Here is a 56336-nt window from a genome sequence, read left to right on the forward strand (position 1 = left end):
GGTTTACTTTGGTTTGCCTGGTATTGGATTTAAGGTTCCTCCGTTAATGGCAATGGCCTTGAGTTTAGGTCTGGTTGCTTCGGCTTATTTAGCCGAGGTATTTCGTGGGGCGTTTAATTCTGTGGATCCTGCTGAGGTTCTGGCTGCGCAGGCAATGGGGATGACTCGTATACAGGTGCTTAGATATATTGAGTTACCTCAGATGTTGCGTTTCTCGGTTCCCGGAATGGTTAATGAATTCACATCCATACTAAAGTATTCCCCATTCGCTTATACCGTTGGCATTCCTGAGATTACAAAACAGGCCATGAATTTAACTGCAACGACCCTGCGCGGTGTTGAGGTCTATTTAGCGGTTGGCATTCTCTATTTTGCGATTTATCGCATCTGTCTGTTTACTGTTCAGTGCATTAGTAAGCGTTATCAAATTCCAGGAATGACTCCTATATGAAACTCTTAAACGCAATACTCAATGGGATAGTGGGTGAGGTAAAAATATGGCGTTAATTCAGGTCAGGGATTTAGTCAAAAATTTTGACGGGCAAACTGTTCTTTCCAATATCAATTTAGATTTGAAAGAGGGTGATGTTCGAGTCTTGATGGGCGCTTCTGGTTCTGGAAAATCCACTTTATTGCGTTGCCTAAATCGCCTGGTAGAGCCAACATCCGGATCAATTGTCTTTAGGGGTCAAGAAGTTCTTGGTCCTGGTGTTGATGTGAAGCAACTACGCAAGCAGATTGGTTTTGTGTTTCAGCAATTTGCTTTATATAGCCATTTAAATGTTTTGGATAATGTCTCTCTTGGCCTGCGTAAATTGCATGGTATGGGAAAAGTAGAGGCAAAGGAGAGGGCGCTTCACGAACTCTCCCATTTTGATATGACGGCCCATCAAGATAAATATCCATCCCAGCTTTCTGGCGGCCAAAAGCAAAGGGTAGCAATTGCTCGTGCGCTAGCCATGGATCCCGCAGTATTAGTTTTGGATGAGCCTACCTCGGCACTTGATCCTGTAATGTCCAGAGATGTGGGTGACTTGATTAATCGCCTGCATAGGGAAGGGACTTCGATGATTTGTGTAACGCATGATCTGAGTTTGGCCCGCAATATTGCTGATACAGTGATGTTTCTTGATCGCGGCGTGATTCGCGCGGATGATCGCATAGATGTTCTCAGTAAAGATTCTGATCCAGAAATCCAGGCATTTTTTGGCGGAGAAGAAAAATTCTCATGAGTGGCTGGACCTCCTTTACCCGAGATCTGCTAGAGCAGATGCCGCTAATCCTGGCGGGATTGCTAAAGACTGTCCAGCTGGCTGGTCTGATCAGTATTTCAGGTTTATTGCTAGGTATCGTTGTGTTCTATCTGACTCTGAGTAAAAGTCATATTGTGCGCAATACTACTAACGCCTACATTTCCTTTTTCATTGGAATGCCCTTAATTGTTTTGCTCTTCCTGATGTATTACGGCTTGCCATCATGGGGCGTACGTCTTTCACCTTTCACAGTAGCGTTCATTGGTTTTACATTTAATGTCGCAGCCTATAACGCAGCTTATCTCAAGACCGCCTTTAATGGATTGGATAAATCTCAACTAGAGGCTGCTAGAGCCCAAGGCTTTAACCCCTTACAAATCTTTCGGTACATTACCTTACCGCAGGTGATGCGCCTGTCTATTCCTGCTTTAACAAATCAGGTGATTGCAAACCTCAAAGATAGTTCTATTGCGTTTTTAATTCAGTACACAGAATTTTTTGCCAGAGTGCAGGAGTTAGCGGCAACCAATTTCCAATTCTTCAAAGCTTACCTCTTGGCGGCCTTGATTTATTTAGCCTTAGTCTCTGCGATTGTTTTATTCGCTAGGGCGATTGAGCGGCGTTATTTCATTCCAGTGTGACGGGTAATCTTATTTAGCGCTCAAAAAAATAGCGATCAGAAGATCGCTATTTGTTTTATCAGCTCTCACTGATGGTTGATATCACTTTGATGTTGGCATCACAAATTCAGCGCCTTTAGCTATGCTTTCAGGCCAGCGCTGCATCACGCTCTTTTGTTTGGTATAGAAGCGCACACCTTCTTTGCCGTATGCGTGCATATCGCCAAAGAGGGATTTCTTCCAGCCGCCAAAGCCATGCCACGCCATTGGCACTGGAATAGGTACGTTAATACCAACCATGCCAACTTGAACGCGACGCGCGAATTCACGAGCAATATTGCCGTCGCTGGTAAAGCAGGCAACGCCGTTACCAAATTCGCAGGAGTTCACTAGATTTAAAGCCTCTGTAAAGTTGGCAACACGCAAGCATGAGAGAACGGGGCCAAAGATCTCTTCGAGATAAATCTTCATCTCTGGGGTCACGTTATCAAAGAGGGTGCCTCCAATAAAGAAACCATTTTCATTGCCTGGTACTTTCAGACCGCGACCATCAACCAGTAGCTTGGCTCCTGAAGCAACACCGCTCTCAATATAGCCAGTGATGCGCTCTAAGGCAGCTTTAGTCACAATTGGGCCCATTTCGGCATCCAACTCCATACCGTTTTTCACTTTTAAGGTTTTAGTGCGCTCAATCAGTTTTGGCATGATCTTGTCGGCAACATCGCCCACTAGAACGGCAACTGAGATGGCCATGCAGCGCTCACCAGCCGATCCATAGGCTGCGCCAATGAGGGCATCGATAGTTTTATCAATATCCGCATCTGGCATGACAACCATGTGGTTTTTGGCGCCACCCAATGCCTGGGCACGCTTGCCAAAGTGGGCACAACGCTCGTAGATGTAGTTAGCAATTGGGGTTGATCCCACAAAACTGACTGCCTTTACATCAGGATTTTCAATTAGGGCGTCGACTGCTTCTTTATCGCCTTGCACTACGTTAAATACGCCATCTGGTAAGCCAGCTTCTTTTAATAGCTTGGCCATAAACAGCGATGCTGAAGGGTCTGTAGGGCTTGGTTTGAGTACGAAGGTGTTGCCGCAAGCAATGGCCATTGGGAACATCCACATGGGAACCATGACCGGGAAGTTAAACGGAGTAATGCCGGCAACAACGCCTAATGGTTGGCGCATGACCCAGTTATCGATGTCCGTTGAGACTTGCTCGGTATATTCCCCCTTAAGGAGTTCAGGAATGCCAGTGGCATATTCCACAATCTCAATCCCTCGCACGACTTCGCCCTGAGCATCTGTAAATACCTTGCCGTGCTCAGCTGTAATGATGGCGGCTAGTTCATCGCGGTTAGCGTTGAGGAGTTCGAGATACTTAAACAGGATTCGAGCGCGGCGCAGTGGGGAGGTTTGGCTCCAGCTCTCAAAGGCAGTCTGAGCAACTGCCACAACGTCATCAACCTCTTTACGGCTGGCCAGAGCAACGCGACGTGCGACTACCCCTTTAGCTGGGTTATAGACGTCAGCAAAGCGACCCTCCTTAGGGTTGAGGACTTTTCCGCCAACAAAGTGGCCGATATCTTCTTTTGATTCAAAAGCTTGCGGTGCGCTCATAGTATTTGCTTAATAAATTTGAGTGGTTTTTGGTTAAATTAGGACGTTTTGACGGTTGCCAACACTACTTTATGGTCTCGTTTATCCTACTTTGGTTATTCTATCGCTTTAGCCACTTTTACGCTGTTTTTGCCCTGGATTAGGGCATTCATAAGGTCTTAATATGAGTCTATTGTTCTCAAATTTCACCCTGGGATCCCCTAGTGGGCCATTAACTCTGGCAAATCGCTTGGTCGTAGCGCCAATGTGCCAATATTCCGCAGTGAATGGAGAGGCGCAAGATTGGCACCTCATGCATTGGGCAAATTTACTCAATAGTGGAGCAGGTCTTTTTATTATTGAAGCCACAGGCGTTACTCCAGAGGGGCGTATCACGCCTGCCTGTTTGGGCTTGTGGGATGACCGCACGGAAGCGGCCCTTCAGGATAAGTTAAGTAGAGCCCGCAAACTGGCCCCGGCTACTCCGGTATTTATTCAATTGGCTCATGCTGGACGTAAAGCTTCTAGCGCAACCCCATGGGAGGGTGGCCAATTACTATCAGTTGAGCAGGGTGGATGGGAGACGCTGGCGCCATCAGCCATTCCTCAATTGGCAGGTGAGCGTTTGCCGCACGAACTTTCTCAAGATGAGTTAAAGGACCTCATTGCCGCTTTTGTAGCCTCCGCACAGCGGGCGCAGCGTATTGGCATTGATGGAATTGAGTTGCATGGCGCTCACGGATATCTTTTGCACCAATTTCTCTCGCCAATTGCCAATCAACGTACTGATGAATATGGCGGCTCCCATGAGAACCGCATCCGTTTTCCATTGGAATTATTTAAGGCGGTACGTGCGGCATATCAGGGAGTCTTAGGAATCCGGATTTCTGCGAGTGACTGGATTGAAGGGGGGTGGACCCCCGAGGAAACCGCAGATTTCGCATGTCAATTAAAGCCTATTGGATGTGATTTTGTGCATATCTCTTCGGGCGGAATTTCTCCATTGCAAAAGATTGCGATTGGACCAAATTATCAAGTGCCATTTGCGAAGATTGTGAAAGATAAGTCAGGTATTCCAACTATGACTGTCGGGCTTATTACTGAGCCTCAGCAGGCGGAAGATATATTGCAGGCAGGGGATGCGGATCTGATTGCTCTTGCCCGCGCGTTTTTGTATAAGCCGCGATGGGGTTGGGAGGCTGCCGCTGCCTTGGGTGCTACGGTTCCATCCAATCAGCGCTACTGGCGATGCTTACCGCGTGAGGCTCAGTCTATTTTTGGTGACGCCAAAGTAGGGCAGCGGTAATTTAGAACACTTAATAATCGGATGAAATTGAAGGAGATGAATATGAAGCGTATCAAATTAAGTCGTCGTGTTTTGGCGTTTGCTACCCTGGTTTGTGGTCTCGGTATTGCGCAAGCTCAATCATTTCCCGATCGACCGATTACGCTTGTAGTCCCAAATCCTCCCGGTGGCTTGGTAGACACTTCAGCGCGTTTATTAAGCGAGCCACTGACGCGGGTCATTGGCCAGCCCGTGATTGTGGATAACAAACCTGGTGCTAGTGGGAATACCGCTTATCAATATGTAGCTAAGGCAAAACCAGACGGCTATACCTTGTTGATTTCTTATTCTGGCTATCACGTAGGCAATCCCGCTCTCATGGATAAACTGCCATGGGATCCGATTAAAGATTTTTCTCCTATTGCATTGCTTACGGTTTCTACCAATGTGATCGCCGTACACCCATCTGTACCAGTCAATAACTTGAAAGAATTCATAGCCTACGCTAAAGCAAATCCAGGCAAACTTAACTACGCCTCGCAGGGTAATGGATCGGTGTCGCATATTGGTACTGAAATCTTTAAACAGAACACTGGTGTAGATATTGTTCACGTCCCTTACAAGGGATCTGGACCCGCCGTTCAAGATGTCTTAGCTGGTCAGGTTCAAGTATTTATTACTACTCCACCTTCAGTTATGCAGCATGTGCAAAGTGGAAAACTCAAGGGTTTAGCGGTGACCGGTAAAAATCGTCATCCAGGGATGCCCAATGTCCCAACGACCGCAGAGGCGGGGTTACCCTCCTTTCAGTTAGAGTCTTGGGTAGCTTTGTATGCCCCTGCCGGAACACCAGCGCCGGTAATTGCGAAACTGACGGACTCAGTAAAAAAGAGTTTAGCTTTGCCTGAGATAAAAGAGCGGTCGGATGCTGCTGGTGTAGAGTTGCGCTACCTTACTCCGACTGCGATGGACGCGCTTCTAAAGAAGGAGTTGCCATACTGGCATAAGTCGATTAAGTCTGCCAATATCACTCTTGATTAAGCGCTTAGGCTCAGGTGTAAAGTGGCACCCTATTAATACAGAATTGAATGAATCATAGATGAAGCAACATACCGTTAGAGAAGCCTGGCTAGAGGATGCCGTAAGACATTTGGAGCCCGTATTTTCAAAAGCTGGCTATGCCATTCCGCCAGTAAGAGTTTCTTGTGGATTTCCGGCCTCTAGTAGCCCAAGGACGACCTTGGGTCAGTGCTGGCCCCGCGAGCGCTCTGGCGGGGGGGTTAATGAGATCTTCATTTCACCAAAACTAGATGATCCAGTCCAGCTTTTGGATACCTTAGTGCATGAGCTTTGCCATGCGGTAGATGATTGCTTTAGTGGTCATGGCGAGGACTTTAAGGGGATTGCCCAGACCGTTGGTTTAGAGGGTCCAGCTAGAATGGCTCACGCCACCGAAGAATTGATGGTTCGCTTAATGATGATTAGTCAAGAACTTGGGCCTTATCCACATCAAGCGATTGTATTTCCGCCTCCCAGGCCAAGTAATGCCAGTCGCAATAAAGCAAAGTGTGGTCAGTGCGGTTACGAAGTTACTCTATTGAAGAAGTGGGCAACCTATGGTGCTCCAATCTGCCCCAAAGACAATATTCGCATGCAGGAAGCGGTGATTGAGACGATCGAGAATACTTCTGAACACGATACTGAATCGGTCGCGGGTTCTAAGTCAAAGCCGGATGAAATTCGTCGGGCAATCAGTTAGTCATTATGGCTAAGTCGTATGCCCCTATGACGCAGCAAATGTTGCAGGCTTTTCATAGTCAGCATTTGGAAACTGCTGAGAGATTGGCAAAAATGATTCTGAGTATCAATTCAAAAGATTTGATTGCTTTGCAGGTTCAGGGTCTCTCATTAGCTATGCGCGGGCAGGTTGCCGAGTCCGTTGCGCCTTTGTACAAAGCTTTTCAGCAGGATCAAAAAAATCCTGAGCTTTTATCTAATCTCGCTAAAGCGCAACAAGGCGCTGAACTTTTTCAAGACGCTATTCGGAGTTACGAAAAGCTCAATGCATTAATTCCTAATAATCCACAAATTCTCACGGATATGGCAACGGCATACGCTAAGGCCAAGAGGTATGATAAAGCAGGCGAGTGTCTTGATAGAGCAATTCAGATTCAGCCCGATTACTTTCTGGCGTGGTCTAATCGCGGCAATTTATTGGCAGACATGCGCTTATTGGAAGATGCTGTAGAGAGTTACCAAAAGGCCTTAGATCTCAATCCAATATATGCTGAGGGGTGGACCAATTATGGCAACGCTCTTTTTGCGATGGGTAAATTTGAAGATGCAAAAGCAGCTCATGAGCAGGCTTTGAAGATTAATCCGGACTTTGGTGAGGCTTGGTCGAATTATGGCAATACCTTGCTTGAGCTTAAGTTTGCCGACGAGTCATTTGTTGCTTATGAAAAGGCCTTTAGGATCAAGTCTGAAACCCCATATCTAATGGGGCATCTATTTGCGGCCAAAAGGAATTTGTGTATCTGGGATGACTCACCTTCAGAAAATACACTACTTGAATTAGTTGCGAATGGGCAGCGGGCCACCATTCCTTTTCATCTCCTTCAAACCCAAGCAAATCTAGCCTTACAAAAAGTTTGCGCCACTACTTTTTCTCATGATCGCTTTCTGGGATTTGGTCGACTTAATTCTGGGGGGTCCATCAAAAATACCTCCAAAGAAAAAATTCGATTAGCTTATTTTTCATCTGATTTTTGTGAGCATCCTGTTGGTATTTTGATGAAAAATTTACTCCAAATGCATGATCGGTCCTTATTTGAGGTTTATGGATTTTTTCTGAAGGAAAAGACTGGTGATGCTATTGAGGCTGATTTGATTGATAGTTTTGATCAAGTTTTTAATCTGCATGGAATGAGTGATCCTGAGGCTGCGATGAAGATTAAGGATCTTCGAATTGATATTGGTGTTGATCTGAATGGGCATACAAGTGGCGCAAGAACTGCCCTGTTTGCAAGAGGGGTTGCACCCATTCAGGTTAATTATTTAGGTTATGCCGGCACCTCCGGGGCTGATTTTTATAATGTTTTAATTGCTGATCAGGTGGTTATTCCTCCTGAGCATCAAATTCATTACACCGAAAAAATTGCCTACCTGCCACATTCTTTTTTCCCGGTGGATACCAGCATTAGCCCTGATCAATTTGGTTCGCCCCCAACTCGTGTCAGCCAGGGTTTGCCGGACAATGGATTTGTTTTTGCTTGCTTTAACAATGCTTACAAGATTACGCCTTACATATTTGATATCTGGATGGATTTATTAGCGAAAGTGCCGGGTAGTGTTTTATGGTTATCAAAGCCTTCCGCTAAAGCTATAGAAAATCTCCAAAAAGAGGCCGGCATTCGAGGCATTGATCCTAACCGTTTAATTTTTGCGTCACGCGTCCCAGATCGCGCAGATCATTTGAGTCGACTGCGTATTGCAGATTTGTTTTTAGATACCCCAAATTACAATGCTCATGCAACTGCTGCAGATGCCTTATGGGCTGGCTTGCCAGTACTCACTCTACTTGGCAATACTTTCGCGGGCAGGGTGGCTGCTAGTCAGTTAAATGCTCTGGGCTTAGCGGATCTTATTTCTCGGTCGCCATTGGAGTATGTCAATAAGGCTTTGGAATTAGCCTCAAATCCCATACGACTGAAAGAATTACGGGATCGTCTGGAGTCCAATCGATTGACTGCCCCCTTATTTAATACAAAGCAGTATGTGAGAGATTTAGAGTCCCTCTATCTTGGTTTGGTGAGGCAGATTACTGAGGGTGAGTGTTTGAATTAAGGCTCCAAACGGGCTCTTTTTTGCTTGCTTTGGCGATTTCAGCCAAAATCTTTTCGTGGGACTGACAATCCTCATCACTTGCAGCCATGAATTTTAATTTTGTTGGCAAGGCTTTCATATGGCCAGAGGAGTCTGTGCCTACCGTGTAATCAATGAGATCAATCGATAGATCTTCTTGGCCACGCGTCATAGCTACATAGACTTCTGCTAGCAACTGCGCATCAAGTAACGCACCGTGCAAGGTTCTATGTTGATTGCTGATCGAAAAACGTTCGCATAGCGCATCTAATGAATTGCGTTTGCCAGGGAACATTTGACGTGCATCCAGCAGGGTATCGGTAATCTTTGACGCCAAACCCCTAAAGGGTGGGCGCTTGAGTAAGGCAAATTCGTTATCCAAAAAGCCTAGGTCGAACGCTGCATTATGAATAACCACTTCTGCACCATCTACAAATTCAATAAGCTCTTCAACGATGTTAGCAAAGACGGGTTTATCCGACAGAAATTCACGAGAGAGACCATGGACTGCAAAAGCGCCCGCATCGATATCGCGCTCTGGGTTAATGTAGTAATGAAAGGTTCTGTCAGTTAGACGGCGCCCAATCATTTCAACGCAACCAATTTCAATGATGCGATCTCCGGTAGCTGGATTTAGTCCGGTAGTTTCAGTATCAAGAATGACTTGACGCATTAGGTACCCTCTAACACTGATTGTGGAATATCCATGGGACCGTTGCCCGCATATTTATCTAGATAAAGATAAATGACAGGAGTAATAATCAGGGTTACAAATTGGGAGAAGATCAGGCCACCAGCTACGCTGATACCCAGGGGTTGGCGTAACTCAGCGCCCGCTCCTAAGCCAAAGGCAATTGGGAGTGCGCCCATTAACGCAGCAATGGTGGTCATCATGATGGGACGGAAGCGCAAAATACAAGCTTCTCGGATCGCTTTTTCTGGTGACATGCCCTGAGTTCTTTGAGCCTCAAGTGCAAAGTCAATCATCAAAATAGCATTCTTTTTCACAATACCAATCAAGAGCAGAATACCAATCGAGGCGACAATTGTTAACTCAAACCCAAAAATTCTCAGGGAGAGGATTGCTCCAATTGCGGCGGAGGGTAGTCCGGCCAAAATGGTTAGCGGGTGAATATAGCTCTCGTATAGACATCCCAATAGGATGTAAATCACGCCCAAAGCAGTCAAGATCAAAATAATCTGACCGGACTGATTATCTTTAAAGACGGCTGCATCACCACCATAGCTGGTAATGATGGAGGGTGGGAGGTCAATCTCTTTCACAAAGCCATCGATAGCCTTTGTAGCATCTCCCAGGAAGATATCTGGGGCTAAGTTGAATGAGATAGTTACCGCCGGAATCTGTCCTTGATGATTTACCGCAGTAGGGCCCACTGTTCGCACAAATGTAGCTAAGCTTGAGAGTGGGATAAGCTTATCGGTAGCCCTTCCTCGCACATACACTTTGCTCAGATCGGTTTCAAACTGACGGTCATTTTCAGCGGTTTCTAGAATGACGTAATAGGTATTGACTGGCGTATAGATCGTTGAGACCTGACGCTCCCCAAATGAGTTATAGAGGGCGCTGCGAATGTCTGCAATCGTGACGCCTGCGCTGGCAGCTTGTTCGCGATTAATCTCAATCCGGACATTAAGCCCCTTCATTTGCGAATCGCTTGTGACATCGCGGAAAATAGGATCAGCGCGCATTTTTTGAGTCATCTTGTCTGCCCACTCATTCACGCCTTCAAAGCCCACGCTTTGCAAGGTGAACTGGTAGCGACTCTTACTGCTTCGTCCGCCAAGCTGTAAATTTTGTACGGGACGCATGTATACCTGCAGCCCAGGGATTTCCTTAAACTTGTTGCGTAGGCCTTCAATCACCTTAGCCATTTTCTCGCGATCACCTTTGGGTTTTAGGATGATAAAGAAGCGACCTGTATTACGGCCTGCGCTTTGGCCACCGCCCAAAATAGAGATTGAATTGGCCACGTTGGGATCGTTATTCACAATCTCTGCCGCGCGATCTTGTAGCGCCAACATAGCCTTAAAGGAAGTGTCTTCAGCTGCTTCAGTGGTCGCAGTGATTTGACCAATATCTTCCTCTGGAAAAAATCCTTTTGGGCTATTTACAAATAAGTAAATGGTGATGAAGAAGGTGGCTACAGCGCCCCAGAGAACCTTCTTGCGGTTAACCAAAGCCAGATCTAGGACGTAAATGTAGGACTTTAGGGTCCAATCAAACAGAGCATCAAATTTTTTGGTGATGACATATTCTTTTGGATGTTGGCCTGGTTTAGGTAAGAAGCGGCTACACAATAAAGGCACAACGGTAAGTGAAACTACTGCAGATACCAAAATCGAGAGCGACACAACCACTGCAAATTCTCGGAACAATAGTCCAATCGGACCTGCCATGAAGAATAGGGGAATGAATACAGCGACTAGTGAAATAGAGATAGAGATGATGGTGAAGCCAACCTCTTTACTGCCCTTCAGTGATGCCTTCAGGGGGTCCATGCCTTGCTCAATATAGCGCATGATGTTTTCGAGTACTACGATAGCATCATCCACTACAAGGCCTACGGCCAGCGTGATCCCCAGCAATGAAATGTTATCTAGGCTGTATCCTAAAAAATACAATAGAAAGAAAGCGCCAATCAGTGAGATCGGTAGACTAATTGAGGGGATCAATGTTGCCGAGGCATGTTTGAGGAATAAGAAAATAACTAGGACGACCAGCAAAATAGTCAACGCAAGGGTGATGTTGACGTCATGCAGCGCTTCAATAATAGAAAGTGAGCGATCGTTAATCAAAGTGAGTTGAATAGATGCTGGCATCTGTTCTTTAAAGGTGGGCAGCAATTTTTTGACTGCAGCAACTACCTCGACGGTATTAGCATTGGGCTGTCGCATGACGCCGATAGCGATTGAGCGCTCTCCTTGTGAAGTCGCAAAGGTTTTTACATCTTCAAAGCTTTCCTGAACATCTGCGACATCTTTGAGGTAAACAGGCAGGCCATTTCGCTGGGCAATAATTAACTCGTTGAATTCTTCGGCCTTAACCAATTGGGGGTTGGCATAAATTGTGATGAGTTGTCGAGGTCCATCGAGGGTACCTACTGGACTATTGGTATTGGCCTTGTTGATCGCAGCCGCCAATTCTTCCATAGTGATATTGCGATTACCTAGGGCATCTGGCTTCACGCTAACGCGCACTGCATAGCGCTTAGCACCATAAACGGCTACCTGAGAAACACCGGTGATAGTCGACAAAGAGGGTGCTAATAAGTTTTCTGCATAGGCATTGATTTCAGATAGGCTCATCGAAGGTGAGCTCATGCGAATGACTAAAACGGCTGTATCAGCCGGATTAATTTTTCGATAAGACGGAGGCACCGTCATTTCGATCGGAAGCCGTCTTTGTGCGCGCAAGAGGGCGGCTTGAACGTCAACGGCTGCTTTATCAATATCGCGATCGTTGTTGAACTCGAGGGTGATACTGGTGGAGCCTAGCGTATTTGTTGAGCTGATGACTTTGATGCCATCAATAGTGGAGAATTCCTTCTCTAGCGGGAGCGCGACAGAGGAGGCCATATTCTCCGGCGCTGCTCCGGGTAGGGTGGCCGTAACTGAAATGATGGGAGTATTAAAGCTTGGCAACGCCGCAACGGGAATTTTGAAATACGCGACTGTTCCAGCAACAACTGTTGCAATGGAGAGAAGCACCGTCATTACGGGGCGTCTAATGCATAACTCAGAAAGCGTCATTTTTTCTCTGGAGCAGAAGGGGTATTGGATTTTTCGGCGGGTGCTGCACTTGGTTTTTTTGCTTCTCGCACTTTGCTGCCGGGTCGTAAATTTTGCTTTCCTTCTACAACTACGCGGTCGCCTGCCTGAATGCCCGTAATTACAGAGCTGCCTTGATATTCATAAGTCACCTTGACTGGTTTTGGTGTTACTTTGTCGTCTTTGTCTACGATGTAAACAACTCGCCCCTTAGGACCAATCACAATAGCTTCTGAAGGAACTGCGATAGCATCTTTCAGGGTATTAGCGTTTAAGGTCACGCGGGCAAATTGACCCGGCAACAGCGCCATCTTGTCGTTAGAGATTTGAGCACGAACACGCACCGCTGCAATCGTTGGATCCACTTGATTGTCGATCACCAATACTTTGCCTTCGTAGGTATTTTTTCCGCTATTTCCAACAGAAACTTTGACTTTGAGCGGGGAATCAGATTGTCTTTCCTCTAGCAAAAGGGGGATATCTTTCTCGGGAATAACAAATTGAACGTTAATAGGGTCGAGCTGTGTAATAGTGACCATTGCACTAGTGGTGGATGTCGACGCGGCATTTGTGGCGCTAACGACAGTATTGCTAGCTTGTACCAATGCACCTGGGAAGACGTTAATGATTCCAGCTCTACCATTAATCGGTGAGCGGATAGAGTCAAAGGAGAGTTGGACTTCAGCAGCGCGAGCAGCAGCTTGCGCTGCTTTTGCATTGGCTTGGGAAGTTTCAAGTCCTGCTTTAGAAATAAAGTTCTTAGCCACTAATTCTTTTGCGCGCAGATATTGCTTTTGCGCATCATCAGCCAAGGCTTTAAGCCTCTCATAGTTAGCGGTATCGTTGCGGTTATCAAGGGTAAAAAGAAGTTGACCCTCTTTTACTTCTTCACCATCTTTAATGTGAATTTTGGAGACCGTATTGGTCACCATGGGGCGGATGTCAACAATGTTGTTGGACACTATCGTGCCTGTTGCTTCAATGATGAGGGGAATATCCTTTTTCTCAACCACTACGCTAGTGATAGTTTGTGCCCCACCACCTTTGCCACTAGGGGGGAAGAAGTAGTCATAGGCCTTGGATCCAGCGTACAGAATGATTAAGACGGCCAGAATTCGCCACTTGTATGTAAAGACAAATACTTTGATGGTGGCGAAATTTACTCCTTGCAGCTTGTTTAGAGATGGGGAGAGTTTTTGCCATAAATTGCAAAGGCGAGTCTTGATCCAATTTTTCAGTAAGGGCAGTTTTGCGACTGCTTTATCGAGTTCTGATTCTATTTTTGACACGGTCTCAATTTTTCTTGGTTTTATATGGGGTTGGCGGCGGATTTTGCACCTATTCAGAATCCGATCATTCTCTCATAAGACTGTTTGAGGGGTGGGGTGGGTGGAACCTATGGGTTAGGGCAGAAATTCCTCTACCCCGCGGTTGGCTAGTAAGTCAGCTAACTCGTTTCCAGGGTGCCCATTGTGGCCCCTAACCCAATGCCAGGAGATCTTGTGGTGTGGGATCAGCGCATCGAGCTCTTGCCATAAATCAGCATTTTTCACCGGATCTTTACTGGCGGTCTTCCAACCCCTTTTTTTCCAGCCCTCAAGCCATTCAGTGACGCCTTTTTGGACGTACTGAGAGTCAGTCCATAGTTCTACGGAGCTGGTTTGTTTAAGGGCTCGTAGCGCATGAATCACTGCGCTAATTTCCATCCGATTATTGGTGGTCAGTTCAGCGCCACCATGCAAGTGTTTTTCATGATCTCCAGAGCGAAGCACCGCACCCCAGCCACCAGGGCCTGGATTGCCTTTGCAGGCGCCATCGGTATAGATGATGATATGGGGTGGGGGTTTCGTATGGGGCATGGCGTTAATTTACTGGGTCTTGCGTTTTTGTGTGATTCTGGCGGCTTTCGGCTGCGGGGCTGAGCTGGGGGATGGCTGCAATACGTTTACTTTGTGCTTGGCCAATCATGCGAATTCCCTGCTGGCGTTTAATTGCTGAAACAAGAAAAACCGCTCCAAAAATAGGCCACCAGCGGTTACCCATGGGCTCTAGAAAGTCCATTCTAGTCATGCCCGAATGGCTGCTTAAAGGTAATTTGTAGCATCCAAAATGTCCACGGTCTAGGGAAAAATTCAGGAGTTGCAACCAATCCTTGAGGCGAAAAAGGCTAATAAATTGACCATCCCTGGGTAAATATGGGCTACCAATCAGTCGACTGAGGTATTGGCGTGCCCCCCAGAGGCTCGCTGGATTAAATCCAGAAATGATCAGCCGACCCTCTGGGCGGAGGACGCGTTCAGCCTCCCTGAGGATTTGATGAGCGTCTGCAGCAAACTCCAGAACATGCGGCAGCACCAATAGATCAATTGAATCAGAGGCAAAGGGGAGTTCATTGGGGTTCCCCTCGATTTGATGCCAGAGACAGCGCTTAGCCTGATCTTGACGGTCATTGGCATGGATGAGAAGGGCGTGCAGAGGCATCCGATTTTCTGCCAAGGCATTAATTTGCGGCATTCCAATTTGAACTGCATGAAATCCAAAGACATCAGCCACGATTTGATCGAAACACTTTTGCTCCCAGGCTAAAACATATTGCCCTGGGGGCGATTGCAACCACTTTTCCCATGAACTCCATGGTGGTGCAGGCATCTGTGATGGGGAGGGTGGGATTGGTATCATCGGTCTATGGTGAAGAATACTTTATTGCAAGTTTGGCCGATACCGGCCTTTGATGATAATTACATCTGGTGTATTCATGATGGTCAGTCAGCCTTAATTGTTGATCCGGGTGACGCCGCTCCAGTTTTGCGTTACTTGGAAGAAGAAAATCTTAGCTTGACGGGTATTTTAATTACCCATCATCACGCTGATCATACTGGCGGGATTTTGACTTTATTACAGGCCTTAGGTCCAAAGATTCCCGTATATGGTCCTGCAAGTATTGAGATTCCTGGCCGAACCAATGCGTTGATGGATGGCGACAAAATCGAGTTTTTATCCCCTCGTATTAGCTTTGAGGTGTATGAGGTTCCGGGTCATACCTTAAGTCATATCGCTTATTTTGCGAATATGCAGGCGAATGTTGTTGAGCCGATCTTATTTTGCGGCGACACTTTATTTGCATCTGGATGTGGTCGTTTGTTTGAGGGCACTCCAACCCAAATGAGCCAGTCGCTAGCAAAGTTCATGGTGTTGCCCAAAAATACCCTGGTGTATTGCACGCATGAGTACACACTGTCAAATATTCGGTTTGCCTTGGCGGTTGAGCCTAATAATGCCAATCTGATCTCTTGGGCACAAACGGCTAAATCGTTGCGCGATCAACATCTTCCAACCTTGCCGACAACCATTGGGCATGAATTGCAAGTAAACCCCTTTATGCGCTGCGATCAAAAAGAGGTGATTGATTCTGCTCTCAATGTATCCGGAGAAAAATCCTTGCCAACTGCAGCACATGTTCTAGCCGTTATTCGTGGCTGGAAGGATCGATTCTGATGTTGTGGCGCTACGCAGCTATTTTGCTGCTTGCTGTTCTGACGGGTTGCGCTAGCTCGGGAGATTGGTCTTCCGATACGCCAACACGTAAAGACCCGCGTGTCGCAAAAGCGAAGCGAGTCAATCTGAAGAACCAGTCCGTCAGTGATCTGTACGCGCCATCTAGTAATTTATGGATTCGAATTCGGGATGGCTTTGAATTGGAGCCAATGAATACTCCCCTGGAAATCGAGCAAGTGCGATGGCTAAGCGCTAGACCGGATTACGTCCACCGCTCGATGGAGCGCTCATCTCGTTACCTCTTTTATATTGTCCAAGAGGTGAATGCTCGCAATATGCCGACAGAGATTGCATTGCTCCCTTTTGTGGAAAGCGCCTTTGTAACGCATGCAAAGTCTAGTGCCAAGGCTGTTGGTTTGTGGCAATTTATGCCGGCGACTGGCAAAGATTTCCGTTTGACTCAGAATGTATTCAGGGATGAACGTCGTGACGTGTTGCAATCGACTGATGCCGCTCTCGATTACCTGCAGCGTCTGTACAAACAGTTTGGTAGCTGGGAGCTGGCTTTGGCTGCTTATAACTGGGGTGCTGGTAATGTTGCTAAAGCGCAAAAGCGAAATTTATCGGCTGGTTTGCCAACAGACTATCTAAGCCTGAAGATGCCAAATGAAACTCGGAACTATGTCCCCAAGCTCATGGCTTATCGGCAAATTGTTTTAGACCCGCAGGCCTATGGAATTGTCTTGCCAGAACTTGAGAATCATCCGTACTTTGTGGCGGTTGATGTTGGCAGCGATATCGATGTGGACTTGGTGATCAAGTTAGCTGAGTTACCCCCAGAAGAGTTTCGCAATCTCAATCCCTCATTTAATAAGCCTGTGATTTTGAGTAACGCCAACCAGCAAATTTTGTTGCCGTTCGGGCACGCGGAAATCTTCCAAGAAAACCTCAAGAAATACACTAAACCCTTATCGTCTTGGACGGCCGTTCAGCTGACTAAGTCCGAGTCGGCCGATCAGGCTGCGAAGACTTTGGGCGTCGATGTTGACACCCTGAGGGAGGTGAATGGGATTCCCAAAGGGATGCGTATTAGGGCGGGCTCAACCGTATTGGTGCCTAAGACGAGTCATCGTCCGGGGGATATTTCATTGGCGATGGCTGAAAATGGCAGTCTAAATCTAGATAAACCAGCGCCCCCAGCGCCTAAAAAGTGTGCAAAAGGGGTCAAATGTCCAGCCGCACAACCGACAAAAGGCGTCGCTAAGGGGGCAACTAAGGGTAATTCTTCTGCAAATAATGCTGCATCTCAGCATAAATCCGCATCGACAGGGCTTGCAAAATCTGCGAAAAATGGTTCTGCGAAATCTTCTAGCACCGTCGCCAAGACATCAACCGGCAAAGGGACTAGCAAAATTCAGTAATTCCAGAAACTTTCATTTACTTATTTAGGTTGACCATGTCCTATAAATCAGAACACGAACGCTCCATTAAAGATCCAGATGGTTTCTGGGGTGAGCAGGCAAAGTTAATTCACTGGGAAAAGCCATTTAATAAGGTTCTGGATTACGCAAATCCTCCGTTTGCGAAGTGGTTTGAGGGCGGTTTAACCAATCTTTGCTACAACGCGGTTGATCGCCATCTCAAAGATCGCCCTAATCAAATCGCTTTAGTTGCCGTTTCAACAGAGACGAATTTAGAAAAGGCATACACATTCAAGGAGCTATACGAAGAGGTTAATCGTATGGCTGCCATCTACCAAGCCAATGGCGTTAAAAAAGGTGATCGGGTATTAATTTATATGCCGATGATTGCAGAAGCATGTTTTGCAATGCTCGCTTGCGCACGTATTGGCGCAATTCATTCGGTGGTATTCGGAGGTTTTGCTTCTCATAGTCTGGCCTCACGTATTGATGATGCAAAACCAAAAATGATTGTGACTGCAGAGGCGGGCGCGCGTGGCGGGAAAGCGGTTCCCTATAAGCCTTTGCTAGATGAGGCAATCACACTTGCTACTTACAAGCCTGAAAAAGTATTGATCGTGAATCGTGGATTGACTGAGTTCACGACGGTTGCTGGGCGTGATTTGGATTACGCCTCTGAGCGTCAAAAGCACATCAATGATCTAGTGCCAATTGAGTGGGTCGATGCAACTCATACCTCTTATATCCTATATACCTCAGGCACTACTGGTAAGCCTAAGGGTGTGCAGCGCGATACCGGTGGTTATGCGGTTGCATTGGCGGCTACGATGAAGCATATCTTCTGCGGCAATCCTGGCGAGACGATGTTCTGTACTTCAGACATTGGTTGGGTTGTTGGTCACAGCTATATTATTTATGCGCCACTACTTAACGGTATGGCAACTATCATGTATGAAGGTACGCCTTTGCGTCCTGATGCTGGTATCTGGTGGCAGTTAGTAGAGAAGTACAAGGTCTCTGTGATGTTCTCGGCCCCAACAGCAGTTCGTGTTTTGAAAAAACAAGATCCTGCCTTCCTCACTAAATACGATCTCTCTAGCTTGCGTGCCTTGTTCTTGGCAGGCGAGCCATTGGATGAGCCGACTGCAACATGGATTCATGATGCAATTAAGAAGCCGATCGTGGATAACTACTGGCAAACTGAAACTGGTTGGCCGATGTTGGCGATTCAGCGGGGCGTTGAAGTCATGCCGCATAAGTTTGGCTCTCCTGGCGTCCCCTCATTTGGTTACAACATGAAACTCTTAGATGATGCAACTTCCGAAGAGTTGGGTCCAGATCAGAAGGGCGTGATTGCAATTGAAGGCCCATTGCCTCCAGGTTGCATGCAAACAGTCTGGGGTGATGACAAGCGCTTTGTGAGTACCTATTGGGAAACGATTCCTGGCAAGACGATTTACTCTACCTTTGACTGGGGCATTAAAGACGAGGACGGTTACTTCTTCATCTTGGGACGTACCGATGATGTGATTAACGTCGCAGGACATCGTTTAGGCACTCGTGAGATCGAGGAGAGTATTTCTAGTCATCCAAACATTTCTGAAGTGGCGGTGGTTGGCATTGAGGATAAGCTCAAGGGTCAGGCGGCAATTGCTTTTGTTATTCCAAAAGATGCTTCTAAAACGGCAACCTTGGAGGCGGAGTGTATGAAGACGGTCGATAGCACCTTGGGCGCGATTGCTCGCCCAGGACGCGTATACGTGGTAACAGCTTTGCCTAAGACTCGTTCTGGCAAGATTGTCCGCCGCGCCCTCCAGGCGGTCGCTGAAGGTCGTGATCCTGGTGATATCAGTACGATGGAAGATCAAACCGTTTTGGCTCAAATTAAGACCATCATCGAGCAAAGCGCCAAGTCCTAAGCTAGCCTAATTAGTCCGAAATAAGCCCCTTGGTCATGCGACTGAGGGGCTTATCCGCTTCTGAGCCCAATTGGCTGGGAATTCAAGGGTTTATACGTAAAACTGGTATCATTGTTAGGTTCAAAACTTAATAAATTACCCTAGCGCTTAAAGACACTCACCTCCCGCACAAACATTCCAGGGTTGGTCTTTTTTGGGGTGTTGAGCGTCGGATGGAGCAGGGACTGGAGATGGTTTGTCACCCTTGCTTCCTTCTTTTCCTCCCGCCGTGTTGGCTCTAGCCGACGGCACTCTATTTCCCGGTCTGAGCATTGGCGCCCCTGGCGAAACTACCGGTGAAGTCGTTTTCAATACCGCGTTGACTGGCTATCAAGAGATCATCACTGATCCTAGTTATTGTCGCCAAATCGTCACTTTGACCTATCCCCATATCGGAAACGTCGGGGTGAACGCCCAGGATGCTGAGTCCAGTCAAATTCATGCTGCCGGCTTGGTGGTTAAAGATCTCTCGAAGCGTGTTTCCAACTTCCGCTCCGAAGAGAGTCTAGATACATATCTCTCCAAGGCCGGGGTAGTGGGGATTTCCGGAATTGATACACGTAAGCTCACCCGTATTTTGCGCGATAAGGGTGCTCAGTCGGGCGCGATTGTCGCTGGCAAGATGGGCGATGATTTGGAAGCGCTTGGGAAAAAAGCGCTTGAGCTAGCCAAAGCCTTTCCTGGAATGTCTGGTTTGGATTTAGCTAAAGTGGTTACGACCAAAACGCCATATCCTTGGCGAGAAGCGGAGTGGGATTTGCATGGTGCTAATGGCAAGCCTGCTTACAGAACTTTAGATGCTGGCAAGCCTACTAAGAAAGTCGTTGCTTATGACTTTGGTGTGAAGCGCAATATTTTGCGTATGCTCACAGAGCGTGGCTGCGAACTCACGGTTGTTCCTGCGCAAACCAGCGCTGCTGAAGTATTGGCAATGAATCCAGATGGCGTATTTTTCTCAAACGGTCCTGGAGATCCTGGTCCTTGCGATTATGCGATTGCTGCCGCAAAAGAAATAATTGAAAAGGGTGTTCCAACATTCGGTATTTGTTTGGGTCACCAGATCATGGGCTTGGCCGCTGGCGCTAAAACTCTGAAGATGAAGTTTGGTCACCACGGGGCTAACCATCCGGTGAAAGATTTGGATACTGGGCGCGTAGCGATTACTTCTCAGAATCATGGATTCGCGGTCGATGCCAACACTCTGCCTGACAACATTCGTGTCACACATGTTTCTTTGTTTGATGGGTCTTTACAAGGACTTGCTTGGAAAGATAAGCCTGCTTTGTGTTTCCAGGGGCATCCAGAGGCTTCACCTGGCCCTCATGACATTGCTTATTTATTTGATCGTTTTGTGGAGCTAATGAATGCTGCCGCTGTTGGTAATAAGGGGGGCAAATAATGCCTAAGCGTAGCGACATTAAGAGCATCCTGATTATTGGCGCAGGTCCAATTGTGATTGGGCAGGCTTGTGAGTTTGACTATTCTGGAGCGCAAGCTTGTAAAGCTTTGCGTGATGAAGGTTATAAAGTTATTTTGGTGAACAGCAATCCCGCCACTATCATGACTGACCCAGAAATGGCTGATGTGACATACATTGAGCCAATTACTTGGGAGGTGGTAGAACGCATTATTGCCACAGAAAAGCCAGACGCGATTTTGCCAACAATGGGTGGTCAAACCGCCTTGAATTGCGCACTCGATTTGCATCGCCATGGCGTCCTCGAGAAATACGGTTGCGAATTGATTGGCGCATCGCCGGAAGCGATCGATAAAGCAGAAGATCGTCAGAAGTTTAAAGATGCCATGACCAAGATTGGCTTGGGTTCTGCAAAGTCTGGCATTGCGCACTCGATGGATGAAGCGCACGCAGTGCAACAACGTATTCAAAAAGAAACTGGTAGCCTAGGCTTCCCGGTAGTCATTCGTCCTTCATTCACCATGGGTGGATCTGGCGGTGGCATTGCTTACAACCGTGAAGAGTTCGAGGAGATTTGTAAACGTGGTTTAGATCTATCGCCTACTCGGGAGCTTTTGATTGAAGAGTCTCTCTTGGGTTGGAAAGAGTTTGAGATGGAAGTGGTGCGTGACCGTGCCGATAACTGCATCATTGTTTGCTCGATCGAAAACTTAGATCCAATGGGTGTCCATACCGGCGATTCGATTACTGTCGCTCCTGCGCAAACACTAACGGATAAAGAGTACCAAATTCTGCGCAACGCTTCGATCGCGGTATTGCGTGAGATTGGTGTGGATACAGGTGGTTCAAACGTACAGTTCTCTATCAATCCAGTGGATGGTCGCATGATTGTGATTGAGATGAACCCACGCGTATCGCGTTCATCTGCATTAGCTTCCAAAGCAACGGGTTTTCCGATTGCGAAGATTGCTGCGAAGTTGGCAGTTGGTTATACCTTAGATGAATTAAAGAATGACATCACTGGTGGAGCTACTCCTGCTTCCTTTGAGCCATCTATCGATTATGTTGTGACAAAGATCCCACGTTTTGCGTTTGAGAAATTCCCGCAAGCAGATTCTCGTTTAACAACCCAGATGAAATCGGTTGGTGAGGTGATGGCGATTGGCCGCACTTTCCAGGAGTCTTTCCAAAAAGCGTTACGTGGTCTAGAAGTTGGCGTTGATGGCTTGGATGAGATGTCCGCAGATCTTGATGACATCATTCAAGAGATTGGAGAGCCAGGGCCGGATCGTATTTGGTATCTAGCAGATGCCTTCCGGATGGGTATGGGTTTAGATGAGATTTATAACGAGACCAAGATTGATCCTTGGTTCTTGGAGCAAATTGAAGAACTCATCATTATGGAAACTGAGCTTAAGCAACGTAAGCTCGATAGCTTGTCTGCTGCTGAGTTACGCTTTATCAAGCAAAAAGGTTTCTCAGATCGTCGCCTAGCAAAATTGCTGGGTGTAGATGCTTCTTCAGTGCGTGCTGCGCGTCACCGTCTAAAGGTGGTGCCTGTCTACAAGCGTGTTGATACCTGCGCTGCCGAGTTCTCTACGAATACTGCGTATTTGTATTCCACCTACGAAGCAGAACATGGCGAGTGCGAGTCTCAGCCAACCAATAAAGACAAGATTATGGTATTGGGTGGCGGCCCGAATCGTATTGGTCAAGGTATTGAGTTTGACTATTGCTGCGTTCACGCTGCATTGGCAATGCGTGACGATGGTTATGAAACCATTATGGTCAACTGCAATCCAGAAACTGTTTCTACCGACTATGACACTTCTGATCGCCTGTACTTTGAGCCATTGACCTTGGAAGATGTTCTGGAGATTGTCGCTAAAGAAAAACCAAAAGGCGTGATCGTTCAGTACGGTGGTCAGACTCCATTAAAGCTCGCATTAGATCTTGAGCGTAATGGTGTTCCGATTATTGGAACATCACCAGACATGATTGATGCTGCTGAAGATCGTGAGCGTTTCCAGAAGCTATTGCATGATTTGAATTTGCGTCAGCCGCCAAACCGTACTGCACGTGCGGAAGATGAGGCGCTCAAATTAGCCGAGGAAATTGGTTATCCACTAGTGGTACGCCCTTCCTATGTCTTGGGCGGTCGCGCTATGGAAATCGTTCATGATGGCCGTGATCTAGAACGCTACATGCGTGAAGCAGTAAAAGTTTCTCATGATTCCCCAGTACTGCTTGATCGTTTCTTAAACGACGCGATTGAGTGTGATGTTGACTGTATTAGCGATGGTCAACGTGTATTTATTGGAGGTGTGATGGAGCATATTGAGCAAGCCGGCGTTCACTCCGGTGACTCTGCCTGTTCGTTGCCGCCATATTCACTGTCTGATAAAACCATTGAAGAGATTAAGCGTCAAACTGCTGCGATGGCTAAAGGCTTAAACGTTGTTGGCTTAATGAATGTTCAATTTGCTATCCAGAATGTAGATGGCAATGATGTGATCTACGTTCTTGAGGTCAACCCACGTGCTTCCCGTACTGTGCCATTTGTATCGAAAGCCACTGGTTTGCAGTTGGCTAAGATTGCAGCCCGCTGCATGGTTGGCCAGACTCTCGATCAACAAGGTATTAAATCTGAAGTGAAGCCTGCTTACTATTCAGTTAAAGAGGCGGTATTCCCATTTAATAAGTTCCCTGGCATTGACCCAATTCTTGGGCCGGAGATGCGCTCTACCGGTGAGGTAATGGGTGTTGGCAAAACCTTTGGCGAAGCCTTATTTAAGTCTCAACTAGGCGCTGGCATTAAATTGCCCAAGAGTGGTACCGTGGTCTTGACTGTTAAAGACAGCGACAAGCCTAAGGCGGTTGAGGTAGCTAAGCTCTTACACCAACTAGGATTCCCAATGGTTGCTACCAAGGGAACTGCTGCTGCTATTGAGGCTGCTGGCCTCCCAGTTCGGGTGGTTAATAAGGTAAAGGATGGTCGTCCACATATTGTTGATTTAATCAAGAATGGCGAAATCTCTTTGGTATTTACAACAGTCGATGAAACTCGAACGGCGATTGCTGATTCACGCTCTATTAGAACTAGTGCGCAAGCAAATGGTGTGACCTATTACACAACGATTAGTGCAGCTCGTGCGGTCATGGATGGGTTAATGGCATCACAAAGTGGCAGCAAAGAGTCTCTTGAAGTATATTCATTACAGAATTTACATAAAACTCTCAATTAATTTAAGTTAGGTTAGAAGTATGAGCACAATTCCTATTACTAAGCGCGGCGCAGAGCTTCTCAAGGAGGAGTTGCATCGCTTAAAGCATGTTGAGCGCCCAGCTGTAATTAATGCAATTTCTGAAGCCCGCGCTCAGGGTGATCTTTCTGAGAATGCCGAATATGATGCCGCTAAAGAGAAGCAGGGTTTTATCGAAGGCCGTATTCAAGAGTTAGAAGGTAAATTATCTGCCGCGCAGATTATTGATCCTGCTGCACTTGATGTCACAGGTCGCGTTGTTTTTGGCGCCACTGTGGATCTGGAAGATTTAGAGGATGGCACTAAGTTCACCTACCAAATTGTGGGTGATGATGAGGCTGATATTGCTTCAAATAAGATCTCGATTAGCTCTCCAATTGCTCGTGCCTTGATTAGCAAGGAAGAGGGTGATGTTGTTGCTGTTCAGGCTCCCGGCGGGAATCGGGAAGTGGAAATTCTGGCGGTGCGCTACATCTAATGATTTATCCTCGAACCCAAAGAATCTTTCAGTTTGTTTCAGGTCTTTGGGTTGGTAGTTTCATCACTGTTGGATTTCTAGTTGTTCCGGTGTTGTTTTCTACGCTTGGCGATCGTCAAGTTGCCGGCATGGTAGCAGCCAATCTATTTAAGATTACAGCCTATACGGGCGTTACGATTAGCGCTTTATTAATGGCGCTTTCTAACCGCTTGGTGAAGCGCGGTGTGAGTCAATATCGCGTGATCCGTTGGATCCTATTGTTGATGCTGGCTTGCTTCGTGGGGGCTGCGTTCATCATTATTCCCTGGATGAACTCCTTGAGGGATCAAGCCTTATATCTTGGCTTAGCAGTTCGAGAATCCACCAATGCCATTTTATTTAATCGACTGCATGGTGTATCTAGCGGGCTTTTTCTGATTCAAAGTTTGTTAGGTCTTACATTGGTTTGGCGGGCAACAAAAAACGCCGACTAGCGGCGTTCTTTTTGAAGACTTGAGCTCCTCACGAGCCAAGCGATTTCTTCTTCGTGCTACTCATGCGTACTTTGCGTTTCTTGATTGGTGCAGGAGCTGCCGCAGCTTTGCGATAGCCTGGTGATGACCAACCAATTTTAGATTCAGCTGCTTCAGAACGTAGAACACGTTTCTTGGGCGTTGCGCTCTTCACGGCGGCAGCTCTTGCAAATGGGGATTTACTAGCGGCAGAGCGTCTATCCGATCTTTCGGATGTGCTGGTTCTCACACCTGACTTTGCAACGGTGCGGTTTGGTTGACGTTTAGTACGTGGTGCCTGTAGCGATTTTTTAGTTTGTTTGCTTGATCTGCCTAAATTAGCAAATGCCTCATCAACCATATCTTTTGGTTTCCAAAGCACTAATAATTTACCAATGTGTTGAACTGGGGCGGCGTCAAGCTTGTCGCAAAGCTCCTCATAAATGGCAATACGCGCTTCGCGGTCGTCGCCAAACACACGGACCTTGATCAGGCCGTGATGTGAAATTGCAGATTTAGCTTCTTTAATAACGGCCGGAGTAAGGCCGTCGCCACCAATCATGACCACTGGACTGAGGTCATGAGCATCGGCTTTGAGGGATTTGCGTTGTGCGGGGGTAATAGAAAGTGCAGTCATGGGTTCGATGATAGAGCATCAGGGCTTGCAAAAGGCCCTCAATGCCCATATATAGCTATATTGAAGACGTTTTACGTCGATTCCTTTTGCCATACCGGTGATAAACAAGGAAAATAGACGCCGAAAGTGGGTACGTTGTGGCAAAAAATAAATTTAATAAAAGCTGGTTGCAGGACCATTTAACGGATCCTTACGTGAAGATGGCCCAAAAAGAAGGCTACCGCGCCAGGGCCGTTTACAAGTTAAGCGAAATTGACGAGCAAGATCATTTGATCAAAGCTGGCATGACGATTGTCGATCTGGGGAGTGCTCCAGGGAGCTGGTCTCAGTACGCCCGCAATCGCCTTACTGAGCTCGGAAAAAACAATCCGAAGATTGAGTCTGGGAAGCCCGATGGCACGATTATTGCAATTGATATTCTGCCGATGGAGGATATTGCTGATGTAAGCTTCATTCAGGGAGATTTTCGGGAAGAAGAGGGTTTAAAGGCCTTAGAGGCCTTATTACCTGCGGATGCAGACGGTAAAGTGGATTTGGTGCTTTCTGATATGGCACCCAATTTATCTGGCGTGGGGGTGGCTGATGCCGCTCGGATGGCTTTTTTGGCTGAAATTGCCCTAGATTTTGCAGTCCAGCACCTGAAACCCGAAGGCGCACTCCTCATTAAGTGCTTTAACGGCAGTGGCTATAGCCAAATTGTGGAATCCTTTAAAAAGGTCTTTAAAACGGTCGCCTCTAGAAAGCCCAAGGCTTCAAGAGCCCGCTCTTCAGAAATTTTCTTGTTGGGCCGGAATCTGAAGCCGCCAAAATAAGTGCCCGATTTGGGCTAATAACCCCTAAAAAGAGGGGCTTATTAAATAAATATGGCCCCAACCCTTGAAAAAGGCTGGTAGTAGAATCAAATACTTAGATATAGCAATCCGCTTTAACTCCCGGATTAATCCGGCAAAGGTCTCTTTTTGAACAGCAATATGTTGCAAAAAATTGGTGTGTGGCTCATTGTGGGTCTGGTCTTGTTTACTGTTTTTAAACAGTTTGATAAGCCGAAAGATCAGAATCAAGTCACGTATTCTCAATTCATGGACGATGCCAAAGCTGGCAAAGTGAAGCGAGTTGATGTGCAGGGCCGCACATTACAAGTGACTCCAAATGACGGCAACAAATATTCCATCATCTCTCCGGGAGATATTTGGATGGTTGGTGATTTGATGAAGTATGGCGTTCAGGTCACTGGTAAAGCCGAAGACGAACCGAATATGTTGGTCTCTGCTTTGTATTACCTTGGACCCACTTTATTGATTATTGGCTTTTGGTTCTTCATGATGCGCCAGATGCAAGGTGGTGGCAAAGGTGGAGCATTCTCATTTGGTAAATCGAAAGCGCGTTTGATTGATGAGAATAGCAATACGGTAACTTTTGCAGATGTTGCTGGTTGCGATGAGGCCAAAGAAGAGGTATTTGAGCTGGTGGACTTCTTAAAGGATCCGCAAAAGTTCCAAAAACTCGGCGGTCGTATTCCACATGGCGTCTTGTTGGTGGGTCCTCCGGGTACAGGTAAGACTTTATTGGCTCGCGCGATTGCTGGCGAGGCAAAAGTACCGTTCTTCTCGATCTCTGGCTCGGATTTCGTAGAAATGTTTGTTGGTGTTGGTGCATCTCGTGTACGCGACATGTTTGAGAATGCTAAGAAAAATTCTCCTTGCATCATCTTTATTGATGAGATTGATGCTGTTGGTCGTCATCGTGGTGCTGGTATGGGTGGTGGTAATGATGAGCGCGAGCAAACGCTCAATCAAATGCTGGTTGAGATGGATGGTTTTGAAAGTAATAGCGGTGTCATCGTTGTTGCTGCTACCAACCGTTCAGATGTTCTTGATCGGGCCTTACTTCGCCCAGGTCGTTTTGACCGTCAAGTTCATGTTGGTTTGCCGGACATTCGTGGTCGCGAGCAAATCTTACAAGTTCACATGCGTAAAGTTCCGATTGATCCAGATGTCGATGCCGCTGTATTGGCGCGTGGTACTCCTGGCTTCTCTGGTGCCGACTTGGCAAACTTGGTTAACGAAGCTGCATTATTTGCCGCGCGTCGCAATAAACGTGCGGTTGATATGAAGGATTTTGAAGACGCCAAAGATAAGATTTATATGGGTCCGGAGCGTAAGTCTGCTGTGATGCGTGAAGAAGAGCGTCGCAACACTGCGTATCACGAGTCTGGCCACGCTGTAGTGGCTAAGGTCTTACCTAAAGCGGATCCGGTTCATAAGGTCACCATCATGCCTCGTGGTATGGCATTGGGCGTGACTTGGCAGTTGCCAGAGTTTGATCGCGTGAACTTGTATAAAGACCGCATGATGGAAGAGTTGGCTATTTTGTTTGGTGGTCGTGCTGCAGAGGAAGTGTTCTTGCATTCCATGAGTACTGGTGCATCAAATGATTTCGAGCGCGCAACCAAGATGGCGCGTGATATGGTTACTCGTTATGGCATGAGTGACAGTTTGGGTACGATGGTTTATGTCGACACTGAATCTGAAAGTATGTTCGGTCGCACCAGCTCTAAAACAGTTTCCGAGTTAACACAGCAAAAGGTAGATGCGGAAATTCGTGCATTGATTGATAGCCAGTACGCTTTGGCAAGATCAATCTTGGAGCAAAACCGCGATAAGGTTGAGGCGATGGTTGCGGCATTGCTTGAGTGGGAAACGATTGATGCCGAGCAGATTAACGACATCATGGAAGGTCGCCCACCACGTGCGCCTAAACCACCACCTGCAACTCAATTTGGTAACTCTGCTGGAACTCCAGGCCCTGCGGCTGGCGCTGCTCCAGCAACCGCTTAATCGCTTTTCATGATTAGGCAAAATCTGCCCGCAACATGGCGTTGCGGGCGTTTTCTTTTTGATTTCAGTAAACGCAAGATGCCTCTTGTGATGGGTATTTTGAATGCCACACCAGACTCGTTTTCGGATGGCGGCAAGTTTCGGACTCCAAGTGATGCTATTGCTCAAGCCGAGCGCATGATTGCTAATGGTGTTGACATCATTGATATTGGCGGAGAGTCCACTCGTCCTGGCGCAGAGCCAGTGGCACTTCAAGAGGAGTTAGATCGTGTGTTACCGGTCATTGAGGCTCTCAAAGATTGCGGTGTTGCATTATCAATTGACACCTATAAAGCGGAAACGATGCGTCAAGCTTTACATGCTGGTGTCGATTGTGTGAATGATATTTGGGCCCTACGGCAGGAGGGTGCTGTTGATGCTGTGCTTGAGGGTAGTGCTGATTCACTGGGCAAACCCTGTGGCATTGTTTTAATGCATATGCAACGTGACCCACAAACTATGCAATTTGATCCCAACTACCAAGATGTCATTTCCGAGGTAAGTCATTTTCTGCGGGAGCGTGCCCAATTATTGGAGGGTCTAGGTGTTGCTCAAAGTCGCATCGCGATTGATCCTGGTTTTGGCTTCGGAAAAAGTCTGGAGCATAACTTGCAGATGTTGGCTGATTTTGAGCAATTCCCTCAAATGGGTTACCCAGTTCTAGCGGGAATGTCCCGAAAGTCCATGTTGGGCAAGCTCACAGGCCGTGACACTAATGAGCGCATTGCGCCGAGTATTGCTGCGGCCGTTTTGGCGGCAGACCGAGGTGCGCAAATTATTCGGGTTCATGATGTGCCCGAAACAGTGGATGCTCTAAAGCTGTGGGAAGCTATCCAAGTCTAGTAGGGCGCTTGGATATCCACAAGTTTTATAATGATTAATATGAAAAAACAATACTTTGGTACTGATGGTATTCGCGGTGAGGTGGGGCAATTTCCAATTGTCCCTGAATTCATTACTCGTCTTGGATATGCGGCAGGGAAAGTATTAAATAGCGCTGCTAAGCCTGGTGAGCGCTGCAAGGTTTTGATTGGTAAAGACACCCGTGTGTCTGGCTATCTACTGGAGGCCGCTTTAGAGGCTGGTTTTGCGGCAGCTGGAGTGGATGTCATGCTGTGCGGTCCCATGCCAACCCCGGGTATTGCTTATCTCACAAAAGCACTGCGTCTATCAGCTGGCGTAGTTATTTCGGCATCACATAATCCTTATCAAGATAACGGTATTAAATTTTTCTCTGCAGAGGGCGGGAAGCTCACTGATGAGTTTGAATTAGCGATCGAAGCAGAGCTTCAAAATCCCATGGGCTGCGTGAGCTCTAAAGAGTTGGGGAAAGCATTTCGTTTAGATGATGCTGCTGGCCGATATATTGAGTTTTGTAAATCCACCTTTCCTGGCACTCTGAACCTTAAGGGTTTAAAACTTGTTGTAGATTGTGCAAATGGCGCTGCGTACCATATTGCTCCCCATGTGTTTCATGAGTTGGGCGCTGAAGTTATTTCTATTGGCGTGCATCCAGACGGACGTAATATTAATGATGGTTGTGGCGCTACTGCACCAGATGCATTAATTGCAAAAGTAAAGGAGGTGGGCGCTGATTTGGGCATCGCATTGGATGGTGATGCTGATCGCTTACAGATGGTTGACTCTTCGGGGCGCCTATTTAATGGTGATGAACTCTTGTATGTGCTTGCTAAAGACCGCATTGCCCAAGGTCAAGCCTTGGGTGGTGTAGTAGGCACTCTGATGACTAATCTTGCGGTTGAGAATGCAATCAAGGCATTAGGAGTGGAATTTGAGCGCGCCAATGTGGGTGATCGTTATGTGCTTGAGTTGCTAAAGCAAAAAGGTTGGCTCATTGGGGGTGAGGGCTCCGGTCATCTGCTGTGCCTCGATCAACACACCACTGGTGATGGCACTATTGCAGCCCTACAAGTCTTGGCTGCCATGAGTCAACACAGACAAAGTTTGTCCCAACTTTTAGATGCGGTAAAGATTTTCCCGCAGGTACTACTTAATATCCGCTTTAAGCCTGGTTACGATTGGAAGTCTGATGCTTCTCTTAAAGCCAAGATTGGAGAGGTAGAGTTGGATCTTCAAGGCACGGGTAGGGTGCTCATTCGGGCTTCGGGTACGGAACCAGTCCTTCGGGTGATGGTCGAGGCTCAAGATAACAATATCGCTATGAGTGCTGCTAAGGCTATTGCTGATTTAGTTCCAACCGCATAAGTTATTGAATTTACTGGATTAATTTCCTTTTGGTGCACTGTCATAAAAGGGTCATACTCAAGTCGTATCGTTCTTATATCGCAATATTGCGATATATACCTGAGGATCGATATACATGAAATCTTTCTTGAAAAAAGCGTTAGTCATTAGCGCAATTTCAATTGCTCCAGTAGCCTTTGCAGCCGACATGACCGGCGCTGGCGCAACATTTCCATATCCAATTTACGCCAAATGGGCGGAAGCCTTTAAAGCAAAGACTGGCTCAAACTTGAATTACCAGTCTATTGGCTCTTCTGGCGGTATCAAACAAATTAAAGCAAAGACTGTTGATTTTGGGGCAACCGACAATCCAGTGAAATTCGAAGATTTAGAAAAAGATGGCCTGGTTCAGTTCCCGGCGATTATCGGCGGTGTAGTGCCTGTGATTAACGTCGACGGCGTGAAGCCAGGCGATATCAAATTGGATGGTCCAACATTGGCTGATATTTTTCAAGGTGTGATTTCTGATTGGGGTGATAAGCGAATCGCCATCATGAATCCAGGCGTGAAAATTCCATCTGGTCCAATCACTGTTGTTCACCGTGCCGATGGTTCTGGTACCACTGCAATCTTTACTGATTATTTAGCAAAAACTAGCGCGCTCTGGAAAGATGCTGTTGGCGCCGGTGCTGCTGTGAAATGGCCTGCTGCTTCATCTGTTGGCGGCAAGGGTAATGAAGGTGTAGCTGCAAACGTCACTCGCGTAAAGAATTCGATTGGTTACGTGGAGTATGCCTATGCTAAGAAAAATAAGATGACTTACATCTCCTTGAAAAATAAAGATGGCAACTTTGTTGCTCCAGATGATTTGACATTCGCCGCAGCAGCAGCTGGTACAGATTGGTCAAAGATTCCTGGTATGGGTACATTCATTACGAATGCTTCTGGTGCCAAGTCTTGGCCTATTACTGGCGCATCCTTTATCTTGGTTTATAAGAATCCGGAAAACAAGGCAAAGGCTGCTGAAGTCATTAAGTTCTTTGACTTTGCATTCAAAGATGGCAAGAAGATGGCTGAAGAATTGGATTACGTGCCAATGCCTGATGCAACAACCGATTTTATTCGTAAGAATGTGTTTTCTAAGGTCAATACTAAGTAAAAGCTTAACCATTGATGTCATCAATCGCCAATAAACACAGCTCCACCAAAGGGTGGGGCTGTTTCAATATCTAAATAAGCGCATTTATCATGGAAATGATTCAGTCTCACTCAGCACCTACGCCGCAAGCCCTGCGTATTGCTAGGTTGCAGCGTATTCAAGACTTTCTTTTTCACGGAATTACCCAGTTCTTTGCATTGTCTGTGTTGATAGCATTGCTTGGCATCATGGTTTCATTAGTCAGTAACGCTTGGCCGGCTTTGAGCACCTTTGGCCCTGGTTTTTTCTTTACCCAAGAGTGGGATATTGTGAATGGTGAGTTTGGCGGATTAATCGCCATCTACGGTACTTTAGTTACTTCGCTCATTGCGCTGCTAATTGCCGTGCCTTTAAGTTTTGGCATTGCAGTGTTTCTAACCGAGCTATGCCCAGGTCCTTTACGTAGACCCCTTGGTACTGCGGTTGAGTTACTAGCTGCAGTTCCATCTATTATTTACGGTATGTTTGGCTTATTTATTTTTGCGCCGCTGTTCGCCGAATATATTCAGCCCGCCTTGGCTGCAACGCTTGGCAAGATACCTGGCCTGGGAATTCTATTTTCCGGCGCTTTCAATGGCATTGGCGTTCTCTGTGCCGGTCTGATTTTAGCCATGATGATTTTGCCTTTTATTGCATCAGTGATGCGGGATGTATTTGAAATTGTTCCGCCTGTATTAAAAGAGTCTGCTTATGGTATTGGATGTACCACCTGGGAAGTGGTCAAAAATGTGGTTCTTCCCTATACCAAGGCTGGTGTTATTGGTGGCGTCATGTTGGGTTTGGGTAGGGCGCTTGGTGAGACGATGGCGGTAACCTTTGTTATTGGTAATGCCCATCGTTTATCCCCATCTTTATTTGCCCCAGGTACCTCGATCGCCTCAACCCTCGCAAATGAATTCGGAGAGGCGGAGGCTGGTAATCATTTATCTTCATTATTTGCTTTAGGTTTGGCACTGTTCATCATCACATTTGTAGTGCTCGCATGCGCCAAGTGGATGCTGAGCAATATGGAGAAGAAGCAGGGGTTAAAGACATGAACAATATTTCCAATATTGATCCAGCAATTTTTGCCAAGCGTAAGCGCACCAATAAGATTGGCCTAACCCTCTCCATGACTGCCATGGGTCTAGGAATGATCTTTTTGCTCTGGATTCTGAGTGTCTTGGTTTTCAAAGGTTTTTCTGCATTAGATATCACGCTCTTTACGCAGAGCACGCCAGCTCCAGGTTCGGACGGTGGTGGCCTTGCTAATGCCATTGTGGGCAGTCTGTTGCTAGTTGGTTGCTGTACTTTGATTAGTACTCCCATTGGTGTCCTAGCGGGCTTGTATCTCTCAGAGTACGGTGATCGTAGTCGGATCGCTGCGATTACTCGATTTGTGACAGACATCATGCTTTCGGCCCCATCTATTGTGATTGGCCTGTTTGTATACGCCTTTGTTGTAGCCCAGGTCCGTCATTTCTCGGGGTGGGCAGGCACCATTGCCCTGGCCTTAATAGCGATTCCAGTGGTTGTTAGAACAACAGAAAACATGTTGCGTTTAGTTCCCGGTAGTTTGCGTGAGGCTGCCTATGCTTTGGGTACGCCGAAGTGGAAGGTAGCTTTCATGATCACCTTAAGAGCTGCGCAAAGTGGTGTGATGACCGGAATCTTATTGGCTTTGGCTCGCGTCAGCGGCGAAACAGCGCCATTGCTCTTTACCGCCCTGAACAATCAATTTTTCTCCACTAATATGAACGCGCCGATGGCAAACTTGCCAGTAGTGATCTTCCAATTTGCCATGAGTCCTTATGACAATTGGGTTGAATTGGCTTGGGGTGGCGCCTTATTAATTACATTTGCAGTGCTAGGTTTAAATATTCTGGCGCGAGTAGTATTCCGCGAAAAGGTTCGAGGATGATGAGTAATATGAAAACAATGTTTGACTTAAATCAGATCGATAGTCAAGGGAGCAAAAGAGTGGACTCGCAAAACGACCAACAAAAGCCACAGTCCGTGGTCAATGCACTTGAAGTACGTAATCTCAACTTCTTTTACGGTGCTTTTCAGGGTCTGAAGAATATCAACTTAGATATTGAAGAGGGTAAAGTTACCGCATTCATCGGCCCGTCTGGTTGTGGCAAATCAACCTTGCTCAGAACCTTAAATCGAATGTATGACTTGTATCCAGGTCAGCGCGCAGAAGGCGAGATTAATTTCTACGGCCAAAACATTTTGGCTTCAGGTCAGGATTTGAATTTACTTCGTTCCCGTATCGGCATGGTATTTCAAAAGCCAACACCATTTCCAATGTCGATCTACGAGAATATTGCTTTTGGGGTTCGTCTTTATGAAAAACTCTCTCGTTCTGAAATGGATGAGCGCGTTGAATGGGCGCTGAATAAAGCGGCACTTTGGACTGAAGCAAAAGATAAGCTCAATCAGAGCGGCCTATCACTTTCTGGTGGTCAGCAGCAGCGCCTCTGTATCGCTCGTGGTGTTGCGGTTAAGCCTTCCGTTATCTTGCTTGATGAACCGACATCTGCTCTAGATCCAATCTCCACCGGTAAGATCGAAGAGTTGATCAACGAGTTAAAGCATGAATATACGATTGCGATCGTGACGCACAATATGCAACAGGCGGCGCGTGTCTCCGATTACACTGCCTATATGTATCTTGGAAGCTTGATTGAGTATGGCAAAACGGATGAGATCTTTATTAAGCCAAAGCGCAAAGAAACAGAAGATTACATTACCGGCCGTTTCGGTTAATTGGAGGATTAAATGCCAGATAAACACTTATCATCACAATTTGATGCAGACTTAAATTCTTTATCCAGTCGTTTGCTAGAAATGGGTGGCTTGGTAGAAGCGCAGATTTCAACGGCGATGCGTGCTTTTACACAGATGGATATTGATACTTGTAACGTTGTTATTGCCAATGAGAAGGCAGTTAATGATTTAGAGATTCAGATTGACTTAGCCTGCACTGAATTAATTGCGCGTCGTCAACCAACTGCCCGTGACTTACGTCTCGTGATGGCTGTTTCTAAAGCGATTACTAATTTAGAGCGTGCTGGCGACGAGGCAGAGCGTATCGCCAAGCGAACCAAGCGTTTGATCGAGGCTGGAGGAACGCATAATATCAATGTTGCTGAAATTCGTTTATCTGGTCAGATGGCAATTTCATTATTGCGCCGTAGTTTGGATGCATTTGCGCGTCTAGATACCGTTTCTGCTGCAGAGGTTGTTCAGGAAGATCGCCAAATCGACGAAGAGTTTAGAGGCTTCGTGCGGAAATTGATTTCATACATGATGGAGGATCCACATACCATCACCACTGGTCTGGATATGCTTACCATTGCTAAAGCAATCGAGCGGATTGGCGATCATGCAAAAAATATTGCAGAGTTTGTAATTTATATTGCGAAGGGTTCAGATGTCCGCCATCTACCTCATGAAGACCTAGTTCGCGAGGCGAATAGGTCATAGTGATGAGTGCGACCCAGCGCATATTGGTTGTTGAGGATGAGCCATCCATTGCGGAGCTCATATCAATTAACTTGACTCATGCGGGCTATCAGGTAGAAAAAGCGCTGCAGACTGAGCTTGCACTGAATATGATGCGAGATGAGTTACCTAGTCTTTTAATTTTAGATTGGATGCTGCCCGGGAAATCAGGAGTGCAGTTTGCCAGAGAGCTAAGGGCTAATGAGCGCACAAAAGATTTACCTATTCTGATGCTGACCGCTAAGAGCGAGGAATCCGATAAGGTTCTTGGCCTTGATTCTGGGGCTGATGATTACGTTACCAAGCCCTTTTCACCAAAAGAATTAGTTGCGAGGGTAAAGGCGCTCTTGCGTCGTCAAACTCCAGTAGGGGATGCTGGTCCGCTATCGGTCGGCCCTCTTAGATTAGACCCCTTATCGCATCGCGTAACTGCTGTTTGGTCTAATGTGGATCCACAGATCCTGATCTTGGGGCCCACTGAGTATCGCTTGCTCCAGTTTTTGATGGCTAACCCGGAAAGGGTTCACTCAAGAACAAGCTTGCTCGATCAGGTATGGGGTAATGAGGTTTACATTGAAGAGCGTACAGTTGATGTGCATATTAAAAGACTCAGGGCTGCTTTAGCCCTCGCTGATTGCGATCGCTACATCGAAACAGTCCGTGGTAGCGGTTATCGGATTACTAAAACCCCTACGCAAACCTAGTGTGACGAGCTATTTCGATGGGATTTTGTGAGCCCATTGTCTAGATGCTCTAAGATTGCATTATGTTATCTGTCATTATTCGATTTGCTCTGCTGATCTCCCTGGCTTTTATTGCGGCAATACTGGCCTCATCGCATTTGGGTTCCTTATTCGGCATTGCTGCTGGCATAGCGGTTTTAGCTATACCCTTGATCTATTCTTACATTAATTTGGCTCGTTTACGCAAATATACGATTGCCGATACTGTTGAGTCTATGCCATTGCCTAGCGGCTACTGGGAGGAGATTTTTTTCCGCCTGCAACGTTTAGTTCGAAACTTAAAGCAACAAATTCGATCTGTTGAAAAACAACACAATCGATTCATTGAGGCGTTTCAAGCTTCTCCAAATGGTATTGTGATGCTCGATGATCAAGATCAGATTGAGTGGTGCAATGCGATTGCCGAACGTTTTTTTGGTTTGAACTTCAAGCGTGATGCCCTACAGAGAATTAATTTTTTAATTCGACGTCCAGAGTTTATCCAGTACCTGACTAGGCGTCAGTTTGACGAGCCTTTGCTTTTAGAAAGAATGGGAGCTGCCGCCAACTTAAGCCTAATGCTACAGGCTTTCCCATTTGGCGATAAGCGCCACTTACTACTCATACAAGATGTCACAGACTTACAAAGGGCTGATGCGATGCGTCGTGACTTCGTTGCTAATGTCTCTCATGAAATGAGAACGCCCATTACTGTTTTAATGGGTTTTCTGGAGACTATGCAATCGCTTGATTTAGATAGGGCTCAACAAAATCAATATTTTGAGATGATGATGTCCCAGGCGCAACGTATGAAGAGTCTGGTAGAAGACTTATTAACCTTGGCTAATCTTGAGGCGAATACTCTTCCTGCCCCTCTGCAGGAAATCAAAATGCCGACTGTGATGGCTTTATTAAAAAATGATGCCGAGGCCTTATCTCAAGGAAAGCATGCGCTGAATTTTGAAATAGCCACCCCATGTCATCTGATGGGTGAAGAGCGAGAAATTATTTCTGCTTTTGGTAATTTGGTTTCAAATGCCATTCGTTATACCCCTGATGTTGGGGCTGTAACTGCAAAATGGTCGATTAATCCTGAAGGGCAGGGCGAGTTTTCGGTTTCAGATACCGGTCCAGGGATTGCATCCGAGCATTTGTCTAGACTGACGGAAAGATTCTATCGAGTGGATCGAAGCCGATCTAGAGATACTGGTGGTACTGGCTTAGGTTTGGCGATCGTCAAGCATATTGCTAATCGCCATCAAGCCCAGCTAATCATTGACAGCACGCCCGGTAAAGGAAGTACCTTTACTTTACGTTTTCCAAAGGAGCGCATTGCCTGTTAGATCAACAATTGGATTTAAGCCTTTTTATCCTTCTTATCCTTTTTGTCCTTCTTGTCTTTTTTCTTTTTAGATTCTTTAGGTAGCTTATCTAGCTTGCCATTGGCATAAAGGCACCATACCTTTATTTCCTCTAGAAGCTCATGTAGATCTTCATAAGATAGGTTTTTGAAGTCCTGTAAGCCTATGGCGCCTGACTCTTGAAGCTGTTTTACAGCGTCTTCATATTTATATTCGCTCATAATCTCTATGCAAGTAGTTGGGTCGATTAAATGCTAGCAAACTAATATGACAAAACGGATTTATTTGACTGATCTAGTCAGATTTAATCTGGATCAGAGGAGATCTCCGAGCCATGTTTGATGCCGGTTATCCTAGCCAATAGTTTCTCTGAAGGGCCGCCGATAATGAGGGCAATCACAATCGCAAATAGCGATAGGCTACCCAGCATAAATTCTCCGGCACCAAATGCTGCTGCAACTAGAGCACAAGACCAGATGCTCGCTGAAGTAGTGAGGCCTCGAACCCTTTGAGAGCTTTGTTCTCGGATAATGACGCCGGCACCTAAAAATCCCAATCCCGTAATCAATCCTTGTAGTACATGACTGAGTGCCTGTACATCTGTTGATCCTAGATGTCCGATAGACATCACCGCTGTAGCCGATCCAATAGCAACTAGTGTGTGGGTTCTAATGCCGGCGGATTTGTGATGCATCCAGCGATTGAGGCCTAAAACAGTGCCAGCTAGTAGGGCTAAAAATAGTCGCAAACCCATTTCACCATATTGATTCCAGTATTCCATCTATTCCTCTAGTGGCAATGAGTCATGCAGATTGTCGATAACTCTTTCATATTCATATTGATGATGCCTCTGAATTAGGTCTGGAGCAAGGCTGTAGAGCCCTAATGAATGTCTTTATTCTGAAATATTTGGAGTGCAATATTCCAATGTGAATAAAACCATCCAAAATCAACATTCCCTGATTACCTGTCCAAATTGTCAAGGTAGTGAAGTTTTGGAGGTTCCACGGGGGTTCTCACAACATTTATATCGCTGTCCGTCCTGCAGCACAATCCTAAAACCCAAATCGGGTGATTGTTGTATTTTCTGTAGCTTTGGAAATATTGACTGTACTAGCGCCGAGCAAAACTTAGCCGCTTAGCCTTGTAGTACGGTAATGTTCTTGGACGACGCATTAATTTCATGTGGGTGTCACGATATTTTCATAAAATAGACACATTCGTTTAAGCGCAGCTCTATTGGAACTATTTTGGCATCTTTTAAAGACATTTCTGGAAATAACTCATCAGACTTGGTTGCTGCGGTAGACCTGGGTTCCAATAGCTTTCGCATGTTGGTTGCCCAAGTAGTTCACACTCCCTCTGGAACACAATTGCGCCCCATTGATACTTTGCGCGAATCCGTCCGCTTGGCGGCTGGATTAACTGATAACAAGTTATTGGGTAACGATGCCTATCAGCGTGGCATTACTGCAATCCGTCGATTTGGTGAGCGTATTAGAGGTTTTGATCCCTCTCAAGTTCGGGCTGTTGCCACCAATACATTGCGTGTTGCTAAGAATGCGCCAAGTTTCGTGAGGGATGCTGAGCAGGCGCTCGGATTTCCTATTGAGATCATTGCGGGTGTTGAAGAGGCGCGCTTAATTTATATCGGCGCCGCTCACGAAGTTTCTGCAGTGCAGGGAAATCGCTTGGTTGTTGATATTGGTGGAGGTTCTACTGAGCTCATTATTGGTAAAGGTTATGAGCCTAAGCTAATGGAGAGTCTTTATATTGGCTGCGTTTCCCATAGTTTGCGTTTCTTTCCGAAAGGCAATATTGATGCGCATGCCTTTAAGGAGGCTGAATTGGCCGCAAGACGAGAAATTCAGGTCATTTCAGGTGCTTACCTTAAAAGTGGTTGGAAGCAGGTTATCGGGTCATCGGGTACTGCTAGAGCCCTGGCTGAACTCATTGCTGAGAACAACTTTAACGGACATGTCGACGGCCTGACGATGGGGCGTGTTAACGGCTCTAGCGGCCTTATTACTCGTGACGGCTTACGTGCCATGAAAAGGCACTTACTTAAACATGAGCATATTAATCAAGTTGAACTAGCAGGCCTTAAGGACGACAGGCGGGGTGTTTGGCCGGGCGGCCTGGCTATCATGATTGCGGTATTTGATGAGCTCGGCATCGAGAACATGGAGGTCACCGATGCCGCATTACGTGTCGGCGTGTTATACGACCTATTGGGCAGATCCCAGCATGACGACATGCGCTTTGTAACAGTTGAACAGTTCATGCAGCGTTACGCTGTAGATCGAGAGCAGGCTAAGCGTGTTGGTAATTTGGCTGCTGAATTCTTAGCTCAATTGCCTAAGCCTGATTCTGAGAGTCGCTCAGATAACATTGCTTTGTTGCAGTGGGCAGCTAACTTGCATGAAATTGGTTTATCCATTTCTCATAATGGATATCACAAACATTCTGCTTATATTGCAGGTAACGCTGATATGCCAGGCTTCTCCAAGAATGATCAGGCCAGATTAGCTGCTTTACTTATTGGACATGCCGGCAAGTTGGGTAAGTTGGCGAATAATGCCAGTTTCTCAGATTGGCGCATGCTATTTTGCTTGCGCTTGGCGCAAGTACTTTGTCGTGGGCGCAGTGATAATCACTTGCCTAAGGTAAAGGTTTCTGAGCATGATGGTGCTTACTTAGTGAGCCTTTCTAAAGAGTGGGCTAACGAACACCCCTTAACGGAATTTAGCTTGCAAAAGGAAGCGGCCGAGTGGGAGCGTATCGGCCGACCTTACAGTATTAGTCTGAAGTAGGCTATACCCCTAAGAAATGCTTTGCGTAGCGTGGGTTAATCTCAGATAGACGCAGCATCGTTAATACATCGGCGGTATTAAACTCTGGATCCCAAGCTGGAGCGCTACAGATCTTTGCTCCTAACTTCAGGTAGCCTTTAATAAGTGGGGGTGGCTCTACCTCTAAGCCACCATTGAGTCGATCAAGTGGTAGCGGTAGGCGTGGGAATGCATGGTTCTCTACGGGCGCCATTTGCTCATTGCTTAGGGAGTTATAAAGACTTGCTGCAAAGTGGCCACCATCTGCCATCGGAATGCTGGCGCAGCCGAGCATGATTTCATAATCGTTTTTTTGCATATACTGGGCAAGTCCACTCCATAGCGCCATAATGACAGCTCCTGAGCGATAGTCCTTATGAACGCAAGATCTACCAAGTTCAACTAGCTTGGGGCGCAGGTGGTTTAGACGTGAGAGATCAAATTCCGAATCTGAGTAAAGGCGACCAATTTCTAGGGCCTTGTGAGGGGGTAGAACGCGATAGGTTCCCACCACTTTCAGGGTTTCTTGATCGCGAATCAAGAGATGATCGCAATATGTATCGAAATCATCGATATCGAGATTTTCAGTATTCTTCGGTAAATTTGCACCCATTTCTTCGGCGAAAACTTTGTAACGTAAACGTTGTGCCTCTTTGATTTCGCTAGGGCTGTTTGCCCATGCAATTTGTAATGCTGGACGTTTTGGTTTGGCAATTGCCTTATCTACTAATGTTGGTTCTTGAACATTTAACTCCGCACGAGCCCGGAGAGCAAACTTCTTTCCAAAGAGTTTCTTTGCAATTTTTTTGGAAAAGAGCTTTTTAATCGCTCCTGCTTTATTTTTCTTATTCTTTTTTGGCTTGCCTTCAAAGCGTGAGTTAAAGATATCAAATGCGCCTAGTGGGTTTGGAATGTCTGACATAGTGATCCTGATTGAGTCCTTTTAATGTATTGCTGCGGTGTTACCAAATCATGACAAGCGGCAGGCAGATGGTGATCCACAGTAGTGCGGCAATCAGTAGGGCAAGCATCACAGCTGCCGAACCAAAGTCTTTTGCGCGCTTAGAGAGGTCGTGGTGATCAAATGAAATGCGATCAATAGCTGCCTCTACGCTAGAGTTCAGAAGTTCCACAACCAATACTAAGATGAGAGAAATGATGAGGGCACATTTCTTTAATGGGCTAATGGGAAGAAATAGGGCGATTGGGGTTAGTAAAATCAGAAGGGTGAGCTCCTGTCTAAAGGCGCTTTCTTCTTTGAATGCGTACACAATTCCGCACCAGGAATTTTTAGCGGCATACCAAGCGCGGATGAGTCCTCGATTGCCCTTATGGGGATTTTGATCAATATGATATGGAGTATTCAAGATCAACCTTACGCGAGTGCGGTAATGTGCACTTCAGGCGATGGTACGGGCTTTAGATGATTCGCAAATTGTTCAGAAGCAGCTCTCCAGGAGAATTTCTCTGCATGTGCTCTAGCTGCTTCACGAGGAATTTTGAGGGCCTGCAAACAGGCTTCGCGTAAATCTTCATGCATCGCCCCAGCAGCTGAGTTTCCTAGTACGTCGATTGGTCCTGTTACTGGGTAGGCTGCTACCGGAGTTCCACACGCCATGGCCTCTAGCAACACCAGTCCAAAAGTATCTGTTTTGCTTGGGAATACAAATACATCTGCCGCCGCGTAGACTTTGGCTAATTCGTGCTGTTGAAGAACGCCTAGATAGTTAATATCAGGATATTTTTCTTTAATGCCAGCCATTGCCGGACCATCCCCAACCACCCATTTTGAGCCGGGAAGATCAATTTCCAAGAAGGCGTTGATGTTTTTCTCAACAGCAACACGACCAACATATAAGAAGATTGGATGAGCTGTGTTTAGTACTTTTGAGTCTTGCATTTTAAAGATCTCTAAATCGACCCCGCGAGACCACAAAACAATGTTAGATAGCCCATACCTCTCAAGATCATCTTTAACCACAATAGTTGGAGCCATTACCGCCATAGAGGGCTTATGAAACCAGCGAATGAATGCATAAGTTAGGGCCAGCGGGATGCTGGTACGCGCTTTAACATACTCCGGAAAGCGTGTGTGATAAGCGGTGGAGAAGGGGAGCTTATTTTTTACGGCATAAGAGCGTGCTGATAGGCCCAATGGACCTTCGGTGGCAATATGCATTGCGTCTGGAGCAAACTCTTTAATGCGCCGCGCAACTTCCTTGCCAGGGAAAAGCGAAAGTGCGATATCTGGGTAGGTTGGGCATGGAATGGATCTAAATCCACTGGGGGTAATCATTTCTACTTCATGACCCATGGTGATTAATTCAGTACGGGTCTGTTTAAGCGTTCTCACAACGCCATTAACTTGTGGATCCCATGCATCAGTGATGATCATAATTTTCATACGGTAGCCTCTTTAATCAGTGGGTCGATCGCGGGTTGAAAGGTTATTTCAGGAGCTTGTACTGGATCACCCTGAATGTGTGTCCAGTAAATAATTTTGAGTTCGCCACTTGTGGTTTCAACTAATGCAGAGAGGCTTTCAACCCAATCGCCATCATTGCAATAAAGCAGTCCGTCAATCTCACGGATTTCTGCTTTATGGATGTGACCACATACGACCCCATCACAACCGCGCAAGCGTGCCTCTCTTGCCATGATGTGTTCAAAGTCCGCGATATAACTCACGGCATTTTTTACTTGGTGCTTTAGGTATTGCGAGAGCGACCAATACTGTAAGCCCATCTTGACTCTAATCATATTGAAGTATCGATTGATGTATAGAATCAGCGAGTACATGGAGTCGCCTACATAGGCGAGCCACTTGGCGTATTGCATTACGCTATCAAATAGGTCTCCGTGGGTGACCCAGAGCTTACGACCATCTAGGGTGGTGTGAATGACTTCCTCTACTACCTTGATATCGCCAAATGACATGCCAAAGAACTGACGTGCGCTTTCATCATGATTGCCGGGAACGTAAATCACTTCCGCACCTTTGCGCGCCTTACGAAGCAACTTTTGAACAACATCGTTATGCGCTTGTGGCCAATAGAAGGACCGCTTCAGCTTCCATCCATCGATAATATCTCCCACCAGGTAGAGCTGGTCAGCTTCATTGTGTTTTAAGAAATCCAGAAGGTAGTTCGCCTGACACCCTGATGTTCCTAGGTGTACATCTGAAATCCAGATAGCTCTGTAATGCATCATGAGTACACATTAAGCCTCCTCATCATGTAAGTCTCATGACAGTTTGAAGTCAGTTTGATGACTTGATTTATATTGTTGCTTACCCATGAAAAGTATTCATTCCAATTTAGAGATAAAGCCAACGCCAAAATTATTGCGTTGCTGGCTATGGGCGTCTATTGGGTTTCATGTCATTTGCGGTATTTGTACGTTGTCATTTTTATTTCCATTTTTAGACCGCAAACAAAAAAATGAAAAAATTCAAAAATGGTCTCAGCGCCTTCTGAACATATTTAATATTCAGCTGAAAGTAGAGCGATCTGAGTTAATACCCTCTACACCATACTTGCTGACCTCTAACCACATCTCTTGGTTAGACATTCATGTAATTAATGCGTTTAGGCCAGTTCGGTTTGTCGCAAAGTCGGAGGTTGAATCTTGGCCAATTTTTGGTTGGATGGCCAAACAATTAGGAACTGTTTTTATCCGCCGAGATAGTTCTAGGCATGCGAGGCAGGTGGTTGGTCAAATGGCTGATGTTTTAAATTCGGAGTCTATTTGTATTTTTCCCGAAGGCACATCTACAGCTGGCGAGACAGTTTTGCCTTTTAGGTCAAACCTATTTCAGGCAGTGGTTGGCTCTCAAACGCCTGTGTTGCCGATGGCAATCCAGTATTACCTAAGATCAACCGGGGAGAGAACGAATGTAGCCGCCTTTATTGGGGATATGGGTTTGCTGGAGTCGATGTCCAATATCCTTAAAAATCGTCATATTCAGGCAAAAATTATCGTGCTACCACCAATTAAGCAGGCACTGCATGCTGCGGGCGACGATCGAAAGCGGCTTGCTTTGCGCTGCCAAGAGCTTATCGCTAAGGCAATTTGATTCTATTTGTAACAAAAGTGTCATATCCTTAGGATACAAAGTAGTTATGCCTCAGAGGAAGAAATGATGTCAAAACATAATGAGATGGCCGAGTGGTATCAACGGGCCCAAGAAGAAATCCTAGATAGTATGGATGAAGAGCTTGAAATGGAGCTCGATGATGATCGTCTTTCTCAGGATGGTAGCAGCGGCTCAGCCATTCCACGTCAGGTGTATTTCAAGGAGTTGTTTCGTCTACAGGGTGAGTTGGTAAAGCTTCAAGATTGGGTGGTTGAAAATAAACTCAAGGTGGCTGTCTTATTTGAGGGCCGTGATTCCGCTGGTAAGGGTGGGGCGATTAAGCGTATTACTCAGCGATTAAATCCACGCGTATGTAAAGTGGTTGCCTTAACGGCGCCGAGTGAGCGTGAAAAGACTCAATGGTATTTTCAGCGTTACGTTGCAAATTTACCTGCAGGCGGTGAAATTGTTCTCTTCGATAGAAGTTGGTATAACCGCGCTGGTGTCGAAAAGGTGATGGGATTTTGTACTGACGATGAGTATGAGGAGTTTTTGCGCACAGTCCCGGAATTTGAACGTATGATCATCCGCTCCGGAATTATCCTCATTAAGTACTGGTTTTCTATTTCTGATGATGAGCAGTACAACCGCTTCATGATGCGCATTCATGATCCATTAAAACAATGGAAGCTCAGTCCAATGGATTTGGATGCTCGTCGTCTTTGGGAGGATTACACCAAGGCCAAGGAGACTATGCTCGAGCGCACTAATATTCCAGAGGCGCCATGGTGGGTGGTGGCAGCTAATGACAAGAAAAAAGCACGTCTTAACTGTATCTCGCATTTATTGAATCAAATCCCCTATAAAGAGATAGATCACCCTGTCATTACTTTGCCTGAGCGTGTTCACAACCCTGATTATTTAAGAGGCCCCGTACCACGTGAAATGTATGTTCCTGAGGTCTATTAATTAGAAGGCTCCTCTGAGTCCGACCATGAGGCTTCTGCCCGGTTGTGGCGCATAGAGCCGAACCGCCATTGGCGTGCTGGCATAGCGAATTTGCTCATTGAGTAAGTTCTTCAAGTTCATGAACACAGTCCAATTCACATCCTTGATTCTCTCGGTATAAGAGATTCCCGCATTTAACAGGTTATATGCTGGAGCAGGACCTTGTTCCCAGCTCGCCAAGCGATTTTGCTGGTAGCTATAGATATACGTTGCATTAGCCAGCCAGCCATTCTTTTGATGCGCCAGTTCTGCGCCGAGGCGAGGTGCGGGTTGTAATGGTAGATTTCCGCCTGCATCAAATGTACCCTGGGAGGCATCCCCGAAGATTCGTCCACCTAAACCAGCTTGATTCCAGTTATAAGTCAGCTCACCTTCAATACCCTTGATGGTTGCTGCTGCCTGTTGAGCAGTTACGACGTTAAAGCCATTTGCTTCACCGCCAGCGATCGCGCTACCCGTATAATAGCCATATATATAGTTATTGAAGCGATTGGCATAAATACTAGCCTTACCTCGGACCAAGCCACTAGTTCTTTGAATATTGAATTCTATATTGTGTGAAGTTTCTTTAGTGAGATTCGGGTTGCCTATATCAAATGTCGCTGTTGATTCGTGCGCGCCATATGAGTAGAGTTCCTGAGCGCTAGGAGCGCGTTGTGAAACGGTATACGCTACTCCGGCACCATGACCTTGCATAAAGTTCCATAGGCCGCCTGCAGAGTAAGACATGAGATTGAATGAGCGATTCTGTAAGGTAATACCCGGCGTAACTCCGTTAGGATCAACAGTGGGTTGTGGCTCTAAAGTAGTTCCTAAATTGGGGTTTTGAGCAACATTGTTGTAGCGCAGACCCAGATTTCCTTGAAGGGAGTTCCATCTGCCTTCCTCGATCCAAAAGAGGGCGTTGGAGTTCGTTTTTGTTGGAGGAACGATTGCAAAGTTGCCAGTGCCTGCTTCAGTCGCATTAAGCGATGCCGCTGACACCTGTGCGCCGAAAGTTCCTTTCCAGCCGGCAATAGGGTTGTGAGCTAACTCAAAGCGCGCTTCATTTGCAATATTCTTCCATACTGCTGCGGCTACTCCAGCGTTAGTGAATTCAGTATGGTTGTAGTTAGAGTTTGCAGCGCTAAATTTGAATGAAGAGAACCCTTCAAAAGGGTCGCGTGTTTGATGTTGTAAATCGTAGCGGTTCTGTGATTGATTAATGAATCCGCCTTCAGGTGTGGGTATCCCGTAATTATTATTAAGGCGTTCAAGCGATATGCCTGTGTAACCAGATTCACCAATATGGGAAACGCCAAGCCCTAAATTATTTTGATTGCTAAAGGAGTTGGGCAACTTACCGCTGTAGTTATTTCCACCATTACCTTCTGGCGGCACGGTCCATCCACCTACGGGTTCACCTTGTGATTGTGTAGAGTTGCCGGGAATGCGATAGTTATTAGCATTGTTAATTGCAGTATCTATATGAACCGCTACAGAGCCAAATCCGCCATCTAATTCAAGAGATCCGGCTCTGCCATTGTTAACAGTTTCATAACTCGTGTTAATGGCACCCGTTGGGCGATCTGGTAGGTTGGTTAATATGCGGTCATTCACTACGTTTACCAAACCACCGCTTGATCCGGACCCATATAGTAGGGCTGCCGCACCGCGCAAGATTTCTACTTGGTGCGCATTTTGCATATTGTTACCAACAGCATGATCTTGGGAGATGTTAGAGACGTCGCCCACTGACAGGCCATTTTGCAAAATCTGTACACGTGAACCTTCAAGTCCTCGAATGACGGGTCGAGAAGATCCTGCGCCATAACCAGTGGCCGATACTCCGAGCTCATTAGCAAGTGTTGCCCCTATAGTGGTGCCGAGTTTATTTAAGAGCTCATCACCTTGAAGCACTTTAGTTGGTGTCAAAATACTTTGGACGGCTTCTTGCGACCCAGTTGCGGTAATTTCAAGCGAAGCTTGATTTTGTGCCATGGCAATACTGCTTGCCAAGCTAGACAACAGAAGGCAGAGGAGTTTTTGCCTTGTATATGGTTTGTTTTGGTAAAGCGTATTCAATTTCAATTCCCAGCAATGCACCCATCTTTGATGGATTAATCAGAAAGCCAAACTAAGGTTTGGCAACTCAAGAGATTAGATGTGAAAAGCTGGTGGGGCTCGAGATTGATAAGGCCCAGCATCAGTCAGCGCTGGCTTAAATGTGCTTGCAACAGAAATTGCTTTGCTAAATACGGTTTGATTAATTTCAAAGTAATTGCTTGGGCTAATGAAACTTGCCAAGGTGAGGGCGTCAAATAGATGGCAGCTTGATGAGCCATGCCCATTGCCTACACTTTGATCAGAGGAGCTCAGCTCAAGGCTTTGGCCACTCAATCCCGAGTGGGCAATGCCATGGGTAAGCCCGATCCAGTGTGTGCCAAGCAGGCAGACCAAGAGAAGACTCAGGGCAATAAATCCCCTGAATTGCTTCCGATATTTGCTTGAAAATAAGGCGCCCATGCCCCGAATCTTACAGGATTTGCCCCACTGGGCCATCTCGGTGTAGAATATCGATTCCGTCGGAGTGTAGCGCAGCCTGGTAGCGCACCTGCTTTGGGAGCAGGGGGTCCAAGGTTCGAATCCTTGTACTCCGACCACTTTCTCTCAGTTTTACGATTTTTAGTCCCAGTACAAACTGCCTATAGCTCAGCTGGATAGAGCAACGCCCTTCTAAGGCGTAGGTCGCACGTTCGAATCGTGCTGGGCAGGCCAAACTCTGAGCTGCCCAGTCTCCCGTTAATTACTTTCTTATTACTGCTTAGGCATTGCCTTGATCACCTTGACCATGCGATCGCCATCTTCTTGAGCAAATTTCTTGAAATCATTTGTATCTCTATAGTCAAAAATCATGCCTCGTTGATTCATCGCAGTTTCGATCTGACCAGATTGCACGGCTTCTTTAATTGCCTTATTAAGGGTATCGATAACTGCAGGTGGCGTACCAGTTGGCACAAATAATCCATTCCAAATATTGTATTCAGCATCAAACCCAGACTCGCGATAAGAAGGGACGTTAGGTAACAACTTAATACGCTTTGGACCAGATACTGCAATTGGACGAACTTTTCCGGACTCGATTTGAGGTATAGCCACCGAAGGAATGGCTGTAGTCATATCAACTTGTCCGCCTAATAAGGCAAGCATTGAAGGACCTCCGCCCCCAAAAGGTACTTGCAAAAACTTAGCGCCAGCAGCATGGGCTAGCATCTCAACTGAAAGATGAATGGGGCCAAAATTACCCGAAGATGAATAGGTGAGTGCATTCGGTTTTTCCTTTGCCGCCTTCATCAAATCATTTAAGTTTTTCCAAGGCGCATCGGTTTTAACTAACATCACCATCGGATCATTAGAGATCATGGCAATCGGAGTGAGTTGGTTTACTTCATATAGCGATGGTTTTCCCTGAGCGCGCTCAGCATCTGGAGACACCATGATTGAAGAAAGCCCCATGAGCAAGGTGTAGCCGTCGGGTTTTGCATTCGCGACAAATGCATTCCCAATTTGTCCGCCAACGCCCGGCTTAAAGTTCACAACGACTGGTTGCTTGAGGATTTTGGTTAACGCATCAGCCAAGATTCTGGCATTAGCATCAGATGATCCACCAGGTGGATTTGGCACTATCAAAGTAATGGGTCTGTTTGGATACGGATCTTCTGCATATACATTTGAAACAAATAAGGCTGGCAATATCAACGCGACAGCGAGTAGTTTTTTAAACATTGTGCACACCTCAAATTATTGAGAAAAATTTAGGACAAATACATTGGAAAATATATTAATTCACTTAGACTAAAAAGCACTACATTGATCACTCTATCAAATATTTACAGTACACCTTATGATGTCATCAGAAGATGTAAGTCATCTATCGGTATATTAATCACTTTATGACAATGTCGGGATTTATCTTATGGCAACTTATCCGGAGATGATGGGTCGCGCTGTTGCAATTACTGGTGCCGCTTCAGGCATAGGTGAGGCGGCAGTAAGATCTTTTTATGCGCAAGGCGCCTACGTATTTCTTTTGGATCTCGATTACAAGGGAGTCGAGAAGATCGCAGCCGAGTTGGGTGATCGGGCCTACCCAATCCAAGTTGATATCACGAATCCACAATCCGTTTTAGAGGCGTTTAGTGCCATTGATCATGCTGGAACTGGCCTCGATATTTTTATAAACTGTGCTGGTGGCTACAAGAAGCTACTCACTGTAGAGAAAATGGATCTTGAAGAGTGGGATAACACCATCTCTCTCAATCTCAGAGCTGTATTTCTTTGCTGCCAAGCAGCAATTCCTAGGTTAAAGAAGTCTAAAGCCGGACGCATTATTAACGTCACCTCAATATCTGGACGAACGGTTCACGCCGCCTCGTCACCAGCCTATGGATCGGCTAAAGCGGGTGTCACTCAGTTAACCCGGTTTTTGGCTTATGAGCTAGGGCCTTATGGAATTACTGCAAATACTATTGCACCATTAACAACTCTAACGCCTAGAGTAGCAGCCCTGAGGACTCCTGAAGATATTGCTCGCATCGCTTCACAGGTGCCCTTAGGTAGACTAGCAACGACTGATGATCATGTTTCGGCAATGTTGTATTTGGCCTCAGATGGAGCAGCTTTTGTTACTGGCGTCGCCTTAGACACCAACGGCGGCAGGATTATGCTTTAGTGAAAGTCTATCAATATAGGAGATTGATGTGAGAATCTTATCGGCATTCAAGACGCTAACTTTCGTAGGTTGTTTACTATCGTTATCAAATTTCTCTTACGCCCAACTGTGGCCAAATAGTTCACTGACTTTTGTTACGCCATTGGCGGTAGGGAGTGCATCAGACGTCGCCTTGCGAATTGTTTCTGAACAAATTAGTAAGTCGTTAGGACAATCGATTCTGATTGACAATCAAACTGGCGCATCTGGAGCAATTGGCGCTGAAAAGGTTGCTAACGCAAGTCCAAATGGATATGTATTTTGTGGTTGCAACAATGCCATTCTGAGTGTTCTTCCCCAATTAAGAAAAGTACCTTACAACCCTTTAAAAAGCTTTAAGCCTATAGGGATGGTTGCAGTACTTCCAACAGTTCTTGTTGTCAATGCAGACTCACCATTTAAAACAGTCAAAGATATTATTGATTACGCTAAAGCCAATCCCGGGAAAATTGAATATGCTTCTGGAGGTGTGGGTAGCCCACAGCATATTGCGATGTCTATGTTTGAATCTATGGCGGGAATTAAATTTACCCATGTGCCATATAAAGGGGCTAGTCAGGCAGCAGTTGGCGTTGCTGGCGGCGAAGTGCAGGTGATGTTCAATGCGATTGGTACGGTGTTGCCTTTAATCAAGTCGGGAAAATTACGCCCGATAGCAATCGCAGGATCTCAACGAACGCCAATCATGAGTGATATTCCAACAGTTGGTGAATCAGGTGTGCCGGGATATAGCTATGCTTCCTGGGTTGGCATTATCGGACCGGCTGGTCTTTCTGACGAGATTGTTGCCAAACTTTCTGGTGAGATATTAAAAACCCTTGCGATGCCTGAGATTATCAAGAAGCTTGGTGACAATGGCATTGATCCATATCCCATGAGCGCCTCTCAAATGAGTGCGTTTATGGCAGCCGATTATCAGCGTATGGGTAGGGTAATTAAAGAGGCAGGTATCAGCGGTGATTAATTCTAGAGCCAAATGGAAGGGGCGTCAGTTCCATTACCAACCCGAGAAAAGCCATGTGCATCCCTTTTTGGTAGATCTATGGAATGCAGTTAGAGAGCAAACGGATGGCTTGGTTGATATTGAGGTTCTTGCCGATAACGGTGGCACCAAGCTGGCTCATCTAGAGGTGGTTGATCAACTCATTGATGGACAGATTCAATTTTATGCGTTGATGGGAAGTATTTTGGGTCCCTTAGTTCCTGCGATGAATATACAAAGCCTGCCTTTTATATTTAGAAGTAGTGAGGATGTTTATGCATCAATGGATGGAGCACTTGGGGATTTTCTTCGCAATGAACTTCGTTCAAAGGGTATCTATTTGTTCCCATCTGGACTCATGGAGAATGGATTTCGCCACATTGTTACCAATAATCGTCCCATTTTTAATGCAGAAGATCTGGAGGGCTTAACTATTCGCATTCCAGAAGGTGAAGTATTTGAAGATACATTTAAGGCTTTTGGGGCTCGCCCTGTACAGCTATTTGTTTTGGAGTTATATGAATCATTGAAGAATGGAAGCTTAGAGGCGCAGGAGAATCCTCTCGCAATTATCGAATCACTGAAGTTATATGAAGTGACTAAGTACATTTCAAAGACATCTCACATGTGGTCAGGCTTTAACATTATTGGCAGCTTAAGTTTTTGGGAGAGCATGCCTCTTGAAATTCAGGAAATTATTCTCAAGAATGTGAAGACATATGTCGACAAGCAGCGCGAATATACGATCAATCTAAATCACAATCTATCTGAAATGCTACGAGAGAAGGGGATGATTATTAATGAGGCGGATACATCCACTTTTCGTCAGCATTTGGGAGGTAGCTTCTATCAGAAATGGAAGAATGAAGTTGGCGATCACGCATGGAGTCTCCTAGAGGAGCGCGTTGGAAAGCTCTGCTAAAGCCATAATCTGGATACTCTCCGATTAAGGGTTATGATATCCAGAACTAGCTCAAGGGCTAATGCCCCACCAATCACTCTCAATGGAACTTAAATGAATAAATTAGGCGCTTTAATCACCACAATTTCTGTAGTCGCTTTATTGTCGGCGTGTAGCAATACACCAAAATTGGCTAGTCAGCCTATGCCTAAATCTGGTTTTTTGCCCAACTATTCAGTTTTGGTGCCAACGGCAACTAGTGAGTCCGATACGCGTATTTGGAGATACCGTAAAGCAGGAGTTAATCCAGGCTCCTATACGGCAGTTATTTTGGATCCAATCTATTTGAATCAAAATGCCACCAAGGAAATTACGCCTGAAGTCATTAACAAGGCTAGAGCTGCTTTACAAGAGTCTATGGTCGAGGCGGTCAATGCACGTGGCAATATTAAGATCGTTACGCAGCCTGGTCCTGGAGTGGCGCGTATTTCTGTTGGTATCACTGGGGCGGAGAGCTCTTCAGACAGTCTGCAGCCTTGGAATTTCACGCCAATTGGCTTGGCTTTAAATGCTGCCGCTTATGCAGGCGGTGTGAACTCGAAGACTCCAGCAATGTTGGTTGAGAGCAAGATCACTGATAGCCAAACTAAGGATTTGCTGGGCGAAGGTTTAGTAACCGTTCAGGGCGAGTCTTTTAGAACTGCGGGTGGCTCAGCTGAATCATTTGTCGCAATGGCTAAAAAAGTCGTACGCGTTGCGATGGAAACTTCTGCAGATCCAAGAGCAACTGCGTCGAGATAATGATGTCCTGTCAGCTAACTTTAAAAAATCTTATTCGTATTGCTGTGGCAGCAATGCTACTAGCACCGCTGTATTCGATGGCTGATGATGCATCTCGCAATAAAGAGATATCAGAGCGTTTCGCAAAATGCGATACGAATAAAGATGGCAAGTTAACGCTGGATGAGGCTAAGGGTTGCATGCCTCGAATCTATGACCACTTTAGTAAGATTGATGCGCAAAATAAGGGCTATGTCACTGTCGCTGAAATACAGACAATGGCAGCCCGCTAATTTATTTTGCTAGCTTAGGTAGTTTCTTGGAGTCTGCTGGCCAGGTTAAGACAATTTCTGGATCAATTTTCAGAATCGACTTGTCTTTTCCTGGGTAGTCCACTCGAGAGAGTAAATCACGGATCAGATTGAGGTGCGCTAGCTTCTTGTCGTTAGCGCTGATCACGACCCAAGGGGCATCTTTAGTGCTGGTCTTCTTGAGCATGGCATCTCGCGCCTGCGAGTATGCATCCCATTTCTTTTGCGCCTGTTGATCAATTGGACTGATTTTCCATTGCTTTAATGGATCCTTGGCTCTGTCAGCAAGACGCACTGCTTGTTCTGCTTTTGAAATATCTAAGTAGTATTTAATGACCTGGATATTGGATCCTACGAGCAATGATTCGAAATCATTGACTGTGTCCATAAACTGCTTGTATTGCGCATCAGTACAAAAGTCCATGACCTTTTCTACGCCGGCGCGGTTATACCAACTACGATTGAAAAGCACGCATTCACCGGCGGTAGGCAATTCGGCAACATAGCGCTGAAAATACCATTCACCTTCTTCACGAGGAGAGGGTTTATTTAAAGCAACTACCCTGGTGTCTCTTGGGCTCAAATGTTCGGTAATACATTTGATCGTGCCATCTTTGCCTGCAGTATCACGACCCTCTAGAATAACCAGGAGGCGATAGCCTTGATCGATAATTTGATGTTGTAGCTTTACTAATTCAATTTGCAGCAAATGCAACTCTGCCTCGTAATGAATTTCCGATTTTTTGGTTTTAGTCATAAGGCGGAGCGAATGATGAATTAGGTATTAGCAGAAGGGATGGATGCTTTCTTGGCAGGCGCCTTTTTGGCGACAGCTTTCTTTGTAACTACTTTTTTGGCGGGTGTTTTTTTAGCTGCTACTTTTTTGGCTGGAGCCTTCTTCGCTACTACTCTCTTGGTAGCCGCTTTTTTGGCTGGAGCTTTCTTGGCGGGTGCTTTTTTCTCTAATTTATCTAAAGCCTTTGCCAGCTTATCAATCAGCTTTTCTCTTTCCGCTTCCAACTTGTCTAACTTTTTTAGCAGTTGCTTTACTAGTTTCTTTTGACTCATGATGTATTCCTATAAATAAAATTGATTTGCTAGTGAATTGATATATGGCTACTAGCATCATTTGATCCTACGTTTTATTGCGGACACTTTCAAGCGATTGTGACAGTTATAGACATATATTTATTACGGCAATCTTTGATGCTAAATTGACTGGTATGTTCAAAACATTATTTTCTTTGCCACGGACGGTATGGTTAATTGGTCTGATTAGCTTTGTGAATGATTCTGCGAGCGAAATGCTGTACCCACTAATGCCGCTCTATCTGTCAACAGTTCTCATGACAGGCCCAAAGGCCTTGGGATTGATTGAAGGGGTTGCTGAGGCAACTTCCAGTATTTTTAAATTGGTTTCCGGTGTGATCGTGGATCGAACCAAAAAAACGAAACCCTGGATTGTGATTGGCTACCTTTTGGCTGGGATTGGAAGACCGCTCATCGCAATTGCCAATTCTTGGGCATGGATTTTATGCATTCGCTTTACTGATCGTCTTGGAAAAGGCTTGAGAAGCTCCCCGCGGGATGCCTTATTAGCGGAGAGCGTTGCTCCAAATCAGCGCGGCATTACTTATGGCTTGCATCGCTCTATGGATAACGCGGGCGCAGTACTTGGCCCACTCCTAGCGGCTTTCTTGCTGTCTATTGATATTCCCTTAAAAGATATTTTTCTATGGGCTATTATTCCTGGATTGATAACGGTTGGTTTAGCGTTATGCCTTCAGGAGCCACCTCAAGAGCGGCAGTTAGTCCAGCCATTCTCTTGGTCGCTTGAGGGTTTGTCCTCTCCGTTCAAGCGCTATATTTTGGCCGCTGGAATTTTTGCTCTGGCCAACTCATCGGATATGTTTTTGCTCTTAAGAGCACGAGAGCTTGGCGTGCCCCAAGAGCAGATCCCTCTGATGTGGGCCGCCATTTCTTTGATTACCTCAGTTTGTGGAACACCGCTATCGGCGTTATCTGACAGATTTGGGCGTAAACATTTCATCTTGATTGCATGGTGTGCATTTGCATTTTTTTACGTCGCTATGAGTTTTTCGGGGATTTCAATTGGGGTGCTATTTATCCTCTTTGGGCTCTACGGTTTATTTAAGGCAGCCACTGAGGGAGTAGAAAAAGCGCTCGTCGCAGACTTGGCACCAAAGGGAATGGCTGGCACTGCCTTTGGATGGTTTAACTTGGTCAATGGTGTGATGCTGTTGCCCGCATCCCTGATATTTGGATGGCTATATGAATCCTACAATCCGCAATCTGCTTTCTTATTTTCTGGCTCTTGCGCCATGCTGGCGCTGTTGTTGCTCGCGTTTTGGGTTTTTAGGACCCCAGAAATACAAAACCCCAGCTAAATCAATAGACTGGGGTTATTTTGGTGAGTCTTGGGGGTTCTAGGCTTATTCCGGGTGGAAGTTGTTGCTAGCCATAAAACTGATGGTACGCTCAAAGCCTAAAATACGGATGTAGCGCCATGCGATATCACGGTATTTGCTATCTAAGTAGCCAATGGCTACCTCAGGATCCGCCCTTTTTGAAAGATCGATCTGTTGAATTGCACGAGCCCAACGTTTGAGTCTTGTTGACATATTTGTCACCTCCATGGCCATATAACGCCCGATAAAGACGCGGAGATGACAAAAAGTAGCAAATTTTTTATATAAATTTCATTTTTTTCAAAAAATAGCGTTTTCAGGGCCTATTTTCAGCGTTTTTGCCTTGCTCAAGCTCCTTTTTTTCAGCTTTCGCCCGGGCTTTAATCGGTTTGAGGTAGATAAGCAGACAGACAAAGGCGAGGGTGCCAAGCGCCGTTTCCAGTGCGGCTAACCAGAAATTAGTCCCAGTTTCGAGGATTCGGACCAAGCCTTCTGTGATGTAGAGCAGGATTAGCATGGAGGCCCACTGCATAGTGTAGACCTTGCCTTTCCAGAGGCCAGGGATGGCAAATAGCAATGGAACGCCTTTGAGGATGAGCCAAGATCCACCTGGACGAAGAGGGGACAGAAACCATTCCCAGGCGATACAAAGTATAAAGAGGTCGACAAAGGCCGCTGTGGCAATGAGCTGGTACGGATTTTTGTTGCGCCAGTCTTTCAGCATGGATTACTCCTGATTCAGTTTCAAGGCTACTTGCGCAAGCCGTTTGCCTTGCGCTATGGCTAGTCTCTGTTCTTCTGCGCTAATCGGTGCGCGACCGTCAGCATGGGCTAGGTGAGTTGGT

56 protein-coding genes and 2 tRNA genes (2 of these 58 cut by a window edge) are annotated in these 56336 nt (G+C 46.1%); 37 read left to right on the forward strand and 21 right to left on the reverse strand.

The features are described 5' to 3' along the window. The 3 genes in view from AOB49_RS04310 to AOB49_RS04320 are tightly spaced (at most 46 nt apart) and all read left to right on the forward strand, a layout consistent with a single transcriptional unit that may run on beyond the window. On the forward strand, nt 1-451 hold the 3' portion of the coding sequence (locus AOB49_RS04310; protein WP_062308422.1) for an amino acid ABC transporter permease. It extends 203 nt beyond the left edge of the window; the window shows 451 of its 654 coding nt (coding positions 204-654); its start codon lies off the left edge, out of view; it ends in the stop codon at nt 449-451. A 46-nt stretch (nt 452-497) separates the two neighbouring features. Beyond that, nucleotides 498-1232, forward strand: coding sequence for an amino acid ABC transporter ATP-binding protein (locus AOB49_RS04315; protein WP_062308424.1), 735 nt, complete (start codon nt 498-500; stop codon nt 1230-1232). Then, complete coding sequence (locus tag AOB49_RS04320) at nt 1229-1894, forward strand: amino acid ABC transporter permease (protein WP_062308427.1); 666 nt, start codon at nt 1229-1231, stop codon at nt 1892-1894. The genes AOB49_RS04315 and AOB49_RS04320 overlap by 4 nt, the downstream gene beginning before the upstream one ends. A gap of 81 nt (nt 1895-1975) precedes the next feature. Here AOB49_RS04320 and AOB49_RS04325 read toward each other — a convergent pair whose 3' ends face one another. After that, entirely contained in the window at nt 1976-3496 is a 1521-nt protein-coding gene (locus AOB49_RS04325) for a CoA-acylating methylmalonate-semialdehyde dehydrogenase (protein ID WP_062308429.1), read from the reverse strand. A 163-nt stretch (nt 3497-3659) separates the two neighbouring features. Between AOB49_RS04325 and AOB49_RS04330 the strand changes: the two genes are divergently transcribed. Genes AOB49_RS04330 through AOB49_RS04345 form a run of 4 tightly spaced genes read left to right on the forward strand, consistent with a single transcriptional unit; the run spans nt 3660 to nt 8606 of the window. After that, the gene (locus AOB49_RS04330; RefSeq protein ID WP_062308432.1) at nt 3660-4781 is read left to right on the forward strand and encodes an NADH:flavin oxidoreductase/NADH oxidase; all 1122 of its coding nucleotides are present in this window, start codon (nt 3660-3662) and stop codon (nt 4779-4781) included. Nucleotides 4782-4823: 42 nt separating this feature from the next. Next, the gene (locus AOB49_RS04335; protein WP_407070228.1) at nt 4824-5801 is read left to right on the forward strand and encodes a Bug family tripartite tricarboxylate transporter substrate binding protein; all 978 of its coding nucleotides are present in this window, start codon (nt 4824-4826) and stop codon (nt 5799-5801) included. 58 nt (nt 5802-5859) lie between these two features. Further along, a complete protein-coding gene (locus AOB49_RS04340; protein ID WP_062308435.1) occupies nt 5860-6519 on the forward strand; it encodes a SprT family zinc-dependent metalloprotease in 660 nt (219 codons plus the stop codon). A 5-nt stretch (nt 6520-6524) separates the two neighbouring features. Then, nucleotides 6525-8606 carry an O-linked N-acetylglucosamine transferase, SPINDLY family protein gene (locus AOB49_RS04345; protein WP_082784053.1) on the forward strand — a complete coding sequence of 694 codons (2082 nt, stop codon included), beginning with the start codon at nt 6525-6527 and terminating at the stop codon, nt 8604-8606. On the opposite strand, the gene dnaQ is transcribed toward AOB49_RS04345, so the two are convergent. From dnaQ to AOB49_RS04370, 5 genes are all read right to left on the reverse strand, one after another. Continuing rightward, nucleotides 8581-9297: a DNA polymerase III subunit epsilon gene (gene dnaQ, locus AOB49_RS04350; RefSeq protein WP_062308440.1), complete on the reverse strand. Its 717-nt coding sequence runs from the start codon at nt 9295-9297 to the stop codon at nt 8581-8583. The genes AOB49_RS04345 and dnaQ overlap by 26 nt on opposite strands. Then, nucleotides 9297-12395 (reverse strand): efflux RND transporter permease subunit, encoded by a 3099-nt coding sequence (locus AOB49_RS04355; RefSeq protein WP_062308443.1) that lies wholly within the window; start codon nt 12393-12395, stop codon nt 9297-9299. Before AOB49_RS04355 ends, dnaQ begins: the two co-directional genes overlap by 1 nt. Continuing rightward, entirely contained in the window at nt 12392-13702 is a 1311-nt protein-coding gene (locus tag AOB49_RS04360; protein ID WP_062308446.1) for an efflux RND transporter periplasmic adaptor subunit, read from the reverse strand. The genes AOB49_RS04355 and AOB49_RS04360 overlap by 4 nt, the downstream gene beginning before the upstream one ends. Nucleotides 13703-13816: 114 nt before the next feature. After that, entirely contained in the window at nt 13817-14272 is a 456-nt protein-coding gene (gene rnhA / locus AOB49_RS04365; protein WP_062308447.1) for a ribonuclease HI, read from the reverse strand. A 4-nt stretch (nt 14273-14276) separates the two neighbouring features. After that, nucleotides 14277-15062, reverse strand: a complete 786-nt coding sequence (locus AOB49_RS04370) for a class I SAM-dependent methyltransferase (protein WP_062308449.1) — start codon at nt 15060-15062, stop codon at nt 14277-14279. A gap of 36 nt (nt 15063-15098) precedes the next feature. On the opposite strand from AOB49_RS04370, the gene gloB reads away from it, so the two are divergent. The 7 genes from gloB (at nt 15099) to AOB49_RS04405 (ending at nt 24918) form a co-directional block, all read left to right on the forward strand. Continuing rightward, on the forward strand, nt 15099-15908 hold the full coding sequence (gene gloB, locus AOB49_RS04375) for a hydroxyacylglutathione hydrolase (protein WP_082784055.1): 810 nt from the start codon (nt 15099-15101) through the stop codon (nt 15906-15908). Beyond that, nucleotides 15908-17329: a transglycosylase SLT domain-containing protein gene (locus AOB49_RS04380; RefSeq protein ID WP_062308452.1), complete on the forward strand. Its 1422-nt coding sequence runs from the start codon at nt 15908-15910 to the stop codon at nt 17327-17329. The genes gloB and AOB49_RS04380 overlap by 1 nt, the downstream gene beginning before the upstream one ends. Nucleotides 17330-17364: 35 nt before the next feature. Next, a complete protein-coding gene (locus tag AOB49_RS04385; RefSeq protein ID WP_062308455.1) occupies nt 17365-19248 on the forward strand; it encodes a propionate--CoA ligase in 1884 nt (627 codons plus the stop codon). A gap of 244 nt (nt 19249-19492) precedes the next feature. Continuing rightward, a complete protein-coding gene (carA, locus tag AOB49_RS04390) occupies nt 19493-20686 on the forward strand; it encodes a glutamine-hydrolyzing carbamoyl-phosphate synthase small subunit (protein ID WP_062309299.1) in 1194 nt (397 codons plus the stop codon). Continuing rightward, complete coding sequence (gene carB / locus AOB49_RS04395) at nt 20686-23949, forward strand: carbamoyl-phosphate synthase large subunit (RefSeq protein ID WP_062308458.1); 3264 nt, start codon at nt 20686-20688, stop codon at nt 23947-23949. The genes carA and carB overlap by 1 nt, the downstream gene beginning before the upstream one ends. A gap of 19 nt (nt 23950-23968) precedes the next feature. Continuing rightward, the gene (gene greA / locus AOB49_RS04400; RefSeq protein ID WP_062308461.1) at nt 23969-24445 is read left to right on the forward strand and encodes a transcription elongation factor GreA; all 477 of its coding nucleotides are present in this window, start codon (nt 23969-23971) and stop codon (nt 24443-24445) included. After that, nucleotides 24445-24918 carry a DUF4149 domain-containing protein gene (locus tag AOB49_RS04405; RefSeq protein ID WP_062308463.1) on the forward strand — a complete coding sequence of 158 codons (474 nt, stop codon included), beginning with the start codon at nt 24445-24447 and terminating at the stop codon, nt 24916-24918. Before greA ends, AOB49_RS04405 begins: the two co-directional genes overlap by 1 nt. Nucleotides 24919-24946: 28 nt before the next feature. Here AOB49_RS04405 and AOB49_RS04410 read toward each other — a convergent pair whose 3' ends face one another. Further along, nucleotides 24947-25573, reverse strand: coding sequence for a YhbY family RNA-binding protein (locus tag AOB49_RS04410; protein ID WP_062308466.1), 627 nt, complete (start codon nt 25571-25573; stop codon nt 24947-24949). 137 nt (nt 25574-25710) lie between these two features. Here AOB49_RS04410 and AOB49_RS04415 point away from each other — a divergent pair, with 137 nt between their 5' ends. The 11 genes from AOB49_RS04415 (at nt 25711) to phoR (ending at nt 37406) form a co-directional block, all read left to right on the forward strand. Continuing rightward, nucleotides 25711-26385 (forward strand): RlmE family RNA methyltransferase, encoded by a 675-nt coding sequence (locus tag AOB49_RS04415; protein ID WP_062308469.1) that lies wholly within the window; start codon nt 25711-25713, stop codon nt 26383-26385. A 147-nt stretch (nt 26386-26532) separates the two neighbouring features. Further along, nucleotides 26533-28410 (forward strand): ATP-dependent zinc metalloprotease FtsH, encoded by a 1878-nt coding sequence (gene ftsH / locus AOB49_RS04420; RefSeq protein ID WP_062308471.1) that lies wholly within the window; start codon nt 26533-26535, stop codon nt 28408-28410. Nucleotides 28411-28419: 9 nt separating this feature from the next. Further along, nucleotides 28420-29292 (forward strand): dihydropteroate synthase, encoded by an 873-nt coding sequence (gene folP, locus AOB49_RS04425; RefSeq protein ID WP_062308473.1) that lies wholly within the window; start codon nt 28420-28422, stop codon nt 29290-29292. A 39-nt stretch (nt 29293-29331) separates the two neighbouring features. Next, a complete protein-coding gene (glmM, locus tag AOB49_RS04430) occupies nt 29332-30675 on the forward strand; it encodes a phosphoglucosamine mutase (RefSeq protein WP_062309301.1) in 1344 nt (447 codons plus the stop codon). A gap of 115 nt (nt 30676-30790) precedes the next feature. After that, on the forward strand, nt 30791-31813 hold the full coding sequence (gene pstS, locus AOB49_RS04435) for a phosphate ABC transporter substrate-binding protein PstS (protein ID WP_062308475.1): 1023 nt from the start codon (nt 30791-30793) through the stop codon (nt 31811-31813). Between the two features lie 89 nt (nt 31814-31902). Next, the gene (gene pstC / locus AOB49_RS04440) at nt 31903-32889 is read left to right on the forward strand and encodes a phosphate ABC transporter permease subunit PstC (protein WP_062308478.1); all 987 of its coding nucleotides are present in this window, start codon (nt 31903-31905) and stop codon (nt 32887-32889) included. Further along, nucleotides 32886-33752, forward strand: a complete 867-nt coding sequence (pstA, locus tag AOB49_RS04445) for a phosphate ABC transporter permease PstA (RefSeq protein WP_062308480.1) — start codon at nt 32886-32888, stop codon at nt 33750-33752. Before pstC ends, pstA begins: the two co-directional genes overlap by 4 nt. Before the next feature lie 8 nt (nt 33753-33760). Further along, nucleotides 33761-34603: a phosphate ABC transporter ATP-binding protein PstB gene (gene pstB, locus AOB49_RS04450; protein WP_245640613.1), complete on the forward strand. Its 843-nt coding sequence runs from the start codon at nt 33761-33763 to the stop codon at nt 34601-34603. A gap of 12 nt (nt 34604-34615) precedes the next feature. Further along, nucleotides 34616-35323, forward strand: a complete 708-nt coding sequence (phoU, locus tag AOB49_RS04455; protein ID WP_062308482.1) for a phosphate signaling complex protein PhoU — start codon at nt 34616-34618, stop codon at nt 35321-35323. 2 nt (nt 35324-35325) lie between these two features. Then, nucleotides 35326-36045, forward strand: coding sequence for a phosphate regulon transcriptional regulator PhoB (gene phoB / locus AOB49_RS04460; RefSeq protein ID WP_062308484.1), 720 nt, complete (start codon nt 35326-35328; stop codon nt 36043-36045). A 62-nt stretch (nt 36046-36107) separates the two neighbouring features. Continuing rightward, on the forward strand, nt 36108-37406 hold the full coding sequence (phoR, locus tag AOB49_RS04465) for a phosphate regulon sensor histidine kinase PhoR (protein ID WP_062308486.1): 1299 nt from the start codon (nt 36108-36110) through the stop codon (nt 37404-37406). A gap of 14 nt (nt 37407-37420) precedes the next feature. Here the strand turns inward: phoR and AOB49_RS04470 are convergent, their stop codons facing one another. Then, nucleotides 37421-37645, reverse strand: a complete 225-nt coding sequence (locus AOB49_RS04470; RefSeq protein WP_062308488.1) for a hypothetical protein — start codon at nt 37643-37645, stop codon at nt 37421-37423. An 83-nt stretch (nt 37646-37728) separates the two neighbouring features. Further along, nucleotides 37729-38205, reverse strand: a complete 477-nt coding sequence (locus AOB49_RS04475) for an MgtC/SapB family protein (RefSeq protein WP_062308490.1) — start codon at nt 38203-38205, stop codon at nt 37729-37731. A gap of 148 nt (nt 38206-38353) precedes the next feature. Here AOB49_RS04475 and AOB49_RS12435 point away from each other — a divergent pair, with 148 nt between their 5' ends. Together AOB49_RS12435 and ppx are read left to right on the forward strand one after the other, a co-directional pair. Beyond that, complete coding sequence (locus AOB49_RS12435; RefSeq protein ID WP_082784057.1) at nt 38354-38566, forward strand: GDCCVxC domain-containing (seleno)protein; 213 nt, start codon at nt 38354-38356, stop codon at nt 38564-38566. A gap of 108 nt (nt 38567-38674) precedes the next feature. Then, nucleotides 38675-40237, forward strand: coding sequence for an exopolyphosphatase (gene ppx, locus AOB49_RS04480; protein WP_156471333.1), 1563 nt, complete (start codon nt 38675-38677; stop codon nt 40235-40237). 1 nt (nt 40238) lies between these two features. On the opposite strand, the gene AOB49_RS04485 is transcribed toward ppx, so the two are convergent. From AOB49_RS04485 to AOB49_RS04500, 4 genes are read right to left on the reverse strand one after another with little or no spacing between them, the layout of a single operon-like run. Beyond that, complete coding sequence (locus AOB49_RS04485; RefSeq protein ID WP_245640614.1) at nt 40239-41177, reverse strand: GNAT family N-acetyltransferase; 939 nt, start codon at nt 41175-41177, stop codon at nt 40239-40241. A 40-nt stretch (nt 41178-41217) separates the two neighbouring features. Further along, the gene (locus tag AOB49_RS04490) at nt 41218-41622 is read right to left on the reverse strand and encodes a diacylglycerol kinase (RefSeq protein WP_082784081.1); all 405 of its coding nucleotides are present in this window, start codon (nt 41620-41622) and stop codon (nt 41218-41220) included. An 8-nt stretch (nt 41623-41630) separates the two neighbouring features. After that, nucleotides 41631-42659, reverse strand: a complete 1029-nt coding sequence (locus AOB49_RS04495) for a glycosyltransferase family 4 protein (protein ID WP_062308493.1) — start codon at nt 42657-42659, stop codon at nt 41631-41633. Next, the gene (locus AOB49_RS04500) at nt 42656-43465 is read right to left on the reverse strand and encodes a UDP-2,3-diacylglucosamine diphosphatase (RefSeq protein ID WP_062308495.1); all 810 of its coding nucleotides are present in this window, start codon (nt 43463-43465) and stop codon (nt 42656-42658) included. Before AOB49_RS04500 ends, AOB49_RS04495 begins: the two co-directional genes overlap by 4 nt. An 85-nt stretch (nt 43466-43550) precedes the next feature. Between AOB49_RS04500 and AOB49_RS04505 the strand changes: the two genes are divergently transcribed. Further along, nucleotides 43551-44330, forward strand: coding sequence for a lysophospholipid acyltransferase family protein (locus AOB49_RS04505; protein WP_062308497.1), 780 nt, complete (start codon nt 43551-43553; stop codon nt 44328-44330). A 63-nt stretch (nt 44331-44393) separates the two neighbouring features. Further along, a complete protein-coding gene (gene ppk2, locus AOB49_RS04510; protein WP_062308498.1) occupies nt 44394-45299 on the forward strand; it encodes a polyphosphate kinase 2 in 906 nt (301 codons plus the stop codon). Here the strand turns inward: ppk2 (AOB49_RS04510) and AOB49_RS04515 are convergent, their stop codons facing one another. Both AOB49_RS04515 and AOB49_RS04520 read right to left on the reverse strand, forming a co-directional pair. Then, a complete protein-coding gene (locus tag AOB49_RS04515; protein ID WP_216634644.1) occupies nt 45300-47318 on the reverse strand; it encodes a TonB-dependent receptor in 2019 nt (672 codons plus the stop codon). Nucleotides 47319-47477: 159 nt separating this feature from the next. Continuing rightward, nucleotides 47478-47843 carry a hypothetical protein gene (locus tag AOB49_RS04520; RefSeq protein WP_156471334.1) on the reverse strand — a complete coding sequence of 122 codons (366 nt, stop codon included), beginning with the start codon at nt 47841-47843 and terminating at the stop codon, nt 47478-47480. 60 nt (nt 47844-47903) lie between these two features. Between AOB49_RS04520 and AOB49_RS04525 the strand changes: the two genes are divergently transcribed. Together AOB49_RS04525 and AOB49_RS04530 are read left to right on the forward strand one after the other, a co-directional pair. Beyond that, nucleotides 47904-47980, forward strand: a tRNA-Pro gene (locus AOB49_RS04525). A 38-nt stretch (nt 47981-48018) separates the two neighbouring features. Further along, nucleotides 48019-48095 (forward strand) — tRNA-Arg (locus AOB49_RS04530). Nucleotides 48096-48134: 39 nt separating this feature from the next. Here AOB49_RS04530 and AOB49_RS04535 read toward each other — a convergent pair. Continuing rightward, on the reverse strand, nt 48135-49103 hold the full coding sequence (locus tag AOB49_RS04535) for a Bug family tripartite tricarboxylate transporter substrate binding protein (RefSeq protein WP_062308503.1): 969 nt from the start codon (nt 49101-49103) through the stop codon (nt 48135-48137). Between the two features lie 190 nt (nt 49104-49293). Between AOB49_RS04535 and AOB49_RS04540 the strand changes: the two genes are divergently transcribed. The 5 genes from AOB49_RS04540 to AOB49_RS04560 all read left to right on the forward strand — a co-directional run bounded on the left by AOB49_RS04540 (nt 49294) and on the right by AOB49_RS04560 (nt 53044). Further along, entirely contained in the window at nt 49294-50049 is a 756-nt protein-coding gene (locus tag AOB49_RS04540; protein ID WP_062308505.1) for an SDR family NAD(P)-dependent oxidoreductase, read from the forward strand. A 28-nt stretch (nt 50050-50077) separates the two neighbouring features. After that, nucleotides 50078-51052, forward strand: coding sequence for a Bug family tripartite tricarboxylate transporter substrate binding protein (locus tag AOB49_RS04545; RefSeq protein WP_062308506.1), 975 nt, complete (start codon nt 50078-50080; stop codon nt 51050-51052). Next, nucleotides 51045-51992: a TRAP transporter substrate-binding protein gene (locus AOB49_RS04550; RefSeq protein WP_062308509.1), complete on the forward strand. Its 948-nt coding sequence runs from the start codon at nt 51045-51047 to the stop codon at nt 51990-51992. The genes AOB49_RS04545 and AOB49_RS04550 overlap by 8 nt, the downstream gene beginning before the upstream one ends. Before the next feature lie 93 nt (nt 51993-52085). Next, nucleotides 52086-52772 carry a DUF3313 domain-containing protein gene (locus AOB49_RS04555; protein WP_062308510.1) on the forward strand — a complete coding sequence of 229 codons (687 nt, stop codon included), beginning with the start codon at nt 52086-52088 and terminating at the stop codon, nt 52770-52772. After that, nucleotides 52772-53044, forward strand: a complete 273-nt coding sequence (locus AOB49_RS04560) for an EF-hand domain-containing protein (protein ID WP_245640615.1) — start codon at nt 52772-52774, stop codon at nt 53042-53044. Before AOB49_RS04555 ends, AOB49_RS04560 begins: the two co-directional genes overlap by 1 nt. Nucleotide 53045: 1 nt before the next feature. On the opposite strand, the gene ppk2 (AOB49_RS04565) is transcribed toward AOB49_RS04560, so the two are convergent. Both ppk2 (AOB49_RS04565) and AOB49_RS04570 read right to left on the reverse strand, forming a co-directional pair. After that, entirely contained in the window at nt 53046-53819 is a 774-nt protein-coding gene (gene ppk2, locus AOB49_RS04565) for a polyphosphate kinase 2 (protein ID WP_062308512.1), read from the reverse strand. Between the two features lie 20 nt (nt 53820-53839). Next, complete coding sequence (locus AOB49_RS04570; RefSeq protein WP_062308513.1) at nt 53840-54130, reverse strand: hypothetical protein; 291 nt, start codon at nt 54128-54130, stop codon at nt 53840-53842. 155 nt (nt 54131-54285) lie between these two features. Here AOB49_RS04570 and AOB49_RS04575 point away from each other — a divergent pair, with 155 nt between their 5' ends. Beyond that, nucleotides 54286-55470: an MFS transporter gene (locus tag AOB49_RS04575; RefSeq protein WP_062308515.1), complete on the forward strand. Its 1185-nt coding sequence runs from the start codon at nt 54286-54288 to the stop codon at nt 55468-55470. A 45-nt stretch (nt 55471-55515) separates the two neighbouring features. On the opposite strand, the gene AOB49_RS04580 is transcribed toward AOB49_RS04575, so the two are convergent. The 3 genes from AOB49_RS04580 to wrbA all read right to left on the reverse strand — a co-directional run. Further along, nucleotides 55516-55704 carry a hypothetical protein gene (locus AOB49_RS04580; protein ID WP_062308516.1) on the reverse strand — a complete coding sequence of 63 codons (189 nt, stop codon included), beginning with the start codon at nt 55702-55704 and terminating at the stop codon, nt 55516-55518. Nucleotides 55705-55807: 103 nt separating this feature from the next. Beyond that, a complete protein-coding gene (locus tag AOB49_RS04585; protein ID WP_062308518.1) occupies nt 55808-56215 on the reverse strand; it encodes a DUF2069 domain-containing protein in 408 nt (135 codons plus the stop codon). A gap of 3 nt (nt 56216-56218) precedes the next feature. Continuing rightward, a protein-coding gene (gene wrbA / locus AOB49_RS04590) for an NAD(P)H:quinone oxidoreductase (protein WP_062308520.1) crosses the window boundary here: on the reverse strand, nt 56219-56336 show its 3' end. It continues 485 nt past the right edge of the window; only the last 118 of its 603 coding nucleotides appear in the window; its start codon lies beyond the right edge, outside the window; the stop codon is at nt 56219-56221.

Source organism: Polynucleobacter sinensis (assembly GCF_001595985.1).
Lineage (GTDB): Bacteria > Pseudomonadota > Gammaproteobacteria > Burkholderiales > Burkholderiaceae > Polynucleobacter > Polynucleobacter sinensis.

What these genes read in the sequence shown, in the direction of transcription:
- AOB49_RS04315 (WP_062308424.1), top strand. Translation starts at nt 498, where the DNA reads ATGGCGTTAATTCAGGTCAGGGATTTAGTCAAAAATTTTGACGGGCAA.
- AOB49_RS04320 (WP_062308427.1), top strand. Translation starts at nt 1,229, where the DNA reads ATGAGTGGCTGGACCTCCTTTACCCGAGATCTGCTAGAGCAGATGCCG.
- AOB49_RS04325 (WP_062308429.1), bottom strand. Translation starts at nt 3,496, where the DNA reads ATGAGCGCACCGCAAGCTTTTGAATCAAAAGAAGATATCGGCCACTTT.
- AOB49_RS04330 (WP_062308432.1), top strand. Translation starts at nt 3,660, where the DNA reads ATGAGTCTATTGTTCTCAAATTTCACCCTGGGATCCCCTAGTGGGCCA.
- AOB49_RS04335 (WP_407070228.1), top strand. Translation starts at nt 4,824, where the DNA reads ATGAAGCGTATCAAATTAAGTCGTCGTGTTTTGGCGTTTGCTACCCTG.
- AOB49_RS04340 (WP_062308435.1), top strand. Translation starts at nt 5,860, where the DNA reads ATGAAGCAACATACCGTTAGAGAAGCCTGGCTAGAGGATGCCGTAAGA.
- AOB49_RS04345 (WP_082784053.1), top strand. Translation starts at nt 6,525, where the DNA reads ATGGCTAAGTCGTATGCCCCTATGACGCAGCAAATGTTGCAGGCTTTT.
- dnaQ (WP_062308440.1), bottom strand. Translation starts at nt 9,297, where the DNA reads ATGCGTCAAGTCATTCTTGATACTGAAACTACCGGACTAAATCCAGCT.
- AOB49_RS04355 (WP_062308443.1), bottom strand. Translation starts at nt 12,395, where the DNA reads ATGACGCTTTCTGAGTTATGCATTAGACGCCCCGTAATGACGGTGCTT.
- rnhA (WP_062308447.1), bottom strand. Translation starts at nt 14,272, where the DNA reads ATGCCCCATACGAAACCCCCACCCCATATCATCATCTATACCGATGGC.
- AOB49_RS04370 (WP_062308449.1), bottom strand. Translation starts at nt 15,062, where the DNA reads ATGCCTGCACCACCATGGAGTTCATGGGAAAAGTGGTTGCAATCGCCC.
- gloB (WP_082784055.1), top strand. Translation starts at nt 15,099, where the DNA reads ATGGTGAAGAATACTTTATTGCAAGTTTGGCCGATACCGGCCTTTGAT.
- AOB49_RS04380 (WP_062308452.1), top strand. Translation starts at nt 15,908, where the DNA reads ATGTTGTGGCGCTACGCAGCTATTTTGCTGCTTGCTGTTCTGACGGGT.
- AOB49_RS04385 (WP_062308455.1), top strand. Translation starts at nt 17,365, where the DNA reads ATGTCCTATAAATCAGAACACGAACGCTCCATTAAAGATCCAGATGGT.
- carB (WP_062308458.1), top strand. Translation starts at nt 20,686, where the DNA reads ATGCCTAAGCGTAGCGACATTAAGAGCATCCTGATTATTGGCGCAGGT.
- greA (WP_062308461.1), top strand. Translation starts at nt 23,969, where the DNA reads ATGAGCACAATTCCTATTACTAAGCGCGGCGCAGAGCTTCTCAAGGAG.
- AOB49_RS04405 (WP_062308463.1), top strand. Translation starts at nt 24,445, where the DNA reads ATGATTTATCCTCGAACCCAAAGAATCTTTCAGTTTGTTTCAGGTCTT.
- AOB49_RS04410 (WP_062308466.1), bottom strand. Translation starts at nt 25,573, where the DNA reads ATGACTGCACTTTCTATTACCCCCGCACAACGCAAATCCCTCAAAGCC.
- folP (WP_062308473.1), top strand. Translation starts at nt 28,420, where the DNA reads ATGATTAGGCAAAATCTGCCCGCAACATGGCGTTGCGGGCGTTTTCTT.
- glmM (WP_062309301.1), top strand. Translation starts at nt 29,332, where the DNA reads ATGAAAAAACAATACTTTGGTACTGATGGTATTCGCGGTGAGGTGGGG.
- pstS (WP_062308475.1), top strand. Translation starts at nt 30,791, where the DNA reads ATGAAATCTTTCTTGAAAAAAGCGTTAGTCATTAGCGCAATTTCAATT.
- pstC (WP_062308478.1), top strand. Translation starts at nt 31,903, where the DNA reads ATGGAAATGATTCAGTCTCACTCAGCACCTACGCCGCAAGCCCTGCGT.
- pstA (WP_062308480.1), top strand. Translation starts at nt 32,886, where the DNA reads ATGAACAATATTTCCAATATTGATCCAGCAATTTTTGCCAAGCGTAAG.
- pstB (WP_245640613.1), top strand. Translation starts at nt 33,761, where the DNA reads ATGAAAACAATGTTTGACTTAAATCAGATCGATAGTCAAGGGAGCAAA.
- phoU (WP_062308482.1), top strand. Translation starts at nt 34,616, where the DNA reads ATGCCAGATAAACACTTATCATCACAATTTGATGCAGACTTAAATTCT.
- phoB (WP_062308484.1), top strand. Translation starts at nt 35,326, where the DNA reads ATGAGTGCGACCCAGCGCATATTGGTTGTTGAGGATGAGCCATCCATT.
- phoR (WP_062308486.1), top strand. Translation starts at nt 36,108, where the DNA reads ATGTTATCTGTCATTATTCGATTTGCTCTGCTGATCTCCCTGGCTTTT.
- AOB49_RS04470 (WP_062308488.1), bottom strand. Translation starts at nt 37,645, where the DNA reads ATGAGCGAATATAAATATGAAGACGCTGTAAAACAGCTTCAAGAGTCA.
- AOB49_RS04475 (WP_062308490.1), bottom strand. Translation starts at nt 38,205, where the DNA reads ATGGAATACTGGAATCAATATGGTGAAATGGGTTTGCGACTATTTTTA.
- AOB49_RS04485 (WP_245640614.1), bottom strand. Translation starts at nt 41,177, where the DNA reads ATGTCAGACATTCCAAACCCACTAGGCGCATTTGATATCTTTAACTCA.
- AOB49_RS04495 (WP_062308493.1), bottom strand. Translation starts at nt 42,659, where the DNA reads ATGAAAATTATGATCATCACTGATGCATGGGATCCACAAGTTAATGGC.
- AOB49_RS04500 (WP_062308495.1), bottom strand. Translation starts at nt 43,465, where the DNA reads ATGATGCATTACAGAGCTATCTGGATTTCAGATGTACACCTAGGAACA.
- AOB49_RS04505 (WP_062308497.1), top strand. Translation starts at nt 43,551, where the DNA reads ATGAAAAGTATTCATTCCAATTTAGAGATAAAGCCAACGCCAAAATTA.
- ppk2 (WP_062308498.1), top strand. Translation starts at nt 44,394, where the DNA reads ATGATGTCAAAACATAATGAGATGGCCGAGTGGTATCAACGGGCCCAA.
- AOB49_RS04515 (WP_216634644.1), bottom strand. Translation starts at nt 47,318, where the DNA reads ATGGCACAAAATCAAGCTTCGCTTGAAATTACCGCAACTGGGTCGCAA.
- AOB49_RS04520 (WP_156471334.1), bottom strand. Translation starts at nt 47,843, where the DNA reads ATGGGCGCCTTATTTTCAAGCAAATATCGGAAGCAATTCAGGGGATTT.
- AOB49_RS04535 (WP_062308503.1), bottom strand. Translation starts at nt 49,103, where the DNA reads ATGTTTAAAAAACTACTCGCTGTCGCGTTGATATTGCCAGCCTTATTT.
- AOB49_RS04540 (WP_062308505.1), top strand. Translation starts at nt 49,294, where the DNA reads ATGGCAACTTATCCGGAGATGATGGGTCGCGCTGTTGCAATTACTGGT.
- AOB49_RS04555 (WP_062308510.1), top strand. Translation starts at nt 52,086, where the DNA reads ATGAATAAATTAGGCGCTTTAATCACCACAATTTCTGTAGTCGCTTTA.
- AOB49_RS04560 (WP_245640615.1), top strand. Translation starts at nt 52,772, where the DNA reads ATGATGTCCTGTCAGCTAACTTTAAAAAATCTTATTCGTATTGCTGTG.
- ppk2 (WP_062308512.1), bottom strand. Translation starts at nt 53,819, where the DNA reads ATGACTAAAACCAAAAAATCGGAAATTCATTACGAGGCAGAGTTGCAT.
- AOB49_RS04570 (WP_062308513.1), bottom strand. Translation starts at nt 54,130, where the DNA reads ATGAGTCAAAAGAAACTAGTAAAGCAACTGCTAAAAAAGTTAGACAAG.
- AOB49_RS04575 (WP_062308515.1), top strand. Translation starts at nt 54,286, where the DNA reads ATGTTCAAAACATTATTTTCTTTGCCACGGACGGTATGGTTAATTGGT.
- AOB49_RS04580 (WP_062308516.1), bottom strand. Translation starts at nt 55,704, where the DNA reads ATGTCAACAAGACTCAAACGTTGGGCTCGTGCAATTCAACAGATCGAT.
- AOB49_RS04585 (WP_062308518.1), bottom strand. Translation starts at nt 56,215, where the DNA reads ATGCTGAAAGACTGGCGCAACAAAAATCCGTACCAGCTCATTGCCACA.